At 48.8% G+C, this 57,671-nt stretch carries 52 protein-coding genes; 19 read left to right on the forward strand and 33 right to left on the reverse strand.

The annotated features are described in order from the left end of the window. Positions 1–77: 77 nt before the first annotated feature. Entirely contained in the window at positions 78–389 is a 312-nt protein-coding gene (locus BZG81_RS11250; protein WP_021024254.1) for a helix-turn-helix domain-containing protein, read from the forward strand. Beyond that, positions 382–1,134, forward strand: a complete 753-nt coding sequence (locus BZG81_RS11255; protein WP_077677408.1) for a HipA N-terminal domain-containing protein — start codon at positions 382–384, stop codon at positions 1,132–1,134. The genes BZG81_RS11250 and BZG81_RS11255 overlap by 8 nt, the downstream gene beginning before the upstream one ends. Before the next feature lie 124 nt (positions 1,135–1,258). On the opposite strand, the gene BZG81_RS11260 is transcribed toward BZG81_RS11255, so the two are convergent. The 9 genes from BZG81_RS11260 to folM all read right to left on the reverse strand — a co-directional run bounded on the left by BZG81_RS11260 (position 1,259) and on the right by folM (position 8,023). Then, positions 1,259–2,140 (reverse strand): metal ABC transporter permease, encoded by an 882-nt coding sequence (locus BZG81_RS11260; RefSeq protein ID WP_077461388.1) that lies wholly within the window; start codon positions 2,138–2,140, stop codon positions 1,259–1,261. After that, the gene (locus BZG81_RS11265) at positions 2,137–2,982 is read right to left on the reverse strand and encodes a metal ABC transporter permease (protein WP_021024256.1); all 846 of its coding nucleotides are present in this window, start codon (positions 2,980–2,982) and stop codon (positions 2,137–2,139) included. Before BZG81_RS11265 ends, BZG81_RS11260 begins: the two co-directional genes overlap by 4 nt. Next, complete coding sequence (locus tag BZG81_RS11270; protein WP_077669854.1) at positions 2,979–3,860, reverse strand: ATP-binding cassette domain-containing protein; 882 nt, start codon at positions 3,858–3,860, stop codon at positions 2,979–2,981. Before BZG81_RS11270 ends, BZG81_RS11265 begins: the two co-directional genes overlap by 4 nt. Then, positions 3,847–4,749, reverse strand: coding sequence for a metal ABC transporter substrate-binding protein (locus BZG81_RS11275; protein WP_077669855.1), 903 nt, complete (start codon positions 4,747–4,749; stop codon positions 3,847–3,849). The genes BZG81_RS11270 and BZG81_RS11275 overlap by 14 nt, the downstream gene beginning before the upstream one ends. Before the next feature lie 154 nt (positions 4,750–4,903). Further along, entirely contained in the window at positions 4,904–5,587 is a 684-nt protein-coding gene (locus BZG81_RS11280) for an HAD family hydrolase (protein ID WP_077461384.1), read from the reverse strand. Between the two features lie 131 nt (positions 5,588–5,718). After that, positions 5,719–6,288, reverse strand: coding sequence for a YceI family protein (locus BZG81_RS11285; protein WP_077576931.1), 570 nt, complete (start codon positions 6,286–6,288; stop codon positions 5,719–5,721). After that, positions 6,285–6,824 carry a cytochrome b gene (locus tag BZG81_RS11290; RefSeq protein WP_077461382.1) on the reverse strand — a complete coding sequence of 180 codons (540 nt, stop codon included), beginning with the start codon at positions 6,822–6,824 and terminating at the stop codon, positions 6,285–6,287. The genes BZG81_RS11285 and BZG81_RS11290 overlap by 4 nt, the downstream gene beginning before the upstream one ends. A gap of 112 nt (positions 6,825–6,936) precedes the next feature. Further along, the gene (gene folX / locus BZG81_RS11295; RefSeq protein ID WP_077486620.1) at positions 6,937–7,302 is read right to left on the reverse strand and encodes a dihydroneopterin triphosphate 2'-epimerase; all 366 of its coding nucleotides are present in this window, start codon (positions 7,300–7,302) and stop codon (positions 6,937–6,939) included. Positions 7,303–7,324: 22 nt separating this feature from the next. Continuing rightward, on the reverse strand, positions 7,325–8,023 hold the full coding sequence (gene folM / locus BZG81_RS11300; RefSeq protein ID WP_108743487.1) for a dihydromonapterin reductase: 699 nt from the start codon (positions 8,021–8,023) through the stop codon (positions 7,325–7,327). A 196-nt stretch (positions 8,024–8,219) separates the two neighbouring features. On the opposite strand from folM, the gene BZG81_RS11305 reads away from it, so the two are divergent. Beyond that, complete coding sequence (locus tag BZG81_RS11305) at positions 8,220–8,816, forward strand: DNA-3-methyladenine glycosylase I (RefSeq protein ID WP_077677410.1); 597 nt, start codon at positions 8,220–8,222, stop codon at positions 8,814–8,816. Here the strand turns inward: BZG81_RS11305 and BZG81_RS11310 are convergent. The 3 genes from BZG81_RS11310 to BZG81_RS11320 all read right to left on the reverse strand — a co-directional run bounded on the left by BZG81_RS11310 (position 8,807) and on the right by BZG81_RS11320 (position 12,679). Continuing rightward, positions 8,807–9,289 (reverse strand): C40 family peptidase, encoded by a 483-nt coding sequence (locus BZG81_RS11310; protein ID WP_077677411.1) that lies wholly within the window; start codon positions 9,287–9,289, stop codon positions 8,807–8,809. The two genes, BZG81_RS11305 and BZG81_RS11310, sit on opposite strands and share 10 nt — an antisense overlap. Beyond that, positions 9,286–10,515 carry a GGDEF domain-containing protein gene (locus BZG81_RS11315; RefSeq protein WP_077677412.1) on the reverse strand — a complete coding sequence of 410 codons (1,230 nt, stop codon included), beginning with the start codon at positions 10,513–10,515 and terminating at the stop codon, positions 9,286–9,288. The genes BZG81_RS11310 and BZG81_RS11315 overlap by 4 nt, the downstream gene beginning before the upstream one ends. Before the next feature lie 184 nt (positions 10,516–10,699). Continuing rightward, complete coding sequence (locus BZG81_RS11320) at positions 10,700–12,679, reverse strand: exoribonuclease II (protein WP_077677413.1); 1,980 nt, start codon at positions 12,677–12,679, stop codon at positions 10,700–10,702. Between the two features lie 360 nt (positions 12,680–13,039). On the opposite strand from BZG81_RS11320, the gene BZG81_RS11325 reads away from it, so the two are divergent. Next, complete coding sequence (locus tag BZG81_RS11325) at positions 13,040–14,851, forward strand: DEAD/DEAH box helicase (RefSeq protein ID WP_077461373.1); 1,812 nt, start codon at positions 13,040–13,042, stop codon at positions 14,849–14,851. A gap of 231 nt (positions 14,852–15,082) precedes the next feature. Beyond that, positions 15,083–16,543 (forward strand): TrkH family potassium uptake protein, encoded by a 1,461-nt coding sequence (locus tag BZG81_RS11330; protein WP_077677414.1) that lies wholly within the window; start codon positions 15,083–15,085, stop codon positions 16,541–16,543. A 9-nt stretch (positions 16,544–16,552) separates the two neighbouring features. On the opposite strand, the gene BZG81_RS11335 is transcribed toward BZG81_RS11330, so the two are convergent. From BZG81_RS11335 to BZG81_RS11345, 3 genes are all read right to left on the reverse strand, one after another. Beyond that, on the reverse strand, positions 16,553–18,220 hold the full coding sequence (locus tag BZG81_RS11335) for a pyridoxal phosphate-dependent decarboxylase family protein (protein WP_077677415.1): 1,668 nt from the start codon (positions 18,218–18,220) through the stop codon (positions 16,553–16,555). Positions 18,221–18,316: 96 nt separating this feature from the next. Then, positions 18,317–20,227 (reverse strand): methyl-accepting chemotaxis protein, encoded by a 1,911-nt coding sequence (locus BZG81_RS11340; protein ID WP_077677416.1) that lies wholly within the window; start codon positions 20,225–20,227, stop codon positions 18,317–18,319. 467 nt (positions 20,228–20,694) lie between these two features. Next, on the reverse strand, positions 20,695–20,937 hold the full coding sequence (locus BZG81_RS11345; RefSeq protein WP_021022993.1) for a DUF3283 family protein: 243 nt from the start codon (positions 20,935–20,937) through the stop codon (positions 20,695–20,697). Positions 20,938–21,088: 151 nt separating this feature from the next. Here BZG81_RS11345 and BZG81_RS11350 point away from each other — a divergent pair, with 151 nt between their 5' ends. Then, positions 21,089–21,466: a hypothetical protein gene (locus BZG81_RS11350; RefSeq protein ID WP_021022994.1), complete on the forward strand. Its 378-nt coding sequence runs from the start codon at positions 21,089–21,091 to the stop codon at positions 21,464–21,466. Here the strand turns inward: BZG81_RS11350 and BZG81_RS11355 are convergent. The 5 genes from BZG81_RS11355 to BZG81_RS15615 form a co-directional block, all read right to left on the reverse strand. After that, positions 21,434–21,640 (reverse strand): DUF1289 domain-containing protein, encoded by a 207-nt coding sequence (locus BZG81_RS11355; protein WP_021023966.1) that lies wholly within the window; start codon positions 21,638–21,640, stop codon positions 21,434–21,436. The two genes, BZG81_RS11350 and BZG81_RS11355, sit on opposite strands and share 33 nt — an antisense overlap. Positions 21,641–21,735: 95 nt before the next feature. Beyond that, positions 21,736–22,404 carry a glutathione S-transferase family protein gene (locus BZG81_RS11360; protein ID WP_021022995.1) on the reverse strand — a complete coding sequence of 223 codons (669 nt, stop codon included), beginning with the start codon at positions 22,402–22,404 and terminating at the stop codon, positions 21,736–21,738. A gap of 113 nt (positions 22,405–22,517) precedes the next feature. Continuing rightward, the gene (gene pdsS, locus BZG81_RS11365) at positions 22,518–24,740 is read right to left on the reverse strand and encodes a proteobacterial dedicated sortase system histidine kinase (RefSeq protein ID WP_077677417.1); all 2,223 of its coding nucleotides are present in this window, start codon (positions 24,738–24,740) and stop codon (positions 22,518–22,520) included. Next, complete coding sequence (pdsR, locus tag BZG81_RS11370; protein ID WP_077461367.1) at positions 24,740–25,438, reverse strand: proteobacterial dedicated sortase system response regulator; 699 nt, start codon at positions 25,436–25,438, stop codon at positions 24,740–24,742. The genes pdsS and pdsR overlap by 1 nt, the downstream gene beginning before the upstream one ends. Further along, entirely contained in the window at positions 25,435–25,605 is a 171-nt protein-coding gene (locus tag BZG81_RS15615; protein WP_158011444.1) for a hypothetical protein, read from the reverse strand. The genes pdsR and BZG81_RS15615 overlap by 4 nt, the downstream gene beginning before the upstream one ends. 44 nt (positions 25,606–25,649) lie before the next feature. On the opposite strand from BZG81_RS15615, the gene pdsO reads away from it, so the two are divergent. Then, positions 25,650–26,369, forward strand: a complete 720-nt coding sequence (pdsO, locus tag BZG81_RS11375) for a sortase-associated OmpA-like protein PdsO (protein ID WP_158011843.1) — start codon at positions 25,650–25,652, stop codon at positions 26,367–26,369. A 94-nt stretch (positions 26,370–26,463) separates the two neighbouring features. Further along, entirely contained in the window at positions 26,464–26,892 is a 429-nt protein-coding gene (locus tag BZG81_RS11380; protein WP_021022999.1) for a GNAT family N-acetyltransferase, read from the forward strand. Here the strand turns inward: BZG81_RS11380 and BZG81_RS11385 are convergent. From BZG81_RS11385 to BZG81_RS11395, 3 genes are all read right to left on the reverse strand, one after another. Then, positions 26,881–27,420: a methylated-DNA--[protein]-cysteine S-methyltransferase gene (locus tag BZG81_RS11385; protein ID WP_077677419.1), complete on the reverse strand. Its 540-nt coding sequence runs from the start codon at positions 27,418–27,420 to the stop codon at positions 26,881–26,883. The genes BZG81_RS11380 and BZG81_RS11385 overlap by 12 nt on opposite strands. 22 nt (positions 27,421–27,442) lie before the next feature. Continuing rightward, the gene (locus BZG81_RS11390) at positions 27,443–27,874 is read right to left on the reverse strand and encodes a DUF3010 family protein (RefSeq protein ID WP_025740445.1); all 432 of its coding nucleotides are present in this window, start codon (positions 27,872–27,874) and stop codon (positions 27,443–27,445) included. A 133-nt stretch (positions 27,875–28,007) separates the two neighbouring features. Further along, positions 28,008–29,219: an HD-GYP domain-containing protein gene (locus tag BZG81_RS11395; protein ID WP_241827387.1), complete on the reverse strand. Its 1,212-nt coding sequence runs from the start codon at positions 29,217–29,219 to the stop codon at positions 28,008–28,010. Positions 29,220–29,343: 124 nt separating this feature from the next. Between BZG81_RS11395 and BZG81_RS11400 the strand changes: the two genes are divergently transcribed. Continuing rightward, entirely contained in the window at positions 29,344–29,883 is a 540-nt protein-coding gene (locus BZG81_RS11400) for an NUDIX hydrolase (RefSeq protein ID WP_077461362.1), read from the forward strand. Positions 29,884–29,900: 17 nt separating this feature from the next. Continuing rightward, a complete protein-coding gene (locus BZG81_RS11405; RefSeq protein WP_077576917.1) occupies positions 29,901–30,131 on the forward strand; it encodes a DUF3820 family protein in 231 nt (76 codons plus the stop codon). Between the two features lie 78 nt (positions 30,132–30,209). On the opposite strand, the gene BZG81_RS11410 is transcribed toward BZG81_RS11405, so the two are convergent. Next, positions 30,210–30,725 (reverse strand): hypothetical protein, encoded by a 516-nt coding sequence (locus BZG81_RS11410; RefSeq protein WP_077677420.1) that lies wholly within the window; start codon positions 30,723–30,725, stop codon positions 30,210–30,212. A 209-nt stretch (positions 30,726–30,934) separates the two neighbouring features. Here BZG81_RS11410 and BZG81_RS11415 point away from each other — a divergent pair, with 209 nt between their 5' ends. After that, positions 30,935–32,632 (forward strand): SgrR family transcriptional regulator, encoded by a 1,698-nt coding sequence (locus tag BZG81_RS11415; protein ID WP_077677421.1) that lies wholly within the window; start codon positions 30,935–30,937, stop codon positions 32,630–32,632. Here the strand turns inward: BZG81_RS11415 and BZG81_RS11420 are convergent. Next, positions 32,629–33,279 carry a hypothetical protein gene (locus tag BZG81_RS11420; protein ID WP_077677422.1) on the reverse strand — a complete coding sequence of 217 codons (651 nt, stop codon included), beginning with the start codon at positions 33,277–33,279 and terminating at the stop codon, positions 32,629–32,631. The genes BZG81_RS11415 and BZG81_RS11420 overlap by 4 nt on opposite strands. A 362-nt stretch (positions 33,280–33,641) precedes the next feature. Between BZG81_RS11420 and BZG81_RS11425 the strand changes: the two genes are divergently transcribed. After that, positions 33,642–34,712, forward strand: a complete 1,071-nt coding sequence (locus tag BZG81_RS11425; protein WP_077677435.1) for a L,D-transpeptidase family protein — start codon at positions 33,642–33,644, stop codon at positions 34,710–34,712. An 87-nt stretch (positions 34,713–34,799) separates the two neighbouring features. Here BZG81_RS11425 and BZG81_RS11430 read toward each other — a convergent pair whose 3' ends face one another. From BZG81_RS11430 to BZG81_RS11450, 5 genes are all read right to left on the reverse strand, one after another. Continuing rightward, complete coding sequence (locus BZG81_RS11430; RefSeq protein ID WP_077677423.1) at positions 34,800–35,045, reverse strand: Lpp/OprI family alanine-zipper lipoprotein; 246 nt, start codon at positions 35,043–35,045, stop codon at positions 34,800–34,802. A gap of 207 nt (positions 35,046–35,252) precedes the next feature. Further along, positions 35,253–35,714: a copper chaperone PCu(A)C gene (locus BZG81_RS11435; protein ID WP_077461358.1), complete on the reverse strand. Its 462-nt coding sequence runs from the start codon at positions 35,712–35,714 to the stop codon at positions 35,253–35,255. A 2-nt stretch (positions 35,715–35,716) separates the two neighbouring features. Continuing rightward, positions 35,717–36,304, reverse strand: coding sequence for an SCO family protein (locus BZG81_RS11440; RefSeq protein WP_021023888.1), 588 nt, complete (start codon positions 36,302–36,304; stop codon positions 35,717–35,719). Beyond that, entirely contained in the window at positions 36,304–36,798 is a 495-nt protein-coding gene (locus tag BZG81_RS11445) for a hypothetical protein (protein ID WP_077461356.1), read from the reverse strand. The genes BZG81_RS11440 and BZG81_RS11445 overlap by 1 nt, the downstream gene beginning before the upstream one ends. A 3-nt stretch (positions 36,799–36,801) precedes the next feature. Beyond that, entirely contained in the window at positions 36,802–37,731 is a 930-nt protein-coding gene (locus tag BZG81_RS11450) for a DUF368 domain-containing protein (RefSeq protein WP_077677424.1), read from the reverse strand. 607 nt (positions 37,732–38,338) lie between these two features. Here BZG81_RS11450 and BZG81_RS11455 point away from each other — a divergent pair. After that, positions 38,339–39,505 carry a methyl-accepting chemotaxis protein gene (locus BZG81_RS11455; RefSeq protein WP_077677425.1) on the forward strand — a complete coding sequence of 389 codons (1,167 nt, stop codon included), beginning with the start codon at positions 38,339–38,341 and terminating at the stop codon, positions 39,503–39,505. Positions 39,506–39,826: 321 nt separating this feature from the next. Here the strand turns inward: BZG81_RS11455 and malT are convergent, their stop codons facing one another. After that, a complete protein-coding gene (gene malT / locus BZG81_RS11460; protein ID WP_077677426.1) occupies positions 39,827–42,535 on the reverse strand; it encodes an HTH-type transcriptional regulator MalT in 2,709 nt (902 codons plus the stop codon). Between the two features lie 508 nt (positions 42,536–43,043). On the opposite strand from malT, the gene BZG81_RS11465 reads away from it, so the two are divergent. From BZG81_RS11465 to glgB, 3 genes are all read left to right on the forward strand, one after another. Then, the gene (locus tag BZG81_RS11465) at positions 43,044–45,494 is read left to right on the forward strand and encodes a glycogen/starch/alpha-glucan phosphorylase (RefSeq protein ID WP_077461353.1); all 2,451 of its coding nucleotides are present in this window, start codon (positions 43,044–43,046) and stop codon (positions 45,492–45,494) included. A gap of 123 nt (positions 45,495–45,617) precedes the next feature. Then, positions 45,618–47,804, forward strand: a complete 2,187-nt coding sequence (gene malQ, locus BZG81_RS11470) for a 4-alpha-glucanotransferase (protein WP_077461352.1) — start codon at positions 45,618–45,620, stop codon at positions 47,802–47,804. Beyond that, on the forward strand, positions 47,746–49,815 hold the full coding sequence (gene glgB, locus BZG81_RS11475; RefSeq protein WP_443216220.1) for a 1,4-alpha-glucan branching protein GlgB: 2,070 nt from the start codon (positions 47,746–47,748) through the stop codon (positions 49,813–49,815). The genes malQ and glgB overlap by 59 nt, the downstream gene beginning before the upstream one ends. A gap of 186 nt (positions 49,816–50,001) precedes the next feature. On the opposite strand, the gene malK is transcribed toward glgB, so the two are convergent. Next, positions 50,002–51,141: a maltose/maltodextrin ABC transporter ATP-binding protein MalK gene (malK, locus tag BZG81_RS11480; RefSeq protein WP_077677428.1), complete on the reverse strand. Its 1,140-nt coding sequence runs from the start codon at positions 51,139–51,141 to the stop codon at positions 50,002–50,004. 499 nt (positions 51,142–51,640) lie between these two features. On the opposite strand from malK, the gene malE reads away from it, so the two are divergent. The 3 genes from malE to malG all read left to right on the forward strand — a co-directional run bounded on the left by malE (position 51,641) and on the right by malG (position 55,363). Continuing rightward, positions 51,641–52,822: a maltose/maltodextrin ABC transporter substrate-binding protein MalE gene (gene malE, locus BZG81_RS11485; RefSeq protein ID WP_077677429.1), complete on the forward strand. Its 1,182-nt coding sequence runs from the start codon at positions 51,641–51,643 to the stop codon at positions 52,820–52,822. A 64-nt stretch (positions 52,823–52,886) separates the two neighbouring features. Next, the gene (gene malF / locus BZG81_RS11490) at positions 52,887–54,461 is read left to right on the forward strand and encodes a maltose ABC transporter permease MalF (protein WP_077677430.1); all 1,575 of its coding nucleotides are present in this window, start codon (positions 52,887–52,889) and stop codon (positions 54,459–54,461) included. Between the two features lie 11 nt (positions 54,462–54,472). Then, positions 54,473–55,363 (forward strand): maltose ABC transporter permease MalG, encoded by an 891-nt coding sequence (malG, locus tag BZG81_RS11495; RefSeq protein WP_077461349.1) that lies wholly within the window; start codon positions 54,473–54,475, stop codon positions 55,361–55,363. An 82-nt stretch (positions 55,364–55,445) separates the two neighbouring features. Here the strand turns inward: malG and glgX are convergent, their stop codons facing one another. Beyond that, complete coding sequence (glgX, locus tag BZG81_RS11500; protein WP_077677431.1) at positions 55,446–57,458, reverse strand: glycogen debranching protein GlgX; 2,013 nt, start codon at positions 57,456–57,458, stop codon at positions 55,446–55,448. Positions 57,459–57,671: the final 213 nt, after the last annotated feature.

Genomic DNA, 57,671 nt, shown 5'->3' on the forward strand with positions numbered 1-57,671 from the left:
GTATTTATGTTCTTTTAGTTGATGTGATATAGTTTAATATATAATTTTTCTTCAGCGATGCATTAAGGTGTCTCGAAATGAGCTATGTAACAGAGCAGATACTAAAAAGCCTTCGAGACGCTCGGGTACGTAAAGGTTTTAGCCAGAGAGAGTTAAGTGCTCGTTCGGGTGTGCCTCAAAGCCATATTTCGAAAATCGAGTCTGGCGGTGTTGATTTAAGAGTATCCAGTTTGATTGCACTTGCCCGTGCACTCGACCTAGAGTTATTTGTTGCACCAAAAAAATCTGTACCTGCCATTAAGTCGATCATTCGAAGTAGCCAAGGGATCAGCGATGAAGGTGAGGCAATGTCGCCCGCTTATCAGTTAGAGGAAGACGACGATGACTAATCATGTCTCTACGCTCAACGTGTTGCTCTACGGTGAGCCCATCGCAACGATCACCAACGTGGGCAATGATAGAACACTTTTTGCCTTTATGGATTCGTACATTCATGACGAATCGCGGCCTGTATTAGGGCTTGGTTTTAAAGATTCACTGGGTGGCTTGCTGACTAACTTTAAACCGACCCAAACCAAGTTAACTCCGTTTTTCTCTAATCTTTTGCCAGAAGAAACCATGCGAAATTACCTGGCAGAGCGTGCCGGTGTGAACCCTACGCGGGAGTTTTTTCTATTGTGGGTACTGGGACAGGATTTAGCAGGCGCGATCACGGTTGAGCCAGCGGATGGTGAAGCCTTACCGCCTAATGTGCATCAAGACATTGAAGATGAAACGAAAACAGATGGGCCAATGCGTTTTTCATTGGCGGGAGTGCAATTGAAGTTTTCAGCTGTGCAGCAGGCAAATGGCGGTTTGACGATCTATGACTTTGTCTCGACCATTCCTTATATCCCCGATGATAGTGCGTCGCTTAAGGTTAGCCGTAGCGAGAAATTCAGTGATTTTACGCTGGATGAGCTATCACACTTAGCTGCTAAAGCCATGTTGCCAGAAAAATTGGTGTTAGATACCGCAAAGCAAACTGTAGCAGGCTTCCATGAAGTATGGGCGAAAGAAAAAGCGCATTTACCACTTACTAAGTCGATGATTAAGGCCATCGAAGAGCACTTACGAAGCATACCACTAGGCTGAAATTTGACGTGCGTGAAGGCAAGATGACGGCTATGGGCGATAAAACCTATTCGACGAGCAATGTGCGCGAGCTCTATCTCGCGCACTGCTCTGGTTGGGATGCGGCTGTGCCCGTCGATGCCGATCAGTGCGATTGCGCTGAATGGGTGGTGGCAGAGCGCGTTGCTTTTGTGGTTTGGCGCGTCGGTTGCGGGCGCTTTTGGTTGCGGTGGATTTGATATTGTTGCCATGCAAAGGTCACCACAAAACAGCCTGTGAGTAGCAATACAATGGTCGGGCCTGGTGCACTGTCGAGGTAAAACGACAGAGTGACGCCGCCCACGGCGGTGACTAAAGCAATTGCACAGGCAATCCATAACATGCGGCTAAACTGCTTGCTGAGCATAAAGGCGGTGACGCCCGGTGCAATCAACATCGCCACCACTAAGATAATCCCCACTGCATGTAAGCCCGCCACAATGGTGGCAATCATTACCGAGAGTAAGAGCCAGTGAAGCTTTTGCACTGGTAGCCCGAGCACGCTGGCTTGTGCGGGGTCGAACGAGAGCAGCATTAAATCTCGCCCTTTAAGCAGCACCAGCGCAAGCACGACTAAGCCAGTGATGGCGGCGGTGAGCAGCTGTTGGTGGTTAATCCCCAACAGGTTGCCAAATAGAATATGATCAAGGTGCAAATCAGACGGGAATTGGCCTTGCAAAATCAGCCCCAGCGCGAAAAAGCCAGAAAACACAATCCCCAGTAAGGTGTCTTCTTTCACACGGCTATTTTGTTTGAGCCAATGCACACTGGTGGCGCATGCGGAGCCCGCGGCAAAAGCGCCAACAATCAGCGGCAGGCCAAACAAGTTTGCCAACACCAATCCCGGCAGCACCGCGTGAGCCACGGCATCGCCAATTAACGACCAGCCTTTTAATACTAAATAGCAAGAAAGCAGCGCACAAGGCAGCGCCACCAAGACGGCCATTAGCAGCGCATCTTGCATAAAAGTCAGTTGATACGGATTCATTGCAGTGCCTCCTGACGTTTGGCGCGCCGCGCGAGGATCCCGTGTTTTGGGCCGAACACAAAGGCAGCTAAGAAGAGTCCCACTTGGGCCAGCACAATCAGTGCGCCGGCGTTAAGGTTAGCGAAATAGCTGATATACACCCCAAATAGCGAGGTGAGTATGCCGATGACACCGCTCAGTACCAACACGGGCCCGAAGCGATCGCTCAGTAAATAGGCGGTGGCGCCGGGGGCAATTACTAAGCAAATCACCAAAAAGGCACCGACACTTTTAAGTGCCGCCATGGTGCAAGCACTGAGCAGCGCAAAAAACAGCACCTTGAGCCCCACCACAGGTAAACCAATGCAGCGGGCGTGGCTTTCATCGAAAAAGGTCAGCATAAAATCACGCCATTTCACTGCCAGCACGGTGAGGCTCACCAAGGCAATGATCAGCATTTGCATCGCATCGAGCGGGGCAATGGCGAGCAAGTTGCCCAGCATAATTTGTTGAATATCGACCGCGACGGGCGAAATCGAGACCAAAAAGAGGCCGAAGGCGAAAAAGCTCGAGAAGATTAAACCGATGATCGCATCTTGTTTTATCTGGCTACGTTGGTGCAAAAACAGCATCACACTCGCGGCCATACCGCCGGCAACAAAGGCGCCGAGTGAAAAGGGCAAGCCCAGCATATAAGCGCCGGCAACGCCCGGTACAATCGCATGGGAGAGGGCATCACCCATCAGCGACCAACCTTTGAGCATCAAAAAAGCCGAGAGCAAGCCGCACACGCCGCCAATCAAGGTGGTGACCAGCAATGCTTTTTGCATGTATTGATAGGCGAGAGGATCGAGTAAGCTCATTCGCGCCGCTCCTGCGCGCTTTGTTCGCGCTTGCCATACACCACCAAGGGTCGTTCATCGTCGGAAATGACTGACAGCTCGCGCGGATCGGCGTCTTGGTGGAGTTTCTCACTGGGCATCACATACTGGCGCAGTTTGCCACCAAAAATGGCACTCAGGTTCTCGGTGGTAAACACATGTTCGGTATGCCCGCCTGCCACCACCGCGCGATTGACCAGCACGGTGCGATCGCAAAAGTCGGGCACGGTGCCAAGGTTATGGGTGGCAATTAAAATGGTTTTGCCTTCGTCTTTGAGCTCGAGCAACAAACGCATAATCGACTCTTCACTGGTGACATCTACGCCAGTAAAGGGCTCATCCAGTAAAATCAGCGGGCTGTGCTGAGCCAGCGCGCGGGCAAGAAAGACGCGCTTTTTCTGTCCGCCGGACAGTTCACCAATTTGACGCTGGCGAAAGGCTGTCATACCAACGCGGGCTAAGGCCTCATCCACCGCTTGATGATCCGCCGCTTTGGGGCGACGCATAAATGACATCTTGCCGTAGCGGCCCATCATCACCACGTCTTCCACTAACACCGGGAACGACCAATCGATTTCTTCGGATTGAGGCACATAAGCGACCAAGCCTGCTTTTTGCGCTTGCTTAATGGGAGTGCCGTTCACCGCAATGCTGCCACTGCCGGGATTCACAAACCCCATGATCGCTTTAAACAAGGTGGATTTGCCGCTGCCATTGGCACCCACCAAGGCAGTGATGGTTTGCGCTGGCAGCGAGAAGCTGGCGTGCTCAAGGGCACACAGGCCGTTTCGATAGACGACACGCACCTCGTTGACATCTAACACACTGGGCGTGCCATCGGTTAAATCATAGTGCGTCATGGCGCAACCCCGCTAACACGGTTTCTGTGGTCACTGTCAGTAAGGATAGATAATCAGGCACCGGTCCGTCAGCTTGACTGAGCGAATCGACATATAAAATGCCGCCATAGCGCGCGTCGGTTTCGGCGGCGACTTGTTTGGCGGGCGCATCAGACACGGTACTTTCGGAGAACACGGCACGCACTTGGTGTTCTCGTACGGTATCAATCAGCGCGCGAACTTGTTGTGGTGTGCCCTGACGCTCAGCGTTAATAGGCCATAAATAGGCTTCGTTGAGGTTCAAATCTCGCGCCAGATAGGAAAAAGCGCCTTCACTGCTTACTAGCCAACGCTGGGATTCGGGGACAGCGGATAGCGCGTCTTGCGCACGCGCGAACACAGCTTGAATTTTTGCCTTGTAGGCCTTGGCATTGGCTTGATAATGAGCTTGATTGGCAGGGTCGTATTTAATCAGGGCTTGCGCAATGTTATCAACGTATTGCATTGCATCAGAAGGAGACATCCACGCGTGCGGGTTGGGTTTGCCACGATACGGGCCCGAGGCAATCACAATTGGCGCCACTCCCTCAGATAAGATCACATTCGGTACCTTATCAATGTGCTGGAAAAAACGCTCGAACCAGCGCTCTAAGCCTAATCCGTTCCACATCACCACATCCGCATCTTGCGCGCGCAGAATATCTCCTGGAGTGGGTTGGTAATTGTGGATCTCCGCGCCGGGTTTAGTGAGAGAGACCACCTCGGCATGCTCGCCCGCTACGTTGGCAGCCATATCCGCGAGAATGGTAAAGCTGGTCACCACTTTTAACTTGTCCGCGTGTTTTAATTGGTCGGCGTGCGCCATCGGAGAGAGCAAGAGCGCCGCAATAATTAGCAGGTGTTTTCTCATAAGCGTTAATCTCGTTCATTATGCATGTGACTACGGCGCGATATCGCCAGCCGATCATACTTTAAAGATAACGGTTATGATAATCATTCTCAAGTGGGTGTTGGTAAAAAGGGCACACGAGGCGCCCTGTCGTCACGTTTCCTGTGATCTTTTACTAATCACGAATGGTGTCGTAGCGCGCCCATTCCATAATGGTCCAATCTTTCTTCTGCGCGTGCAGGCTTAAGTGCGGGTCGGGATTGACGGCAAAGGCGCTGTCGACTTGCTCAAGCAAGGGGACATCCCAGTGCGAGTCACTGTAACCATATGTGTGGCCGACAGTGTCATGACGGTCAGATAGCCATGCCTGCATGTAGTCGTGCTTGCCACGATAATCACGCACGCAATGCGATATGCTGCCCGTATATACGCCATTTAATGTTTCAAGCTCAATCGCAATCACGGTATCGAGTTTGAGCAGTTTGCCAATCGGACGCGCTAGGTGGGCGGCGGTGTTGGAAACTAACACACAGTGATCGCCGCGGTTGCGATGCCACTCGATACGCGCTAATGCTTGTGGTACCACCACGGGAGCGACGTGCTGATCGATAAAGTCGGTGGCCCAAGCAGCCACGGTTTGAATCGATTTTCCTTTGACCGGGATCAGCTGCACTTGCATATATTGCTCAAGGTTGATGCGGCCTTTTTTAAAATCCAAATACGCCCGCTTCTCTTGCTCGACCACGTTTTGCGGGGCGAGATTGCACTGGCAAAGGTATTCCAGCCACGCTTGTTTGGTGTCGGTAGCGACCAGGGTTTCGTCTAAGTCGAAGAATGCAATGTTAATAGGTAATGTCATAGCTAAACTAATTTTTCTGTATTATTGCCGCCATCGTAACTAGAGACTATGACGAAAAGGTTTCAGTGTTGATGCGACAAAAAAGCCTTGGCATGTGGCCAAGGCTTTTTTAGTTTACTGAGTCTAGCAAGTTACTGGCGAATGCCTTCTACGTGCAGCTCCATATCAACGTATGTGGCAGGGCCCATAGTGGGAATACCAAAGTCTTCTAGCTCCAGGCGGGTGTTACCCATAAAGCCAGCGCGGTAGTTGCCCCAAGGATCTTCACCGTGACCGACGAGTTCAGCGTCGATTTCAATTGGCTTAGTTTGGCCATGCAAAGTGAGATCGCCTGTAATGGTCATCGAGCCGTCGCCGTTGTCGGTTACGTTGGTGCTTTCAAAGGACGCTTGGCCATATTCGCCTACATCCAAGAAGTCACCGCTACGAATGTGCTTATCACGCTCAGCATGGTTAGAATCAATACTGGTTGTATCAATCGTCACCGACACACTTGATGCGCCAATGTTATCTGGGTCGAATTCAAATTGGCCGTCAAACGTATTAAAACGACCTTTGGTAAAGCTGTAACCTAGGTGTGGCACTTTGAAGTTGACCGAGGCATGTGCGCCTTTGGTGTCAATCATATAAGTGTCTGCCAGTGCAGGCCCAGATAAGAGTGTTGCGGCGCTCATTCCCATGGCTAACATGAGTTTTTTCATTTCGGGTTTCCTCCGATCATCTTCCGTAACGTATTGTCTTTATCTTTAAAATGGTGCTTAAGTGCCATAATGGCATGGCCTGCTGCTAACACAATCAAGGTGATGGCGACGTAGTAGTGTATATCGCCAGCAATGTCTGATTGATTGGGAAACAGCTCCCCTGCGCTCGGCACGGTAAACCAGGTGAATACTTCAATCCCGCGTCCGTCTGAGGTTGAGATCAAGTATCCAGAGACAAACAGTGTGGCAAGGAGCAGGTAAATAGTATGATGGCCTGCTGTTGCCGCTTTACGTTCCCAAGCCTTACCTTCAACGGTGGGCATAGTGTGTGTTGCTTTCCACACAAGTCGACCAACAGTCGTTATCGCCAGTAATATGCCTATCGATTTGTGCCAGTGTGGCGCAGTTTGATACCAACTACTGTAGTAGCTCAAGTCGACCATCCACAATCCGACAGCGAAAAGGCCAACGATAACGAGACTCGATAGCCAGTGTAGCGTACGCATAACGCGATCGTAGCTATTTTTCGGTGTCATTTGTTCCCGCTCCCAATTACTAATCCAACACAGTATATAAGGTGAACGGCAATATAGAAGCTGTTCACCTTGAACATGATGTTCGAATAATTCTAACGAACTCTGTGCGGTGTTACGACTCGTTAGCGGTCCAGCTTAGGCTTAATGAGACAGAGTCGGCAAATCTGAGTGCATGCGGCTTATCAATGGTCACTTGTGCGTAGCGCACCCAGTGATGATCACGTGTAATCTCTAAAACACCCGCAACCAGCTTTTCGAGTAAGAGAAAACGTCCGTTCTCAACATAGTCAATAATCGCTTTGGTTATATCTTTGTAATTGAGTGCATCATCAACGTTGTCTTCTTCACACGCCTTGTGGCCTGGATAATGAATCTCGACATTGATGACTACGTCTTGTTTTTTCTCCTGCTCGTCAGGATTAAACCCAATGTAAGTACGTAGGCGCAGGTTGGTTATTTTAATCACAGCGTCGTTCATAGTCGTTTCCTGGTCACGAAAGTTAGATAAGATGGCGGCCGCCATCAAGTTTGATGGATTGGCCAGTCATATGTTGACTCGCAAGGATAAATTCGCATGCATTCACCACTTCTTGCTCACCGGGGACCGATCTTAATAGTGACTTACGGCGTGCTTTTTCTCGATAGGCTTCATCATCGCCATCATTAAACATGATTAATGCTGGTGAAATACTGTTCACTTTGATTGATGGTGCCATTTTCTGTGCAAACGAGAGGGTAAGATTTTCGAGCGCAGCTTTGCTGGTGGCATAAGCGGTGTGTTTGGCACTGCCTTTTTGCGCGACATAATCGGTGAGATGGATAATATCACCCTGTTGCATCCAGCGGGGCGCGGCCATATTGATGAGATAAGGTGTTTTTGCATGGATTTGCATCATGTTATCAAACAGCGATGCAATATCTTGGCTGTGTTTCTCACTGTCCCAAGATGACGCATTGTGGATTAATGTATCGAAAGTGGGATTTAAAGCATCAATGTGGTCAATGAAGGAATAAACGCCCTCATCCGTTGAGAAGTCTGCGTGCAAACAACGCGCGCCCCGCGCCCTTAAATCGGCCACTTGAGGGCGATCGGTACGATAAGATAACGTTACCTGGTGACCCTGATTGAGAAAGTGGCAGGCGAGTGCGTAGCCAATGCGCTGTCCGGCGCCGGTAATCAATATATGCTTTGTTGTCACGCGTGTTCCTTTGCATTTATGTATGGATGGCATCAATAACAAGGATTAACGGTTCTATTACGTTTCATGCACTTATCGCGATCAAAGATAGCGTCATATTGCACATAACGATAGCATTTACCCAGTTAACTCGCTGATTTCGTGTCATAAGCAACAAAATTGACACCCGATGTCGTGTTTGAAGAAGGGAAAAAAGATGAAAATTTGCCAATGGGCGCAGCACAGTGAATCTGAACGTGTGTATCACGATACCGAGTGGGGCGTACCGACATTTGATGATCAAGCGATCTTTGAGTTCATTTGTTTAGAGGGCGCGCAAGCAGGATTAAATTGGCGTCTAATACTGGAAAAACGGCAGGCTTATCGTGACGCTTTCTCTCACTTCGATTTTTATCAGCTTGCCGCGGTGGCTGAACCAAATATTGCTGAGATCATGGCCAACCATGAGATTGTCCGTAATCGACTGAAGGTGGCCTCTGTGTTTACCAATGCCAAGGCTGCAGTAACGCTGGTGGAACAGTACGGATCATTGGCTAAGGCACTTTGGCAGTTCACTGACGGTGTACCGATTGTGAACCAGCATCAATCAGATGCCGATGTGGCTACTGCGACGGACGAGTCCCGTGCCATGAGTCGCTTTTTGAAAAAGCGTGGATTTAAGTTTGTGGGAGAAACCATTTGTTATTCGTTGATGCAAGCGCTGGGCATGGTCAATGATCATGTCGTCACGTGTCCGCGGTATCAACCCTGTTGCGAACTGGCCGATTCGGTAAAAGCGCACACTCAGAAGTAACGGCGGAATTGCCAGAATCGCGCTTGCCAGTAAGGATTATCAATTCGTGACACTGTCACACCCTTGGAAGCTGACGCATGCATAAATCGCTGCTCACCAAGGTAAACACCAACATGACGCAAGCCTGGGCGGATATGAAAGAACACCAGGTCGCCTTGTCGTGCGGATTGATAGTCAATGGCATAGCCGGTTTTTGCTTGGCCATGGGTGGTGCGCGGTAGTGGCGTGGCGAGCGCTTCTTGATAGACGCGTTGCGTATACGCTGAGCAATCGATGCCTTGGCGTGAGGTGCCTCCCCACCGATAAGGGGTGCCTTGCCACTGACGATAAAGTTGGGTAAGTACTTGGTCTAGCGCTTGATCGCTGACGTTGTCGGTTGACGACGGCAAAGGCGACACCGCAGGCGAATCATGCTGGGTTGCGCAGCCGGTAAACAATACACTGACAACGCTGATCAATAAAAGTGGTTTCACGCACTGCCCTTAATACAATTCCGCCCTGCCTCTTTGGCTTTGTATAACGCCTTATCCGCTAATTGTAAGACGTCTTCGGGCGTATCTGCCTGCGAGGCATCGGCATATCCGATACTCACAGTAATGTTAACGGGCTTTTTATCGCTCGCTCGCCCGCGTTTTTGTCGGCCTTGTTTGTCATCATGAGGGCGAGATTGATCGCGTAGCACTAACGGGTAGTGAGCAATATCTTCGCGTAATGCGTCGAGAAAAGGTAAACAGTGCTCAGTGGTTTTGCCTTTGAACAATAAGGTGAATTCTTCGCCGCCATAACGAAAAGCACTGGCGCCTCCCTCACAGCACGCCATTTGCTTAGCCACAAGCTTAAGTACATCGTCACCGATTTCGTGGCCATAGGTGTCGTTAAATTGCTTGAAGTGGTCAACATCGAGCATGGCTAAAGTGTAGCGGCGGCCAAGGTGTTTTAGTTCATCTTCGAGTGCGCGTCGTCCCGCAATTTCGGTGAGCCCGTCGACGAACGCTAATTGATGGCTGAATGATACTTGGTTGGCAACCAACAGCAGGCCTGCGAGTGAAAATACGAGTGACGATATGAACGGCACATTAAAAAACACCAAGGTAATCGTGCTGCATAATACGCTAATGAAAGCCGCATGATCTTCAATACTATTTTTGCGCAAAAGGCGAAGAGTACTGATACAAATTAAAATAGAGAGCAGCACAATCAGCAGCACGGGCATGGGGCTAACCGATGCCGCCCTGACTAAAATAGGATGCTGCTGAAAATAGGAAGATAACTCGCCGAATTGCTGCACCAGTAGCGCACACCACCCGATTTCCATACCTATAGCGAGAAAAAAGAACACCCCAAACCGAGAGGTGAGCTTTTGGTCGCGTACGATGATCATATAGAGCAAATTAATGGGCAGCGCGACTGCTAAAAGCAAGTACTCAAGATAAGTCGYCCCTTGCTCAAGCGGGGATTGAAGTCGCGTTAGGATAATCGTGTATCCCACTAATAAGATAATGACCATCATACCCACGCGTGCGCTTTTGAACAGATGGCTTAAAAGCAGCGCAGTGAGCAAAAGAAAATAGGGGGCAGCATAGATGAGGTTGTAATAGGGGGCGAGTGAGGTGACCAAAGGGTGATAACCTGCCGCGAGGAGTAGCAATAAAGCAATCGGGGTCCCCATTCGGACCGCAGATGAACGTAAAAGCCCCATGAAACCTCTTCAACGGGTTGAGGTAACACCATTAGCTATCACTTTTTAACGACTCGCTAGGCACGTAGGCTGTGATAATTGCAATGGTTTAATGATAAACGTTATTTAATGATTAGATTATCATTCTCCAGGAAAAAAGAAAGCCAAGCAATGGCTCGGCTTTCTATCAAGTCACCAACAGTAATTAGCTTTCAGTCGTGTCCGAGAGCGTGAATACCTGTGTTGGTTTGGCAACAATCGAACGGGTGGTCTCTTTAATATCAGCAATAACCACTTCTAGGCTATCGCCAAGCTTGAACTCAACGTTACCGTCGATAGTCACTGTACCTGTCTCTTTATCACAGACAATCCGGGTTTTGTTGTCCAAGATCAGTGAGCCAGGGATAAACGCCGGTGCACCATTTTCGAGTAGGCGGACACGCATACCCGCGCGGTTAATATCAAAGATCTCTGCGGTATACCGAGTCTGTGCTTCAACTTCTGGTTTGAGCAAACGGGTATAAAGCCAATCAGCCACGTCACGCTCGGCCATACGGTGATGTTTACGGTGGCCGGCAAGCTCTTCACCCACGGTATCGGCCGGGGCATTGGCTTCGGTTTCGCCGCGAATAATTGCTTTAAGCAAGCGGTGGTTGATCATATCACCGTATTTACGGATAGGTGATGTCCACGTGGCATAGACATCTAAGCCCATTGCGTAGTGTGGCGCTGGCTCATGACCAATCTCGCTGTATGCTTGGAAGCGGCGCAAGCGGTTATCAAGATAGGTGGTGTCTAGGCTGTTTAACCAGCGACGGAGTGCACTGAAGCCTTCGACGGTTGCTAGGCTTTCGCTGTCCGCCTCGCCGTCGTGCGCTTTTACCAGCTCGACCACATCGTCGAGCTTTTCACTGTTAAAGCCAGCATGGGTATTAAAAATACCGAACCCAAACGATTCGCTTAGCTTACGACCCGCGCAAATGTTAGCGCTGATCATCGACTCTTCCACAATGCGATTAGCAATACGACGCTGATCCGTGTGAATAGCAATCACATCGTTATCTTCACTGAGTTCAAAACGATAATCAGGGCGATCTGGGAAGGTCACTGCATGGGTTTCACGCCATTGAATGCGTGCTAACGCAAATTGGTGAAGCTGATGAATCTGGTCAGCGATCGCCGGTGTTTGCGGTTGCCACTGAGCTTGCTCGCCTTGCTCGATGTAATCCGACACCTTGTCGTAGGCTAGCTGGCCATGTGATTGGATCCATGCGGAGAAAAACTCTGCGTCATCGGCAATGGTGCCATCCGCGGCAATATTGAAGGTACAACAAAGTGCAGGGCGCTGTTCGTTTTCACGGAGGGAGCACAAATCATCACTGAGATCACGCGGTAGCATTGGGATATTGCGCCCAGGTAGATAAATGGTGAATCCGCGATTACGTGCAACCTGGTCGAGTTCATCATCCGCATCTATATAGGCGGTGGGATCGGCAATTGCCACTGTCATGCTAAAGCCACCTTGTGGGTTGGCTTCCACATAGAGAGCATCGTCCATATCTTTGGTCGATTCACCATCAATGGTCACGAAGGGAAGATCGGTGAGGTCACGACGCGTAAGCCCCTGCTCTAACATTGGCCATGCGTCTTTAGGCGCAGGCTCTTGGTTAGGCAGGTTGTGCTTGGCTAAGGTGACCCACCAAGGGGCAATTTTGTCTTCTGCGTCGGTGATCTTTTCACTGATTTCGCACAAAAAGTGGTCATCTCCTTTAAGAGGATGACGCGTCAGCGATGCAACGACCCAATCACCTTCTTTTAAGCCGTCTTGTGACAGGCCGCGCTTTGTTTTCGCGCGTAAGGCGTCTTTCATTTGTGGATTATCAGGCACGACATTCAGACGGTTACGAACCCACTGCACGCGACCGATAAAGCGATCCAAACTTGGTTCAACCAGTGTTTCTGGCTCTGCCACTTCCCGATCTTTTTCAGTACGAACAATGGCTTCTACGCGGTCGCCATGTAGTACCTTTTTCATATACGGTGGTGGGATAAAAAAGCTGGTTTTGTCGTCAACTTCGAGAAAGCCGAAGCCTTTCTCGGTGGCTTTTACCTGTCCTTCTTTTTTGGGCAGGGTTTCTTGGATCTGTTGCTTTAACTGCGCGAGCAGGGGATTGTCTTGAAACATAACTTGGGTCTCGATTAACGGATCGCCACACTATACGTATTCACTGTTTCAAAACCAACCCGTGGTAATAAAATCCTGTGAACCACACCAGGCTCCTCGTGCTCTGTTTTTTTTGTGTTTTTTTTGTCCACTATTTGTTGGCTTCATCGACAAGCTGCGAGATATATGTCCATGAGGTCTGTTTTTTGTGAACTTGTTCAACTTTTTCTGGCTTTTTCGGTGTAAATAGTGCAGAATATTCACCCTTAATGACTGAGGCCCGWAGCGCTGGTGACTAACACTGTATAAAAGACAGTGTTTCATGGTTGAGCAGAACGCTGAAGGGGCCCCGTTTCGCTACACTCATAGATTGGGATCCCAATGCAAGAATCTGTAACCAAATTTCGCCAGTTAGATCTGGCCGACACCCTTTTGTCTGCGCTTGACTCAATGGGCTTTGAAACACCAACACCTATCCAAGCCGCCTCCATTCCTGCACTCCTCGAAGGTCGTGACGCACTCGGTAAAGCGCAAACCGGTACCGGTAAAACCGCTGCTTTTTCACTACCGCTGTTGAATAAAGTTGACCTAAACCAACACAAACCGCAAGCGATTGTGATGGCACCAACGCGTGAGTTGGCGATTCAGGTTGCTGCAGAGATGAAAACGCTGGCACAAAACATCAAAGGCCTCAAAATTCTTGAGATCTATGGTGGTGCGTCGATTGTTGATCAAATGAAAGCGCTAAAAAGCGGCGCGCACATCGTGGTGGGAACACCGGGTCGTGTAAAAGATTTGATTAACCGTGACCGTCTTAAGCTTGACGAAGTTCATACCTTTATTCTTGATGAAGCCGACGAAATGCTCAAAATGGGCTTTGTCGACGACGTCACTTGGATCATGGAGCAGGCACCAGAAAGCGCACAGCGTGTTCTTTTCTCTGCGACCATGCCGCCAATCGTAAAACAAATTGTTGATCGCTTTTTGCGTGATCCCGCTCGTGTTGACGTGGCCGGTAGCAACCGCACTGTTGAAAAAGTAGAGCAACAATTCTGGGTGGTTAAAGGTGTCGAAAAAGACGAAGCGATGAGCCGTCTACTCGAAACCCAAGACACGGATGCATCGATCGTCTTTGTGCGTACTCGCCAAGACACTGAGCGCCTGGCCGACTGGCTATCAGCTCGCGGCTTTAAAGCGGCAGCTTTGCATGGTGATATTCCGCAATCATTGCGCGAACGCACGGTCGATCATTTGAAACGTGGTGTGATTGATATTTTAGTGGCAACCGACGTGGTTGCGCGTGGTCTCGATGTAGCCCGCATCACCCACGTATTTAACTATGATATCCCGTTTGATGCTGAATCGTATATTCACCGTATTGGTCGTACTGGCCGTGCCGGTCGTGCGGGTAAAGCAATTTTGTTGGTCCGCACCAACCAAATGCGGATGCTGCGTACCGTCGAGCGTGTTACTCAGACTAAAATGGAAGAAATCCAACTGCCGAATCGCGATAAGGTCGCTGAGGCACGTGTCGCTCAACTGGCCAGTGAACTGGCTGAGAAGAAAGATGGCGATGCGATGGGTCCATTCGTTGAACTGATTGAGCAACTACAAAACGATATTGACGTTGATGCAACCACACTGGCTGCTATGTTACTCCAGCGCCAGCAAGGTAAACGTCCTTTGTTCTATAAAGGCCCAGACCCAATGATCGCGGCAATGGATCGTGAAAAGCAGCGTCGTGAACGTCGCCGTGATGAACGTCCAAGTGGTACTGATCGCCGTGATACCAACCCAGCTGACTGGGATACGTATCAGTTAGATGTTGGCCGAGAGCAAGGCGTACAAGTAAAAGACATCGTAGGTGCGATTGCTAACGAACTTGGCTTGAACAAGCAGAATATTGGTGCAATCAAACTCGCACCTGCTCATACGTTTGTGCAGCTGCCAAAAACCATGCCGAAAGAAGTCTTTGCGCAATTGCAAAAACTGCGTATTCGCCAAAAAGAGACCAACGCACAACGTGTTGAAGGTCAGATCATGCGTGAACGTCGTGGTGGTGACCGTAACGGCGGTGGCCGAGGCCGTAGTGACCGTGATAGCCGCGGTGGCCGTGGTGAACGTCGCTTTAACCGCGATCGTGGTAATGAGCGTCGCGCGCCTGCACGCGGTGAGCGTCGTCAAGCACAATAAATAGTTTAAAGCCGAGCAGTGATGCTCGGCTTTTTTGTTTGTGTCTGCGATGTAATGCCTTGTTCGCAGGGTATTAACGACGTGGATATAGGGCTTTTCATTGATATTGCTATGATGAAACAAGGCCGATAGAGTTAGACGGCGAGGTGGACTCGCCATGCCACTGTTGTTACGCGTGGTAGGTAATGGAGCCTACACACCACGGCGTGTTAATGATGAGTTGCCCCTGTCATGATTAACTTTCAAAATACACTGCGTCTTCTTGGCATGCCTGTTTTATGGATGGGCATCGTGCAATTTGTTTTCGGGCTTTTGTCGTTGTTTATTTTTCGCGACGGTGTCTCGACACTCTTTTTCTATCCCTCCTTACTCATGATGCTGGCATCATTAGTGATTTCTTGGTTATTTCGTAAAAGTAAGCTCAATCAGGTCACCTTTCGCGATGCCTTGTTGTTTTCAACGCTGACCTGGGTGTTGGTGGGGCTACTTGGCGGAATACCAATAAAGCTAGTGACAGGCGTTAACTTTGCCGATGCAACGTTTGAATCTATTAGCGCACTGAGCACCGCCGGAGCAACTATTCTCAGTGGTCTCGATGACATGCCAGCGGCATTTCTGCTGTATCGCCAATTTCTCCAGTGGATGGGAGGTTTAGGCGTTGTTATCTTTGTGGTTGCGGTGTTACCCATGCTCAACGTGGGGGGCATGCGGTTGCTTAAAGCAGAAACGCCAGGCCCGATCAAAGATGAAAAGCTATCGCCACGTATCGCTAAGACCGCGCACTATTTGTGGGGGGTTTATCTGGTGATTACCTTGGCCTGCGCACTGGCGTATTACCTTGCGGGAATGAGCGCATATGATGCGATTGCACATAGCTTTTCTACGGTATCAACGGGTGGATTTTCAACTCATGACGCGAGTATGTGGTATTTTCAAAGCCATACGCTGCTTATGATTGCGAATGTCTTTATGCTATTGGGCGCGATTAACTTTGCGCTACATTTTCGTATTTTTCGCATCGGTTGGCGTGGTTTGAAGCTCTACATCGACGACGAGGAATCACGTGTATTTCTCATTGTCGTGACGTGCATGTCGGCAATACTTGGCTTATATCTTTATAGTGAAGCACGCTACGACTCGCTGTGGGCCTCTCTTAGCTTTGCTGCATTTCACGTGGTGTCGTTTATTACCAGTACCGGCTTCGGTGCTGCTGACTTAAGTACTTGGCCGGCGGCCACGGCGTTGTTTTTGGTGTTTTGTGCCTATCTCGGTGGCTGTTCTGGCTCAACCGCGGGCGGGAATAAAATTATTCGTGACATCATTACGTTTAAAATTATCCGTCGCCAACTTCATCAATTGGTTCATCCGTCGGCAGTATTACCGATTCGGTATCAAGATAAAGTGGTGTCGAACGATGTGACCCAAGCGGTCATGGCGTTTATGTCGCTTGCCTCGCTGACGACCGGTGTCTTCACGCTATTAATGATGACAACCGGTCTCGATTTTTGGTCCTCTTTTACCGCTGTTGTGGCATGTATTAATGTCCTTGGCCCTGGGTTTGGCGAAGTGGGCAGCAACTTCCAGCCGGTCACAGACACCGGGATTTGGATACTCAATGTTGCCATGATCCTTGGGCGCTTGGAGTATTTCACCGTCCTTGCACTGTTTATGCCTCACTTTTGGCGTTGGTGAACCTGGCGTTTAAACAAGCTGTGTCGAGGATTCGGGTTGCAATGAAGCAACAAATTGCTCGATATGGTGATAGCGTGTATAGGGGTTTAAAAATACAGCTTTTTCTCCAGGAATAAACAAACATTGCCCGTGATGATCAAACTCTGTATGGGCAATGGATTCTACCCAATTTGTTTGTAGCTGTTTGCCTTTGCGGTTGAGGAAGTGTTGACGGTGAAACAAGCTATGTTGAGTGATGCTACCCATTTTATCACCAACGTGGTGAAGTGACTGCTCTTGTTGAAAAACGGCATCGACGTTTAGGGTTGCTGAAGGCTGATATAGACGAAAGGCGACTGTTGGCCCGAGATTATCTTTCGCAACAACTTTGCAGTGAGGAAGTGACGATAAGTGTGCTTTCAGGTATTCGGCATTTTGTAAGCCGTGTCCTACCATTGTTTGATAGCCGCGCTTGCCAAGCATATTCAATGCGCAATAACTCCCATAGACACCCGCGGCACCACGAGAACATTCTATGGTCGACTGCAAATGCGTTTGCGCTGTTTTGTTTGACTCGAAATAAGAGAAGTAGTGCGGATCTTGTTTTAGGTACTCCATATCGGCTTGGTGCTTAAACATCACCAAGCTTGCGGTATAGGGGACATATCCCCACTTTTGAAAGTCGATGGTCACAGAATCCGCAAAACGGAGTCCACGAATTTTTGGCGCTAATGCATGAAGCTTCTCTAATAGATTGTTGTTCAAACCAATAGGGTTGGTGTCGAACGCGTAGTCATTAAACATGATCAGTGGCCAGCCGACGGCGGCATCAACATGAATATGTGGTTTCACCGTGACATTAAAGCGTTGGCAAGCTTGCTCATTAATGCGACAGACACGCTCTACATCGTCAATCGCAAATGTATCTGTCGTACCAAAGGTGAGTAAGACAGTAGGGACGGGAATGCCCTCGGCAAAACACTGATTGAGGGTGCGAGAAAAGTCATCCAGATCGAGTCGATTATTGCTATCGACTTCGATTCGGAGCGCTTGTCTGGGGATATCGGTGCCCAATAGACCTAAGTTCGTCATATTGGAGTAGTGACCCGCAAGTGAGTTAATCATGCGGAAGTCTTGCCCTTGCAACCCGCGTTGCCCGGAATGGGGGAACTGTTTTCTTAACCCCATTAAATATCCATACAAATTACCAAAGGTACCACCTTGCGTGAATATACCGGTAGATTGATCAGGTTCGTAGCCAATGAGATTGGCCATTTGCCGGACTAACGTCTTTTCTAACTCGACCGATAAACCCGCATATTCACTGTAGACCAGGTTAGGATTGGCCATTGTGGCCAGTAATGCACCGTGTATAGCAGGATCGCACGGTGCGGTAATCACATTTTCGACCGATCGAGGTGACGTCCAGTCTTTCGAATGGGTTGCCGCTTGTAATGCAAGTTTGGGAAAGGTGGTGGCGCCTAAGTCACTTTGTGTGGGGATCTCGGTTTGTTGCTTCAGTAACACATCACTGCTTTCAAACGCAGGCTGCATGCCATTCGCAAGCCAGTGCGCTAATTCTGGTGTGTGATAAATAGGCCAACGCTTAGGATCACGATTAAAAAAATGTTGGTGGATTGTTTGATACTGATTTAAAAAAACGGGCGTTAACGCGTGGGATATCAGTGAATGGGACATAACAACAACCTTTAACGATGGTGATCAAGCAGCAGTAGTGCCGCCTGATCACGATGCTTAAAGCAATAGAGAGTGATGGCCTTTGGCCAGTGACACTTAGCGCAATTTAAAGTTATTAACCATCCGATCCAACTCTTCGTTAGAGTGGGTGAGTGACTTGGTGGCGGCAGAGGTTTGATTCCCGCTATCCACGAGTTTGCTCACCATATCGCGGATCGACAACATATTCTTACTGAGCTCTTCAGCAACTGAACTTTGCTGCTCGGTAGCCGTTGCAATCTGTGTACTCACATCGTCAATTTCAGTGACCGATGCGCTCATAATCGTCAAGCTATTTGAGACTTCCGAGGTTTTATCAGCCGTGGTTTGACATTGCTCTTTGGTTTTTTCCATCGCTTCAACCACGCTGGACGTGCCATCGAGTAATGCAGTGAGCATGTCAGAGATTTCGGTTGTGCTGCTTTGTGTACGCGCCGCTAACGCGCGGACTTCATCGGCGACAACCGCAAAACCACGGCCCTGTTCACCAGCACGTGCTGCCTCAATCGCCGCGTTTAACGCAAGGAGGTTGGTCTGTTCTGAAATATCGCCAATCACGGTTAAGACGTCACTGATTCGGTTTGCATCTGTATTCATGCTGGTAATACGGCCCGACATTTCTTCCACCTCATCAACCAGCGCACTGACCGTGACGACAGCGTTATCAACCACTTTTAGTGACTGATTGGCTTCTTTGCTGGCCGCTACAGTAATGTTGTTAGATTGAGACACGTTCTCAGCGATACTCCGTGCGCTCTCGCTCATTTGAGTGATTGCGGTGACCACTTGCTCGGTTTCTGCTGAGTGAGCATCTAATACAGCTTCATTTTCACTGGTCGTTTGTGATAACTGGCTGATATTGGCCGAAATCGCCTGGCTGGACTCTGCCACGCTTAACATCATATTTTGTAAGTTTTCGACGAACCGGTTGAAGCCATCACTGATCTGGGCTAGGTCATCATTACCGTTAACGTCGAGGCGTGTTGTTAGATCGCCCTCGCCGCGAGAGAGATCAAGGACCGCTTCTTTAAGCTTAAGGAGGGGTCGATAAGAGACCTGAATAATGCCATAAATGGCGCCCAGGCTGACGATCAAGAGTAATATCCCTGTGCCTACCGACTCGATTTGAGCATCGGTGACTTCAGCCAGTGCTGTCTTTTGATCGACAAAGACCATCAAGGTCCAGTATCTCCCCTCGGTCAAATTTACCCGTTGAAAGTAGCCATCAAATTGGATGCCGCCATAGGGAAACGTGAGGTGACCTTTTTCATTGCTGCGGAACATACTCTCCATTTCAGAGAAGTTTGCACTGACTTGCGACGGTGTTTTACCAATATCATTCGAATCATCACTGGCAAAAAAGACCGCGTTTTGATCGGTGAGTGTGGCTGCGCCGCCCGCAAAGCGCATTTGGCTTACCTGAGTGATCACATTTTGCAGCGGAATGTCCCCCAGTAAGGCACCAATAAACCGTCCATTCTCAAACACGGGTGCGACGGCACTGATCACTTTCTCACCTGTTACTTTGTCCGTGTAAATTTCAGACAAATGAATGTCTTGGCTGGATTTAACTGCACGGTACCAATCACGATCGCGAAAATCGTATTCATTGGTGGTAATCCCGTCGCTYGAGTGATTTGACATATACGAACGGCCACTCTCGTAAGTCATAATCACATTAGCAATACCTGCCGTATCGGCAAGCATCCGTACCTGGGCAACATTCTCTGATTCGGTCAAATTTCTGGCAAAGTGCCCGGCGCCTTTTTCAACCGCGTTGAGTTGGGATTGAACTAATTGCTCTAATTCAAGCACATGGTGATCGACCTTATTTTGCGTTTGTTTCACCAGGGCACTGACCATGTTGTCACGTAATGACATCGCATTCAGCGAACCGAGGACGATCAGAGAGAGGGTCACGAGCAAACCCACTCCCAAAATAATGCGAGATTTGAACCCTAAGGTCATAGCGATTACCCCTTACTGAGCGTGCAGTAAACTGTCTAAAAAGTAAGGGTGAATTCCTTGCAAGGTGGGAACTTATTGCCCGCTTTTTTATGCGGTTATGATAAGACCACCAAGGAGTCACCCAGCTAACACTTTCTTTTACAAGATTGTCATTTTCTTTTAAAAGACTGTCAGTACAAGTTGCTTCATAAACAAAGAAGATTTCTTGATAAGAATAACACTAGAGTGGGTTCTACGATTTTGCCAACTTAAAAAACAAAAAATGTATGACAATCTAGCGTCATTTTTATCTTGAGTGAGTCATGAAAATCAGACAGAAGAAGATGGTTTAAAACGGTACGTGTGGTAGAGAGGGAGGACAAACGTTATCGTATTTGCAGGCTGAGTGCGGTTCGGCACCAACTCACCGTGTTTGGTGCCTGAGTATGTAAAACGTTGATCACGGTAAGTGTGAGTGAAGGACGGTTTCAGCGCTCGGTCGTATCGGTCGCCGTTTCAGGGATAATAAAGGCCTCAGGTTGAGCGCGATACTTGTTAACAGATGATAAATAGACATCACGTTGCCAATCCACCAAAACATTGGCTTCTTGTTCGTAAAGGCTTTGTGGCGCTTGGTTATTCACCACTTTCCAGACGGCATACGCAGCTTGTTTATCAAGCTCTATTTTTTGTTTTTCGTCAGCTGGAAGGTTGGCTAAGTTGATATCCATTAGTGCGTTCTCATGGTAATCGGAATGAATCGATCCTAACCGAGCAGGGTGTGCTCGGCAAGATTTACCCGCGATTAACGAGGTACTGACATTATAATCTATGTGTCTGTTACGCTGGTCGCCATGTATTGTATACCGACTGGAAAACAGAATGACGTTTGACGAGCAAGACAGACAAGCTCTGCACCAAACTTGGATGTCTTACAAAGCCAAAGCACGGATCACACAAAGCGAAATGGCAAAAAAGTTGGAAGTGAGCCACCTAACGTTTTCTCGCAGTATCCATGGTGATGGTGTACTAGAGAGCCGGTTTGTATTCGCCTTTTGTCATGTCATGGGCGTTGAGCCAAACAAAATTTTGCCCAGCTTACGTAATCGTGAGCAAGTTAGCCAAGACGTATTAGTCACCAACAAAGTCGTTGTTGATGGTGATATTGAAGCGGTTTACTACGAGGGCCATACGGTGATTATCGAATACCGTAAGCCGCTGGCGCCATCAGATGATACGACGCTTGAACGGGTTTCTTGAGCGACGAGCAGGTTCTGGCCGTTGTGGATCAGGCCTTTGTGAGAGCTGAGCCATAATTGCCGCACGTTCGTCGTCAGTCATTTTGCCCCAGTTGATGATTTCATCGAGTGTGCGCTTACAGCCGACACAGACATCGTCTTCACGACGACAATGACCAATACACGGGGTTAACACAGACGCTCCTTAACCTATCACGGGAAGGTAACGGACAGTCCGGCTGGCTACCCGTTACCTTGTTATGGCTCTTTGTTTTGAGTATATCGCGTTGTTTAACGTGTCACCATGCCTCTGGCTTGCTGGGCACGCTCTTCATCACTGGCTTCGGCGGACGCTGGGGTGACTAACGCGGTTTGGCACGCCGGGCGTTCAGCCAGTTTATCGATCCAGGCTTTTAACGCGTCGAGTCCAGTGACATCAATACCACTCCATGCATGAATTCTTGCCCAAGGCCACGTGGCCATATCAGCGATCGTATAGCTATCACCGGCAAGGTAAGAGTGACGTTGCAACTGATGGTCAACAACCTCAAGCAGGCGGCGCCCCTCTTTTTGATAGCGTTCAATGGCTGCGGGGATGTTCTCTGGGAAATAACGATAGAAGACATTCGCTTGCCCCATCATGGGTCCAACGCCCCCCATTTGAAACATCAACCACTGTATCGCTTGTGAGCGCGCCTTAGGATCTTCAGGTAAAAACTGCCCTGTTTTTTCCGCGAGATAAAGCAAAATTGCCCCAGACTCAAAGACTGGAAAATCGCCATGACTTTTATCGACAATCGCAGGAATACGCCCATTGGGATTAATGGCGAGAAAGTCAGGTTGTTTTTGTTCGTTAGCCATTAAATCAATGGGATGGAGCTGATAGGCCAATCCCATTTCTTCCAGTGCAATTGCGACCTTTTGACCGTTCGGGGTCGCAGCAGAATAAAATTCAATCATCGTTGCTCCTTGCTTTATCGGTAGGAGATTTATTCGCCACCAGGCTAATGAATTGGCTCTGATCGCGACAAGGCTGTTCGGTTCAGTATTGGGGCCAATGCGTTTTAGATCAATCAATGGGTTGTTATCTGTGTGATTGACCATGTAAGTGACAGTGTCACGCCATCTTGTTGCGGACGGTGAGCCGCGGTGAGTTGAGCTTGATGAAAATCGGCAATAAGACGCGCGATATAGAGGCCTAAACCGAGATGAGGTTTATCGGTGCCGTGATGAGCGGGTCGAACACTCACCATAGAGTGAAAGAGCTGTGTGCGCATATCACTCGGAAGCAGTGGCCCGGTATTAGTGACGGTCATGGTCACCTTGTCAGCATGCACGCTAAGCGCAAGCGTAATGGGCGCCGCACCGTCGTCAAATTCCACCGCGTTGGCGATCAATTTGTCGAGCAACTGCGCCAAATAATCGGGGACACCTTCAAGCGTGATGATCTGTTCAGGGAGCGTCAGCGCGAACGTCTTTTCTGGATACGCCAGTCGATACCCTTGAGTGCATCCATCTAGCAGTGCATTGAGGTTAACACGCTCTTTATCGGCGTTGTCAAAGCTTTGTTCTAGACGCGTCGCTTCGGTTAGCGTTGATAAAATGCCGGCAAGGCGTTGAACCCCATCTTGAGCGCGATTGATATAAGTAAGCTGGCTGGGATCGGTTTGGGTGTACGCCATATTTTCAAGCGAGGATCGTACGACGGCAATGGGCGTACGTAACTCATGGGACAGGCGCGAGGCCATTTTCTCTAGATACTGATTATAGCCAGCAATGCGTCCGACCATATCGGCAATGGTGCGTGACAGGCGACCAATTTCATCTTGGCTGTCTGCGGTTGTGATGGCGCCTGTGACGCGTCCTTGGCTGTCAATGGCGTGATCCGCTTCATGTTGTAAGCGACGTAAACGCTTAGCAATGTGCGAGCCAAATAACAACAGCAATAAAACGCCCGTGCAGATCACCGCGAGCATCACCGAGAAAAGCGTTTCGAGAGCGTCATTACGTAAACTGCGAATGCCATTGGTGGTTTCTTCAACGATCACCGCGCCCGCGACGTCATTGTTGAGCCAAATGGGATAGGCGGCGGAGAGAATCATAGCTTGGCCATCATCCGAACTGCGCCACCCTGCATAAGGGCGCCCTTGTAGTGCCTGCTGTGCCTGTACACCTTTGTAAATAGAAGCTTGTTGCATCGCATCGATAAAATGATCAGGTGGTGTCACTAACAAGCGATCGTACCAAGGGCGGAGCAGTGTATCGGTAAGCCAAGTAATCAATCCGTGGCGCGTTTGTGGCGCCGATGATGACTGCCAGACACCGTTTGAGGTTTGGATATCGCCATCTTTAGCAAGCACTCGGCTATGTGTATCTACGACCCAAACGCGCGACGCGTCATTATTCATGCGTTCAATAAGAGTTTGAATCGCGGCAGAGGGGGTCATAAAACTGCCAAGTGACGTCGGTGTGCGTGTGGAGGCTGTGCCAATAATGGCACGTAATGGGCGCTCGAAACTATCGTCCAGATCGTAGTAGGCCAGCCCGAGTTGTTGACCCACCCAATCTGATGGAAGTTTTATCTCAACCTGATAGCCAGTGTCTGTCGTACGCCATTTGGCGGCAATGGGTAAAGGTTGCGTCGGCCCCTCAGTTTCATGTTGATTGGACTTTACAGGCAATCCACTTGCTAAATGTGTCACATGGGCATCGCGTGAGCGTGGATCTTGGCTGAGGGCCACGCGGTAAAACGCGCCTTGGGGAGAGGTTAGTGCAACAATAAGATGATCCTGACTGGTGAGATCGCTCTGATCTTGCGAAGGGGTGGGGGTCGCATCGACAATATCGAGCGCTAAGTAGACGGCGTGGTCATTGCTTGCTGTCAGTACCGACAGGGATAGTTGCTCGCTGTGATAGGGGCGTTGATTGAAAATTAACCCGTCACGCTGATAGTTGCGCTGATGCTGCTGATAGCGTTGCCACTCGCGTAGATCACCATCCAGAGTAATGGGGTGGGTAAGCCGAAAAGCATGCAAATCTTTACCTGGATCGAGGCGCGTTGGTGAGTGACGATGAGTGAAAAGTGCCGGTCGGTCGTTCATCCCCATTGCAAATGCGCGAGCTGTGCCCATCAGAGTTTGTTCTTGGCCCTGACGTAAGACGCTTTCCATCTCCCAGACATATTGATAACCCAGGTAAGGCAAGAGCAATAAAAAGCTAGAGAGCACGACAATTTTAGTCCGGATCCCGACCAAATAAGGCCATAAACCTTGAGTTAGCCGACGCCATCTTGCCATTATATTGGTGCCTCATCCCAGCGATACCCCATGCCATAGACCGTTCGAATACAGTCAAACTGGTTATCAATGGCCATAAACTTCTTCCGAATCCGCTTAATGTGCGAGGTAATGGTACTGTCATCCACAACAGCATGTGCCTCATCCATTAAAGCTTGTCGGCTCTTCACGTGTCCCGGGCGTTTAACCAGGGCATGGACCATCCAAAATTCAGTCACGGTAAGATCAATCAGCTGGTCATGCCAGTACACACGCATACGATCAAGATCGAGATAGAGCGGCCCAGATTGCAAGCGTTTGTCTTCTGTCGACGGTGCTTGTGCTAAGAGATCGCTACGGCGAAACAAAGCGGCAATACGCGCCATCAAATGCGGGAGCGACACATCTTTGGTTAAATAATCGTCTGCTCCCATCCGCAATCCCACCACGGTATCGATATCACTATCACGCGCGGTCAGAAAAATAATGGGCACGGTCGCTGATAGTGCGCGTAATGCTTGGCATAGCGCAAAGCCGCCATCAATTTCATTGCCTAAACCAATATCAATAATGGCTAAATCAGGTAGCCGCTGCTCAAAAGCGGTTTGGGCGGATGGACGATCGGCGTAGGTATTAACCTGATAGCCTTGGCGACGAATCACATCGGCATAGTTATCGCGAATGGCGGCTTCATCTTCAACAATTGCTATCTGCTTCATGGTACGGGATAGGTCACGAGTGTTGCAGTGACTATACCCAAACTCAGCGCAGAGAAAACCCCTTTTGCCGGATTCCGCGCAATTGCCATATTTTTGCCATTATTGATCGTCACATTGCCATTTTTATAGCCGTAAATTGCCTGATCCGCTTGTTTTAATGTCCTCATTGCCAGCACGGCACAACACCCACTCTTTCGAGGACGAGAACACTATGGATATTAAAAAAGCACTCACACATTCTGTATTTGTGGTTTCTATGTTTGTTGTTGCAACACCACAAGGCATGGCCGCCACGCAAGTCGAGCGAGACAAAAAGCCAGAACTGATCGGTATGGGCAGCGGTGCTATTGCTGGTGCAGTGGTCGCAGGACCGGTCGGTGCGGTGGCTGGCGCCATCATAGGCACAGTGATGGGGCAAAATGCGAGTTTTGAAACTCTTGCGACTGAGCAGCAAGATACGATTGAAACCATGAATGCGAAAAATACGCAACTGAGCCTTGTCACGCAAAAATATAATGAGGCGCAGTTAGAGCTTGCCCGCCTGCGTGCAGAGCAACATTCTATTGAGGACATAGACTTGGCGATGAATATTCAGTTTCGAACCAGCTCGGCCGAGATTGAACCTCACTTTATGATTCAGCTGGATGAATTAGCGAATTTTATCCAACAAATGCCCGAGGCACAGTGGCAGTTAGCCGGTTACGCGGATCCGCGTGGACGTCAATCTTACAATCAAGATCTGTCTGAACGCCGTGTACAGGCGGTGAGAGATTACTTGGTGTCAGTCGGGGTTAGCGCGAATCAGTTAGATACGATTGCCTATGGCGACAGTCAGCCACTGGCCGATCAAGCCAGCAATGAGGGCTTTTTCTTTGACCGTCGTGTCACCCTTTCACGTGTCAAAGGCGGGCAAATGGCACAGGCACAGTAATCGTCGCTTTATCGTTTTGGGGCTGGGCTACCATGCAATGGCCTAGCCCATCGCAAATGTTACAGAGTTATCCTCGGCAACCAAGGAAGATACCATGATTAGACCGGCAACCCTTCACGATATTGATGCTATTTGCGCCTTGTGTGTGCGCTGTCAGCCTGATCCCCTTTCGTTGAGTCAAATGAAGAAAACGCTCACCGACTTGATTCACGCAGAGGATGCTAATGTCTTAGTCGCAGAACTATGTGGATTGGTGGCAGGCGTGGTGGCATTCAACGTGATCTTACAACTGGATAAATCCAACCATTTAGGGCGTATCAGCACCATTATGGTAGATGAGCACTTTCGGGATATGACCCTCGGCCGACAGTTGCTCAGTGCCGCGGAGACCTATTTATTGGCAAGAGGGTGTGATCAGATTGAAGTGGTCCCAAGTTATCACAAAGCCGATGCGCAAAGCTTTTACCTGCACTGCGGTTTTCAACTCACGCCAGAGCGACTGATTAAAGCGTTAGCGGCGTAGCCACGCGCCAAAGGCTTTATCTTTGCCACTTTGCGGACTGGGGAGCTTGGTTGGCCATTCGCCAGTCGCTTCCCAGATTAACAAGGCTTGTTTGGCCGCGAGGCCGCCCCCGTAGCCAATTAATTGCCCTTGGCGGCCAATGATACGGTGGCAAGGAATGATGATAGAAATCGGGTTTTTGCCATTCGCGCCGCCCACCGCTTGGTTGGCTTTTGGATTGCCGATGGCATTGGAAATGGTCTGATAGCTGGCAGTGTGCCCATACGGAATGGTTTGCAAAGCGGCCCACACGCGGCGTTGAAACGATGTACCATGCGGGGTAAGTGGCAGAGAAAATGCCTGCCGCTTTCCTGCAAAATATTGATCTAGTTGACGGCATGCTTCATCCAGTATGGGGTCACCGTCGGGCGCGATGCTTGCCGCTGAGGATGACGGTGCTCGGCGAGGCAAGTATAGCCCCGTGAGCCCATTGGTATCCGCTTCTAATGTCAGCATGCCTAATGGCGATGGATATCGGATAACTGGCATGACACATCCCTGTGGTCGATGATTACTTCTTATCTTGATTGCAATAGGCGCAGGCTGTTAAGAACGCATGCTCTTGAAACTGCTTTAAGCCCAATTCTTTTAGATTGACATCGATCGGGTGGCGTTTGAGTGTTTGCTTCATGATGTTATTAGGCAGCACTTCTGCTTCAACCCCATCGATAAGCTGCAAGACCGCTTCCATTTTAAAGCCCGCACTGCTTCCGGCGAATTTACCCTTAGTTTGACGCTCGCGGATCACAATCTTTTCTACTTGATAGTCTTCGACCAGCTTGCTCATGGTGCGGTGGAAATGTTGAATGCTTTCTTGTGATTCGGGTGATGGCACATTGATTTTCTTTGCTCGACAATCAGGTACCGAAAAAAGGTCATTCTCGCTATCTAGCAATACCAGGTTGGCTTCGTTGCCTTTTAGATCAACCGCGCATACTCTCATTGTTTTCTCTCTATCGTTTATTTAGCAAAGCCACAGTCTTTGGTGAAACACAGCCTTTGGCCAAAACAACCTTTGGCCAAAATGGTCACTGAGGCGGGGCAGTATACGCAAAAGCGCCTGCGACGTCACAGGATTAACGAAATGCGTCGACACAGATATCTAGTGCCCCTTCACTGGTAGCGCGTGCGATGCGCAGATCGTGGCGCCTACCCAAGTCGATATACTCCACCTCGCGAAAATGGTTACTGCGCACGGAGTAGAAGGTTTTCACAACTGGACGCGTGATGTCATCAAGGTTCTCTTGCCACACTAAACCAATACGCCCATCGACAAGTTCCACTAACGAACCAATCGGATAAAAGCCAATACACTGAATAAACGCACGCAACAAAGTGGGATCCAAATGAAACGGAGTCAGTCCCATCATGATTTTAAACGCTTCTGACGGTGACATGGCTCGCTTATAGCAACGATCGGCGGTGAGCGCATCATAGATATCGACAATGCCACTCATGCGGCCAATCGTATGTATTTCTTCACCTTGTAATCCGTTAGGGTAGCCATTGCCATCAAGCTTTTCATGATGCATCAAACTGACATCACGTGCGGTTTGCGATAAATCGGGAATACTGTCTAACACCGGTTGAGAAAAGACCTGATGGAGCTTCATGTGATCGAATTCTTCAGCGGTCAGTTTGCCAGGCTTATTCAAAACCTCATCGGCAACTAATACTTTACCAATATCGTGCACAATTCCACCCACAGCCAACTCTTGTAAAGTATGGTGTTCGAATCCTAAATGCTTACCAAAATTAACCAGCAAAAACGCGACGTTAAGCGAGTGCTCCATCAAGTAGGCACTTTTATCTCGAATACCACTGATCCAGGCAACAGCGTGCTGTCGTTCAAAAATATTATCAACAATACTGAGCCCTAAATCCTCGATAGGCGTCATATCGATAGGCTTATTGGCGTAGATATCTTTTAATAACCGACAAAGCTGTTGTTTTGAGGCATCGATTAATTCTCGGGCTTTATCCATATCCGCGCCTGTCGCGGCATACTTCCCTCTGACCAAAGGGCCTTTGTAGTGGATCTCATCCAAGTTTAACAGTTGGTCCGCATCAACCCAAATATGCTGCACCCCACTTTGACGCAGCTTTTCAATCGTTTCAGGTCGACGCACATAGCCAGGCTTTGCCATGCGTGTGCGGGAGTGTTCAGTTTCGATGTGTTCAACATACATGCCAAGGGTTAGCTGCTGTATACTAATTTTTTGCAACATCCTAGATTGCCCTTCCTGCATCATCATCCCGATATGAATATCGGAAACAGTATTGCTCAAAGGGCGTACCCACGCTATTTAAATGCGGAGAAAATTAAGTTTCTGTGCGGACAAGACCAGTAGCTCTGTGATGCGCTATGTGTGATATACTCTCGCGCTTAATATCTATCTTTCTGAGCGTTTTATGCAGATTATTGCCAAACATACAGATGAGCGGGTGCTACCGCTAGAGAGTAAAACCGTTATCAAGCGTGATGCAGCACGCGCGATTGTTTTGCAGGGTGATGAGATCTTACTGATGTATACCGCACGCTATGATGATTATTCGTTACCCGGTGGCGGAATTGACCAAGGGGAAACCCAAGAGCAAGGCATGATCCGCGAACTGCAAGAAGAGACGGGTGCTCGAGGTATCCGGGATATTGAACCGTTTGGCTGTTTTGAGGAATATCGTCCTTGGCATCGCGACGGCGCCGATGTGATGCACATGCTCTCTTACTGTTTTTATTGCCAGGTGGATCGTGAGCTTGGAACGCCGACATTTGAACATTATGAGCGACATAATGGGATGCGCCCGGTATGGGTACGTTTGGATCACGCGATTGCGCATAACAAAGCGGTGATGGCAAACAGCGACAAAGCGGGCCAATCGTTGGTACGAGAAACCATGCTCCTTGAGATGATTGCTCAGCAACGTGATAGCACCCAGCAAGCCACAGCGTAATCGGGTAGGACCCCTTCATGGACAAAGCGCAACTGATTAAATTGGCCAACATGCCCATGCCGTTTGGCAAATACGCCGGCCGTGTATTGATTGATCTGCCTGAAGAATACTTACTGTGGTTTCAAAACAAAGCGGAATTCCCCGACGGCGAGCTCGGTGACTTGATGCAATTGTGCTTGGCACTCAAGGTCGAAGGCTTAGACAACGTCGTTAAGCCTTTGATTCGCCATGATAAAGCGCCAAGATGAGCATCAATCAAAACGTCGAGTCATTGACGCAAGTAGGTACAATCGCGACGAAAGTAACGCTCAATGTGTCATGATTGCTTAACGCGCAATCACCCATTGGTGGTTGTCGTCAGTCGCCTCCATCATTGCGCGTAGAAGTTGTGCGCGGGCGTCGTCAGTGGGTGCAATCACATCATAAATACCGCTTATCGGCTGGCCGTTTTCTTGAGTGTCGACCCGCATGGCGGCGGCGCAGGTTTCACCATTTTGGGTGCCAATGCATAAAGAAACGCCGGCCTCAGCGACTTCTACGCCATCTTGAAGCGCTAATTGTGCGAAGTATGCCAGCATGTTTGCATGATCTGATTCTGGCCACTGTTTGGCTTGAAGCTTGGCGTATTGGATCATTAGTGGATGGCTATCAACCCAGTAAAGCGTTAATGGATGAGTGGCTGGGGCCGCAGGCATAACGAAGGGTTCAGGTGACTGAGTGGCGGCGTGATAGATATCATAGCCGGTGAGGCTTTCTTGGGTTGGAAACTGAGCTTGTTTGACATGACAAGCCATCCAACGTTGTTTGATATCAAAATGGGAAATAATTGCCGGCGCGTTCATAAACACCCTTTTCATTGCCTACAAAGGAAACGTATCATAACCGAGTCGGCGTCTAGAACAAACCGCCCCTCGCCAATGCCCGCCAATATAGCCTGCTAGAGATCACAGCTTAAGTGTGAGTGATTTAAATATGAGCAGACGTCATGTACTGAGTTGCGTAAAATAGGAAATAGAAACCCCATTTATTGCGATGATTGAGTTCCTCTTTTATGTCTGGTCAGCGACTGCGTGCACAATTTACCCGCCTTTATCACCACTTTAACGGCGAAGATACAGATACAGCGTTACAAGCGATCGCCGACATCCTCGTGTGCACGCGGCGCAATGCGCGGATGGTCTTGAGTAAGTTAGAGGAGCATGGTTGGTTAACATGGCAACCCTCTGTTGGGCGAGGCAAGTTGTCACGTTTAACCTTCTTACGCAGTGAATCGGCATTGCGCGAAGAGCAGGCGGCGCAATGGCTTACACAAGGTAAAATCGATCAGGCTTTAGCCTGCTTGGATCACGATTCCACCAAGCTGGTCACCTTGATTCAAAAGCAAATGGGGCCGAGTACGCAAAATGGCCGTCAAATTGTGCGTTTGCCTTATTACCGTCAATTAGAAGAACTTGATCCACGTGGACCACTGCGCCGCTCAGAACAGCACTTGGTGGGACAAATATTTAACGGCCTAGTGCGCTATCGGGGCAATGATCGCATTGTCGTTGCCGATTTAGCGCATCATTGGGATGCCATATCCGCAAGCCAATGGCGCTTTTACTTGCGACCGGGTGTTCGGTTCCATGATGGGCGCTTGATGACGGAGCATGATGTCATTGCTAGTCTTTCCAACCTCGCGACTCGGCGCTTTTTCGCCCATGTGGCAAGTGTGACATCACCTGGGCCAAGAATGATTGATATTCACCTCTCTTGCCCGGATCCTCTTTTCGATCATGCGCTCACCCTCCCTGAAGCTTTAATTCTCCCTGCTGATTGTGATCATGATAAGCAATTTGCCTATCAGCCTGTGGGGACAGGCCCGTATCGCGTGGCTGAACGGCAAGCGCATCGTTTGGTGCTGGAAGCATTTGACGATTACTTTGGCTATCGCGCACTGACCGATGAGATCCAAATTATGGTATTCGACGAAGCAGCCATGTGTTATCTCACACCAAGTACCACGCTCACACCCGAGCGACTGGCAAGTCATCAGACGACGTTGAGTCAAAAACTCGAAATGGATCAGGGGGCCGGATATCTGTTGCTTAATTGTCGCGATGGGCTCGCCAAACAGCCAGTGTGGCGAGATTACTTACACGCCAAGTTGTCATCGCTGCAACTGCTACCACGCTTAGCCGCGCACGGCATGGGGGAGTATCGATTATTCAACGCGTATGGATTAATGCCAGGCTGGATGCATTATGTGCAAGCGGAGCGTGAGCTGACCGCGCCGGGCCCGACCTCTTTGACAGTCGCGTATTTATCAGACCACCCCTTATACCCGTTGATTGCGCAAGCCATAACCAAACATTTGTCTGAAGAGGGCATCACGGTGAATGTTTTAGCGCTATCTCCGGCGGAATATTTTAGTGGTCGTTACAGTCGCAAAATTGATATTTGGTTGGGCGCGATGAGCTTCGGTGAGCGCGGACAGGTTGGGTTATTCAACTGGCTTGGTACGCATGATTTGGTGTTACATGCCTGTACGGATGCGCTTGTTACCAAGATAGAGACAGAAACACGACGTTGGCGTGAAACACAAGATGATCATTGTGCTGAAACCTTGGCGCGTTGCCTGGTTGAACACCAGATGATCCCGTTATTCCATATTTGGATGGGAGTCATGGCGACGCCAGATTTACAAGATGTCGCGTCTAATGCCGTCGGATGGTTTGACTTTAAATCGATATGGCACAAGCCCGGTTAAACCGTCGTGTGCTCTTCGAGGCCAAGTGAAAAAGTCGCTGTCATGAGCAAGTATTTGTGCAGTGGTAGGCTGTCTTTTATCCGAAATAGAGGATGAAAGATACGATAGCGTCCTTCGGTTAACCCGAGGGGAGAAATGGAATCTGAGAGGCTAGTGGTTGCAGATACGAGGCGAATACCTTGCGCTCGATAGGCATCGGCATGAATGGGCTGGTGGCCTAACCACCATGAGGGAACGGCTTTACTCGCGTTCGTCCGGTCAATCCAGTGATCGCTCACAATGATCACGCGTCCAGGCTCAGAAGGGTCAGTGATACCGTTGTTGAGTAGCCAAGCTACATCACGAACTAACGCGTCTCGACAGGCATTATTGCCACTAAGTAAGCGGTGCGCAAGGATATAAATCGCGCTGTCATCTAACTGGAGTTTGTACACGGTCTGGCTATGAGGGCGAGTGTCGTCGAGAAGATGAAACTGTGCCGGTCTATCATGCGCTTCAAGCACACGCATCAAGCGACGCGCTAACGCTTTACCCATATGCGTATCGCGCATGCCTCGATTGTGAACTGTCGGATAGTGATGTTCGCACAGCTTGACACAATCTTGCTGAAACTGGCGCAGTGCCAGCGAGACCAGATCATCTAACAAAAACGTTTTACTCCTACCAAAACATCGACACAGCGTTTGTGGCCAAATCGCCCAGTTCAAAGTATGTAGTATATCACTTAAATCACCTAAAAAATCAGCGAGAAACGCTACTTTGTGCGCACTTTCTCATCGTATACCATTTTACGCCAGCGGCTAACGACCGGCTTGCAGCACCTAGGTCCGGCAAGAATTTGCTTTTTGTTGCGAGCCTATTTGGTGTTAGGTTGGTGAGAAACAGGGGTTTGAAGTTATTGATAGATAGACGGGTGTCATCGGTATTGAGAGGAAAACCAAGCGTGAATATCAAGGAGCAGCTGGGGCGCGTGTTTATTTTTAGTCACTGCCTATCGATGCGTGGGCCAATGATTCGGCTCTCGACACGGGTAGGGTTGCTGCTATGGATACTTTATATACCCACCGGACAGGCTGCAAGTTACCTGTTACCCACGGACGGAAGTCGGTTAGTCGGATCCCTTGAAACACATCAGGTTGAAGAGGGCGAACACCTTGAAGCCATTGCCAAACAGTATAATGTCGGTTTTTTAGCGCTATTGGCGCTGAACCCAGGTGTGGATCCCTACTTACCTGAAGCGGGCACCTTGATACGTTTACCTCAGCAGTACTTATTGCCGAAACCGCCCCATGAAGGGATTGTGATTAACTTGGCTGAGCTTCGCCTTTATTACTTTCCCGCGCAGGATGCCGCGGTTACCGAAACCGGAGAGCCTCTTTCATCGACAGAAAAAAACACCCGTCGGCGTGTTCATATCTTTCCCATTGGTATTGGACGGATTGGGCGAGATACGCCAAAAATGGATACCTTCATTAGTCAAAAGCGAAAAAATCCGACATGGACCCCGCCTCAGAGCATTAAAGATGAATACCGACAAACGCGCGGAATCAGCTTGCCCGATGTGGTACCCGCCGGCCCTGATAACCCCCTGGGTAAACATGCGTTACGCTTGGGTTATGGGCATGGTGAGTATTTAATCCACGGGACCAATAAATCGTTTGGGATTGGCTTACGGGTCAGTGCAGGCTGTATTCGCTTGCGGCCGAATGACATTGCTTGGTTATTTGATGCCGTGGATGTTCGTACGCCTGTGCGTATTATTGATACTCCGACCAAAGTGAGTCTTGAGCCTGATGGACGTGTAATGGTTGAGGCGCATCGCCCGCTCTCTGATACGCCTGATGAGGCGGATAAACGCATCACCCGAGCACCGGATCCAAGGATTTTATCTTTATTTAAGCACTTTGGCCTGTCAACACAGCGTTACCGAGCGGCTTTAGTGGTACAAGAGGGGCTCCCGATTGAGGTGGCTTCTCTCACGTCAGCACAACAGGAAATCTGGCGACAGATAGAACAACAATCAACGTCTCAAGCAGATACGTTTGTCCCGTCAGTTAATCGCCCGGGAGTCAAAAAATAACAAACGGCGCATCGTGCGCCGTTTATTAAGATAGCTTACCGATTTAGCGTCTATTTATTTCAACGATGAGTAAGCGTTGTTAAAAGCTTATTTTGTGTATGACTGCGCCATATTATCAATGCGCTTATTCGCACGTTTGGCTTCATCATAGGCCATGCCTGATGTGTTTTTCGTCTCACTAACGTCATTTTTCATCATTGAAACGTCATTGGAGAGCGCGTCGACCTTTGCTGATAAATCATTGACGCTTTGTTGTAATGCAGTGGTATTGGTACAGCCTATCAATAAAACACTTGATACGACCGCAGCTAGAGCCATTGGACGGATTTTCATAGATAACCTCGACTGTTGTTTAAAATCGTCATAACGTTAGAAGTATCACGCTTAGACGTGACCACACCTAACCTTAGACGCTAACAAGAGATTTTGCTTGCCAACCCTTCACTTAGCTATCATACCTTGACGCAGTTAACACGAGATGACCGCTTTCGCCTTTTTTGGCTATTTTTTGTACAATCTTGCGGCCGCCGTTACTGCCTCTTATTCGCTACCGCTGTGATGTTTCATGCCAGCCATGACGGTTTTTACCGGAATTTGCTTGGTTAGCGTGTGGCCATCAGCGGTGGTTAATGTCAGTGAAATATGTTCCCCAACCTCTAAAGGTTTTACCAAGTCAAAGAGCATCACATGCAAGCCCCCCGGCTTTAGAATAACTTGCTCGCCCTTCGGCACTAAAATTTGCGCGATTTGACGCATTTCCATCATGCCATCCACCATGGCGTGTTCATGCAGTTCAACCCGTTTGGCGGCTGGTGTGCTGGCGCTCACCACTCGTTTTAGCACCTTACTTTGGTTATCCAACACCATAAAGGCCGCACTGTTGGGCGCACCAGGAGCACTCGCGCGCGCATAAGCATCATGAAGAAAAAATTCGCCATGCGCATGCGCTAGGGGAGCCAGTATAAAAGCAATAGCGGCAATAAAAGGCTTGAGAAATTTCATTGTTATTCCTTATTGTTATCAGTTACCCGTTGAACGGCGGCGACCAGCATGTCGGGGTTTAAGGTGTGTGGGATTTTTTCCAAAAGCTCGCCATCAGGCGAGAGAAAGTAGAAAAAAGAGCTATGGTCAACGGCGTAGTCCATGGCAGAGTCTTCCAGCTCGGTAATGCGATACAACACACCATAGCGTTTCGCAAGTTGATCAATTTGCGCCTTGGAGCCGCTGACGCCTGTGATTAGAGGATGGAAAAAATGCGCATACTCGGCGGCTTTTTCGCTGGTATCACGTTTTGGATCCAGCGTGATAAATACAGGCGATACCGCCTTTTGCGTCGACTCTGGCAGCGACTTTAATGCCGCCGACAAAACCGCAAGTGATGTTGGACATACATCAGGGCAATGGGTGTAGCCGAAATAAACAATCCTTGGTCGGGGATCGTCAACATTATATAGGTCGAAAGGCTGGCCATCGGACTGCAACGCGCCAGCTTGCGCTTGTTGTTGTGTTTGTTGGTAATTGTCATAAAGGGCGCGTGCGCCTAAGCCAACACAAACGGCAATAATGGCGACTAGCCAAGCTTTTTTACTCATTATCGCTCCATGCGTACTTTAATGGGGAAATGGTTTTTTGCTTCGTTATCCAGCGTAATCGTGCCTACCCATGTCATGCTATCTTCTGTGCAGACGGGCAACATTAATTCTCCTTGGTAGGTTTGCTCATCAGTTTTTTTGAGCGCAAGCCGGTACTCACCCATGTTCATCTCCACGCCTTTGAGCTTGACCAGTAAGGTATCTCGCGCGAGTGGTTCGGGGCTGATGACCGTCAGTCTATTTGCATTCATAGGGCGCACCGTCGGCTCAGCGAGTGATGCTTGGTAGCCTTTATACTGGCAAGTCTGCTGATTGAGCACGCACGCATCTGTTAGCACGGATGAGTGTGTTGATGCGGATGCCGGGCTATTTTCACTTTCAACAAAAGTGGTTAGCCAAGTTGGCGTAAAAAACGCAAGCGCCACCAGCATAATGATACTGGCGGGGATCAATAAACGGCGACTCACGGGCATGCGTGAGGATGAAACATTCATGGTTTAGTCCTGTTTAGGCGAGAAGCGCTCCAACAGTAATACCAGCACAAAGCCCGTAATCATGGCAATCACCGCGAGGCCAACTTGTGCCGGATGTCCCACGATTGCCTCGTACGCGCCCGGTAGAAGGTTATCTTGCATCAAAGGGACTTGTTCACCCGATGAGTTAGTCCGCCAGGTAAGAGTATGTTTCCAAGGCCAAATTTTACCCAATGTGCCTAACATTAAACCGGTAAGGAAGGCGAGTGTTACTGCATAAAAACGCTCTAATAACCAGGACAGTAAATGAGAAAAACTCAATAAGCCGACGATGGCCCCCAAGGCGAGTAAGCCGAGCATATCCCATTGGCCTTGATGTACCGCGTCTAGAATCGGGCTATACATGCCGAGCAGTAACAGTATAAAGCTGCCCGAGATCCCCGGTAGAATCATGGCGCATATGGCAATGGCGCCGGATAAAAAGACGGTGAGAGGGCTGGCTGTCAATTGCAACGGATTAGCGACGGTGATCCAATACGCAAAGCCGATACCGATAAGCGCGGCGAGTACCGTTCTTAGCGTGATTTTAGGGGCGGGGAGCTGTTTGGCGATATGCAGTGCTGACGCAATGATAAGACCAAAGAAAAACGACCACAGAGGGATGGGATGGTTGGCCAGCATCCAACTAATGCCCTTCGCTAAACCTGCGATACTGCTTAAAATTCCGGCTAATAACACACACAAAAAGGTGCCGTTGATGTGTTGCCATACGGCCTTAAAACCTTTGCGCCGCCAGAGCGAGAACAGGCTCGGGGTAATACGCCGAATACTTTCCAGCAATAGTGTATAGATGCCAGTAATAAACGCGATGGTGCCGCCAGATACGCCAGGAACGACGTCAGCGGCGCCCATTGCTATCCCTTTCAGATAGGTTGAGACCAGATTTTTGACCATAATGCCATTCATCGATAAAAAGCTAAGGGCTGCATTATACCGAGATGAATCGCGCGGGATAGAGCTGATTAAAAAGGGGGAGCAATACTCCCCCAATGAGGGTTAAGGTTGATGAGGTTTCTCGAACACGGCGACGGACCAAGCGGGTACGGTGAGTTTGCCGTTGGTCACTTGAGCGGCCTGTTGGTTATACGCTATCGAGCCGTTGCCAGCGTTGGCTTGCAAGCTGTGAGCCGGTGGCGTCGCTGAGATTAGTTGTTCATTWCGCAGCGCTGGTTTAGCCTAGTTATTGTAACATTTATTAGAGTAATATTCAGAAGTTGCATATTGCAATGCGTTTTCAGGATGCTAACTAGTTATTATATATGCAGCTATTTCCCTGAGAGACTGCTTTGTGTATGCAGAATGCAAAAAATCATACTGTACTTTCTTCCTAGATAAGCTAGATGCGATAACAACCTTTGTGATTCTTCCTGCTGTCTTGTTTGTGATGGTTTAATGCCTTGTTTTTTATGCTTTAATAAGTATTGATGCAAACTTGGAATTTTTTTGATGGTACAAATACTGTGCTATTCTGACTACAACGCAATAAAGAAGGGACAAGGTAATGGGACGAGTATCAATTCGCGGAGTAACGATAGGCAGCTATATCATCATGGTGGCTCTAACGGGGGCGTTGATGTTTCAATGGTCGTGGTTCAGTGAGCCTATCGTGTTCGGTCTTAACATTATTATTGCAGTCTCAGCAGCACTTTTTATTGACCGTCGTTTCAAAGCTGGACTTGCAAAAGTGAATCGCTTTGCAAAATCGTTAGCACAGGGTGATCTGGCAGCCTCAATTGATACTGAAAACAGTGATGAATTCGCTGAAGTCTCGCATTCACTCAATGATGCAGCAGAAAAGCTTCGCCGCACTGTACGGAACATTGAAAAAGCCGCCAATACTTTAGATAATTTCACGGACACGTCAGAGAAACGCGCCAGAAAGGGGGCTGCTTTAAACGAAGCTCAAACCGAGAAGATAGAGAGTATTGCTACAGCCGTTGAAGAAATGACGACGACAGTTGGATCACTTTCAGAAGATGTCCAAGCTATTTCTGAAGAAGCTGGACAAATTGATTCGAGCTCACGACAATCGCAGCAAGAGCTCAGCGACATGATGGCAGAACTTGATGAACTTGTCTCTGCGATAAAGGTATCGGCTGAAATGTTTGACAAAGTGGAACATAGCGCCGGTCAAATAGAGCACTTTCTTTCTGTGATTACGGATGTGGCCGAACAGACAAATTTATTAGCGCTTAACGCCGCGATAGAGGCAGCACGTGCCGGTGAGCAAGGCCGTGGCTTTGCGGTTGTCGCCGATGAAGTAAGACAACTGGCGAGTCGCACCCAATCATCAGCAAGTGAAATTAATGATATGACGAAAGAGCTATTTCGTAGTCTTAAACAATCGTCTGAGCTGTCAGATCGTACCGAAAAGCTTGCAAATAGTGCTTCGTCACAGGCTCGTGGGACTTCTCAGTCGATCGAGGGCGTATTGGAGAATTTCTCAACAATCAGCGATCGCATCAACTCTCTCGCAAGTGCAATTGAACAGCAAAGAACGGTGTCGACGGATATTGCTGCAAACGTGAATCGATTGACTGAATCAAGTCAGGAGGCTGCTGAAATCTCTGATGAAAATAAAAAAGACATGAGTAAGGTCAGTGATTTGGCTGAGGCTCTAACGCAAGATCTCGACCAGTTTCAACTCCGTAATGAAAGTCCTGCTTGAGGTATACTCAGAATCAAAAAGGTGAGTTTATAACTAGCTCGCCTTTTTGTATACAAAATTAAAGCTTAAGAGTAACGAACAAGCTGTGTAACACTTATCATCAATGGCATGATACAAGTATGTATGCTAATCCAACAGTAACCCGCTTGCGACAAGACGTAGTATGAATTTATCCCTAAGGGACGGGCTAGATGTGAGGATAAAACTCTTGGTCAACATTGTGATGTGAACACTGAAGTGAAAATGGATTTAATACTCATTTTTGAGATCGGGAGGTATAACTACGCCCCCAGAAACCTCTGAGGGCGTAGTGGTGCGAGGTTAATTGCCCATCAATTGCAAGAGGTTTTCGGCGGTGACGACCGCTTCTTTGCGATTGGCAATGTTGAGTTTTTGATAAAGGTTACGGATGTGGGTTTTAATGGTTGTCCCGGCGACATCCAGTTCATGAGCAATTTGCTCGTTACTGAATCCTGAATAAATCAAGCCAAGTACCTGCCACTCCCGCTGGGTCAATGAGCTGGTTCGTACTAATTCAGGAACGTTTGGATGCTTCACCAGTTTTTCGACAAAGGCTTCATCAAAGTGGGTTGAGCGAGAGCGTTGATGGCTGGCGATTTCTTTCAGTAACTGTTGTGCACGATGACGTTCTAACGCGCCAAGCGCTTGTTGTTCGATCAATGCATGCAACAGCGATGAGATAGCGTCACCCTCAATTAAAAAGTTACCCATCATACCCGTCTGATTAGTGAGTATAAGCGCTTCTTGAAGCTGCGTTTTCGCATACTCCGTTTCATGCTCTTTACTGGCGAGCACCGCTTCCACGATAAGATTTCGGTTCTTATCTGTCACGAGATTGGCTTGGTTCGCCTCGCGACGGAGAAAATCAATGGCTTGGCGAGCCTGATCATACTGACCTAGATGGAGGTGCGCCCGGGCGATATTACGCCATTGAAGCTGGCTAAAGTGATTACAGGCCGATGCGGGGCGAACGGCTTGATGCAGCCACTCCTCCATATGAGGAAGTTCGTGCTTGGCTTGCCAATAGAGTAACAACGATAAAGACGCGTTAGCGGTCCAATCGACATGATAAACCGACTCACGTAATAGATGCTCAATATGCTCAATGTGCTTGGCAGCTTTGTCGAGTTCACCGCGGCTAACAGCGACGCGGGCAAGCATGGAATAACTGTGTAGATGTTTGCTCGGGGGCTGATTCTCTAGCACTTGGAGCCCCTTGTAGGCACAGGCTTCGGCTTCGTCTAAACGGTTCCAACACCAAAGAATTTGTGCGCGAAGGCGTAAAGCAAATTCATGTAAAGGAACTTGGTGTAATTGCTGATCTTCAATGAGTTGATCGGCACTGTCGAGCAGTTCAAATGCCGCTTGCACATAGCCTTGTGCCAGGAGAATTTCACTTTGTTGTAAAATTGCCCAAAGTGCCTGGTGATACACTTGGTGCTGGCGAGCGAGTTTTTCGGTTTGTTGCATCATCGATAAGGCACGATCGAGCTCGCCGAGCACATGGTTCACCTCGCCAACGACAGATGTCGCGACAATACGGCCACGGTAATTGGCGCTATCTAGTTGCTCAAGTGCTTTTTCAGCCAGGCGCATGGCCCGCTCTGGGTCGTTGGCATTAATTGCCACCTGTGCAAGTAGCGCATTGGCATTGCCTTGATAATCAATGTCGAGCGGTATTTCGCGAGCTTGATAGGCTTTTTCTGCACTTGCTAATAGCTCACCCACTTCATGATAGCGATGCTGGCTTTGTGCAAGCCAAGCTCGAAGTAGGCTTAAACTCGGATACTGGTACAAGTACTCGTTATTTAGCTTGCTGATAGCCGCTTCGAGGGTCGATAGCTCCCCACGGTTAAACATCCGCCAACCATATTGATTCAGAATATCTGCCAACAGGGCATCATCCTCGCCATAACGTGCGTGGCGTAATGCTTGATGTGGCGATTCAAGCTTGAGCCAAGCTAAGGCCGCTTGCCGATGCAGTGTTTGTTGCTGCTGTGGGATCCGAGCCTGGCGCTCATGGGCAAGAAATTCAGCAAATAGATGGTGAAAACGGAACCAATTGTTGTCGCCTTCGAGTGGATAAATAAATAAACCGTAGCGGTTCAGAGACTCCAGCATCCCCAACGCGTCGCCGCGCTCCGTTAAGGCATAGACTAATTCATCGTTGAACATTTCTAATACCGACACTTTCATCAAAAACTGACGGGTTTCAGTATCAAGTAAATCAAACACTTCTTCCGCTAAATAGTCCCAAAGGTGGGCATGGTTAAAGCTGGCACACGAGGCCGCGCTTTGCATGAGTGTACGCTTTTGGTGCTGTGCTTGAATCGCAATCAGTTGCAATGCTGACGGCCAACCTTCAACGTAGGTACACAAGGCATTGGCGGTTGACTCATCGACCCCATCGGCCACGCGTTGATTAAAAAAGCGGGTGGTCTCTTCGTTATCAAAGGCGAGTAATTCGTTCCCGATTTCGATCATTAAGTCACGAACACGCAAGTTCGCGGTGCCCAATGGCGGGTTGGCTCGTGAAGTGACGACCAAAGTGAGGTTATCCGGCATGTGCTTGATGAAAAAACGCATGGCTTCATGGATTTCTTCGTTATCAATAAGCTGATAATCATCCAATACCAGATAGCTGGTGGCATGAAAATTCGCTAACTCGGCAAACACATCGGATAAAAGTGCACGAAGCGATGAGAATTGGCGCTTCTCAGCAAGCTTAATGGTGTTTGCGCAGCCTTCTTGCGTGGCTTGATGCAGGGCTTGTAACAAGTAGTTAATAAAGCGGAAGCTATCATTGTCACTATCATCAATACTAAACCAGCCAACATGGGACTGATCAGCCAGCCATTGTGCGGCCATGGTTGTTTTGCCATAGCCGGCGGGGGAGCGGAACATCACTAATTTATAGTGAGGCGCTTGTTGTAGCATATCGAGCACCCGAGGGCGCAATATGGCGTTATAAAGCCGACCTGGTCGAGTAAGTTTTGATGGGATCCACATAACACACTGTCCTTAACCTCAAATACGGTGCCGGCCCCTCAGCGCGACACTGCTTTATCCTCCTTGGAGTGTATGCGACTCCTAGATAGCAAACTATGATCTCTCTCCACTCTTGTGTTGATTGCTCTAGAATGGTGCATCTACGCCCTATATTTGTGATTTATATCACAATAGTTTTTTGTTTTCGCTATCCTTTAAAATAGCTTTGTACATTTATGTGTCCTGGAAAATATAGAATTTGCGCTGGCGCACAAAAATAACAAAAGTGATTTCTTACTTTTCATGCTGCTTTTCGAATGCTTTTTGTCCCATAACGTGATGTTGATCACTGGCTTGTATGTGGATGCTAGGATTGATGAGAGGCGGCTCACTGTTGGTGTGTGACACAGCTCTCTACGCCCTGCTATCTCCTCCTTTCCGTCACTGTGAGTGGGAGGATGTTTGTTACTCTCGAGTTGGGCAGGATGAATAGCCATCAAGGTTTCATTCCATTATTGAGAGTTATGACATGACCCCAAAACAGCAACATGCCTTTGATAAAAGTGCGTTTAAAATCAGCATGGTCCAACACTTGACCCAGCTAGGTCACGCACCTGAAACCGCTCAACAACGCGATTGGTACCTTGCCTTAGGGCGTGCATTGGCTGAGCACACAACAGGCGACTTGGTGGCGACTGAAAACGATCAAGCGATCAAACAGGCAAAAAGCGTTAACTATTTATCTCTTGAATTTCTCATTGGCCGTTTGACGGGCAACAACCTGATTAGCATGGGTTTATACGATGTGATTGCTGAGGCCGTTGGTGAACTCGGTCTGGGTCTTACCGACTTATTAGAGCAAGAGCGTGACCCGTCACTCGGCAACGGTGGGCTTGGGCGTCTCGCCGCTTGCTTTATGGATTCACTCGCGGCACAGCAATATCCAGCAGTTGGCTATGGCTTACACTACGAGTATGGCCTTTTCCGCCAATCTTTCGATCAAGGGGCGCAGCAAGAAGCGCCTGATGCATGGCGTGAGCCAGAAGGCTACCCTTGGGAAGTCGTCCGTCCGGACCTGACTCAAACCATTGGTTTTTATGGCCATGTTGAGGTCGTTGAAGAAGCGGGGCATACCTATCGTCAATGGGTGCCTAGCTTGAAAATCCAGGCAATGCCTTGGGACTTACCCATTGTCGGTTACCAAAGTAACACCGTTTATCCATTGCGTTTGTGGGAAGGTCGAGCACTGACACCGTTCGCGCTTGATGCTTTTAATGCGGGCGAGTACACCCATGCGCAGCAAGCTGATATTGATGCGGGTAACCTGACTAAAGTCCTTTACCCCAACGATAATCATGATGCGGGCAAGACGCTGCGTTTAATGCAGCAGTACTTCCATAGCGCCGCCTCAGTGGGTGACATTCTTCGCCGTCACTTGGAAGCCGGACATGCGTTGGCGGCGTTGCCGGAGTATGAAACCATTCAGCTTAACGATACTCACCCAACGATCGCCATTCCTGAACTGATGCGTGTGTTGCTAGATGATTATCGCTTAGGTTGGGATGAAGCGTGGGCCATTGCTAGCCGTACCTTCGCTTACACGAACCACACGTTATTACCTGAAGCGCTTGAAACGTGGAGTGAATCGCTCATGGCAGAGCTTCTTCCTCGCCATATGGAGATCATTTTCGAGATCAATCATCGTTTCTTACAAGACGTGGAGCAAAAGTGGCCTGGTGATGTGCGCAAACAGCAAGTGTTATCCGTGATCGATGATCAAGGTGAGCGCATGGTGCGCATGGCGAATCTGTGTGTGATTGGCTCTTATGCTGTCAACGGTGTCGCGGCCTTGCACTCACAGTTGGTTAAACGTGATTTATTCCCTGAGTTTGATGCGCTTTATCCAGGTCGCATTCAAAATGTGACAAACGGCATTACACCGCGTCGTTGGTTGAAATTCTGTAATCCTGATTTATCAAACTTGATCAGTGAAAAAATTGGCGAGCAGTGGCCAGCACAGCTTGAGCAACTCGAGCAGGTTGCACAATATGCTGACGACGCTGATTTTCAGAAAACCTTCATGGCGGTCAAGAAGCGCAATAAACAGCGCCTTGCTGACTGGGTAAAATCCAACCTCGATATCACGCTTAACACCGATGCGATTTTCGATGTTCAGATCAAGCGTCTACACGAATATAAGCGTCAGCACTTAAATCTATTGCATGTAATTTCGCTCTATCAGCGCTTGCTGAACGAGCCAAACTTTGACATGGCGCCACGAGTGGTCTTTTTTGCCGCTAAAGCAGCCCCAGGTTATGAACTGGCAAAATCGATCATTTTCGCTATCAACAAGGTGGCCGAAACGATCAATAACGATCCACGCGTTGGCGATAAGCTTAAAGTGGTGTTTATTCCAGACTACCGCGTAAGCATGGCAGAAATTATCATTCCAGCCGCCGATGTGTCAGAGCAAATCTCAATGGCCGGTAAAGAAGCGTCGGGCACGGGTAATATGAAAATGGCCCTTAACGGTGCCTTGACCATTGGGACCATGGATGGCGCTAACGTCGAGATCCGTGAAGAAGTGGGTGACGATAATATCTATATCTTTGGCTTAGATGTTGATGGTGTCACCGAATTACGCCAAAAAGGCTATCAACCCGAAACAGCGTACCAAAATCAACCGCTTCTAAAAGCCGCTYTAGATAGCCTATTGGATGAAACCTTCACGCCAGGGCAGCCTGGTTTGCTGCGCCCTGTCTTTGACAGCGTGATGACAAGTGGTGACCCGTACTTATGTTTGGCTGACTTTGCTGATTATGTCCGCGCACACAATGACATTGATCGTGATTATCGAGACATGTCGCAGTGGGCACGCAAAGCCATTCTTAACACCGCGCTGGTTGGTAAGTTTAGCTCTGACCGTTCCATCCGTGATTATGTTAATAATATTTGGCAGCTAAAAGCGATCAAACGCTAATTGCTAATTGCAATATAACGGGTTAACAACCTGATAGGTGGCAAGGGATTCGCCTTGCCACCTGATAATAATGACAACAATATTGCCCAATAAAAGAAGGGGGCAGACCCCTCGGAGAAAGCGATGAAAGAATCTGCATTAAAGACAGTCGCACACATGGCGAACCTTGCCGACCGTTATATCAGTGCTTGGGGCACAGAAGCGGCGGTGCCAGACAGTACCTTACATGATTTATTAACGTCACTTGGCTATGACACACGTCATGATGATGCGTTGTTGGCATCAGCGGAGAGAAAACATAAAACGGATGTGCTTGCCCCCGTACAGGTGGTGCAAGACAACGAACCGGTTGAAATTGCGCTTTACCTTGGCACCAGTGCCAGAGACAGTGATTTTAGTTGGCGTTTGGAAACCGAACAGGGCGAGTGCTTTGAAGGTTATCTTCAGTCACAAATTATTCGCGATGAGCGCAGTGAGGGTGGCCCGCTCGTTTTTAGCTTACCGTGCGCTCTACCTTGGGGCTACCACCGTCTTTTTGTAAACCGAAAGCGCCGCAAATCTCCCTATCAGATGACGTTAATTATGGCGCCTTCTCAGTGCTATAAACAACCTGAACTGAACGCGCACAAAAAAATGTGGGGGCCGAGTATTCAGCTCTACACCTTACGCACTCCACATAATTGGGGCATCGGTGATTTTGGCGATCTCAAACAGTTGGTCAGTGAATTGGCGTCACGCGGGGCAGATTTTGTTGGTCTGAACCCCATTCATGCGCTTTTCCCTGCCAATCCTGAAGCCGCGAGTCCTTATAGCCCGTCATCGCGTCGCTGGCTTAATCTTTTGTATATCGATGTCAGCGCGGTGCGAGAGTTTTCATTGAGCGCCAAAGCGCAGCAACTGGTGGGCAGTGCCGCGTTTCAACGTCGATTACAGGCCGTGCGTGATACCCATTGGGTCGATTATAGTGAAGTTGCCGCATTGAAGATGGCGGTATTGCCGTTACTGTTTGAGGAGTTTAAACAGCGGGAGTTGCTGCAACAGACGCATCGTGGCCGCGCTTTCTTAGACTTTATTGAGCAAGGTGGTGACAGCTTAAAACAGCAAGCGACCTTTGATGCATTGCATCAACACTTGCGCGCAGACGACGAGAATATGTGGGGCTGGCCGGTGTTCCCAGAAAAGTACCGTCGTTATGAGAATGCGGCGACGCAAGCCTTTATTGAACAGCACCATGATGACATCCAGCTGTATATGTATTTACAGTGGATTGCTCAAATCCAAATCGAAGAGGCACAAGCGATCGCCGAAGAACAAGGCATGGCGCTCGGTTTATATCGCGACTTGGCGGTGGGTGTTTCAGATGCGGGAAGTGAAACATGGTCAGATAACTCGCCACTCGTGCTTGACGCCAGTGTTGGCGCGCCACCCGATATGTTGGGGCCGCGAGGACAAAATTGGGGCTTACCACCGTTTGATCCACAAGCGCTGCAAGCTTCGGGTTATCATGCTTATATTGAACTGTTGCGTGCCAATATGCGTCACTGTGGTGCATTAAGGATTGACCATGTGCTAGGTTTGTTGCGTTTATGGTGGATCCCGAAAGGCAAGAACGCCAGCGAAGGCGCGTATTTATATTACCCAGTAAAAGACATGCTTGCTATTTTGGCACTTGAATCACACCGCCATCAATGCAGTGTGATTGGTGAAGATTTAGGCACGGTGCCTGACGAAATTGGTGCGTTGCTGAGCGATGCGGGTGTGCATTCTTATAAAGTGTTCTTCTTTGAAACGTCAGAAGAAGATGGTGGATTTATTTCACCGGCCCATTATACCGAGCAAGCGATGGCAACACTTTCCACTCATGATATGCCAACCATTCGGGGATTTTGGCATTGTGATGACTTAAAAATGGGTCAAGAGCTGGGCTTGTATCCGGACGAAGCACAGCTTCAGCAATTGTTTGATGATCGCTTAAAAGCGAAACAAGGGATCTTAGACAGTGTTCGTTGGCATGGCATGTTGCCGGAAGGTGTAGGGGCAGATGCGCGTTATGTGCCGATGGATGGCTATTTGTGTCGCGCACTACAATTGCATGTCGCAGCCGGCCAATCTGCGCTGTTGAGTGTGCAGCTTGAAGATTGGTTAGAAATGGACAAGCCAGTTAATATCCCTGGTACGGTTGATGAGTATCCTAACTGGCGACGTAAACTCTCTGTGAACCTAGATACGTTGTTTAGCCGCGAAGAGTTAAATCAACTGGCGAAGGATCTTTCGCGGGTACGCTTACACGCGAGTCATCTATCCGTTTGATCGCCTGATCACCACGCGACCACGCTCTATCCTTAGTGCTAGCCAACACACATGGGATGGAGCGTTTTTCTATAAGGAGCCTTCTGTGTCACATTCCTCTTCCTCGATGACACCATACTATACGCACCCCGATCACTACGACATCGATCTCGCGGCCTTGCACAATCCTCGCTATGCGCATCAGCTCATGGGTGCGCATCCTATGACCTTGCCGGTTAAGGGTGAGCCTATTGAAGGCGTGCGTTTTATTGTCTTTGCCCCTCATGCGCAATCGGTCAGCGTGATTGGCGATTGGAACCAATGGCACGCTGATACCGCCTTGATGACGCCCATTGAAGATGGCTTTTGGGTCGGGTTTATTGCCAACCTTGGCACACACCAACGCTATAAATACGCCTTAACCGGTCCTGACGGACAGGGTTTACCCCATAAAGCCGATCCTTACGGGGCGTACGCTGAGCCTTATCCCTCGTTTGCGTCACTGACTTATGATCAGTCTGTTTATCAATGGAACGATCATCAGTGGCAGCAACGACCCATAACCGCAAAGCATCAACAAGCCTTGTCGTTTTATGAGTTACATCTTGGCTCGTGGCAACATGATGAAAATGGCCAAATGCTGGGCTATCGCGACCTTGCTGCGCGCTTAGTGCCGTATCTGGTTGATATGGGCTATACCCATGTGGAGCTAATGCCGGTCAGTGAACACCCTTTTTATGGGTCTTGGGGATATCAACCCATAGGACTTTTTGCACCGACCAGCCGCTACGGTTCGCCGGATGATTTTAAGTATTTTGTCGACCAATGCCATCAGGCAGGGATCGGCGTGATCCTTGATTGGGTGCCGGGGCATTTTCCCACCGATGATCATGGACTTGCGTACTTTGATGGCACCCCTTTGTATCACGATCCTGATCCGCGTCGCGGTTGGCATAATGATTGGCACTGCCATCTCTACGATATGGGTAAAGATCATGTGCGCCGTTTTCTAGTGAATAATGCGCTGTATTGGCTCGATCAATTTCACATTGATGGTCTACGCGTGGATGCCGTCGCGTCGATGCTCTATCTCGATTATTCGCGTGAGCATGACCAATGGCTCCCCAACGCTGACGGTGGAAACGAAAATTACGACGCGATTGCGACACTAAAATGGATGAACGAGTCGGTTTATCACTATTTTCCCAATGCGATGACGATTGCTGAAGAGTCCACCGCATTTCCTGGCGTGTCTGCGCCCACGTATATGGGAGGACTTGGGTTCGGATTCAAATGGAATATGGGCTGGATGCATGACAGCTTAAGTTATATCCGTGAAGCACCGGTGCATCGACGCTATCATCACGATACGCTGACCTTTCCATTCGTTTATGCGTTTAGTGAGAACTATGTGTTACCGCTATCGCATGACGAAGTGGTCTATGGTAAAGGCTCTCTGATGGGCAAAATGCCTGGCGATGAGTGGCAACAAACGGCTAATTTACGCGCCTATTTGAGCTATATGTATGGTCAACCCGGAAAAAAACTGAATTTTATGGGGGCGGAGATTGGTCAAACAGCAGAGTGGGATCACGATAGTCAACTTGAGTGGCACTGGTTGCAGTATGAACGTCACCAAGGTGTTCAAGCTCTGGTGAAAGCCCTCAATGCTCTTTATGTGTCGACGCCAGCATTGTACCGACTCGATTGTGATCCGACAGGGTTTGAATGGCGAGTCAAAGATGCGGCAGATATCAGTATCATGGCCCATGAGCGGTTGGGCGATGATGGCTCGCGAGTGCTGGTGGTGAGTAATTTCACGCCTGTACCACGTGATGGTTTTCACCTAGGTGTACCGATGAGTGGCGACTACCAACTGATATTAAACTCCGATGATGAGGCATTTTGGGGCAGTGGTTATCCGGTTTATCAAATAGTAAGTACGGATAAAGTATCAGCGCATGAGCAACCCCAATCACTGACGCTCAATTTGCCACCGCTAGCCACGGTTTTTTATCGCTGGCAAGGGTGAATAACTTCAAACCACGCTAGACGACCTAACGAGGAACGCACCAAGTTAATCCTTGGTGCGTTTTTATTTGTCGCCTCGCGCAGACTGCACCGCGATGTTCACTGTACCGTTTACCGCCTTGTTCTAGGTTGAATCCATCAAAAAAGGCCGCGTATGCGGCCTAATCATTATCTTTAAGGCGCCATTTTATGCCGCATCTTCTTCGTCAACGAAGGTCACGCCGTTTTCACGGTGTAGACGCTTGCACGCGCGGCCGTCGCTGTGGAACAAGTGACAGCGGTGAGCGGGAATACCAATCGCGTACTTCTCGCCGGGCTCAATCTCAACCGTATCGAGTTGACGATAGATCACATCTGCATCGGCACTTTCTAGGTTGAGATAAATTTGCGTCTCGTTACCCAACTTCTCAACGATGGTCGCTTCCCCTTCGATTTTGGCATCACCGTCTTTGGCGGCGATTAAATGCTCTGGGCGAATCCCTAGCGACATACGATCACCGCGGGTGACGGTTTTGCCATCGACCGGTATCCAGAAACTGGCCCCCTCACTTAGCTGCACTTTGACCCGAGCTGGCTCAACATCTGCGATGAATACGCTCATGAAATTCATTTTTGGTGAGCCAATAAAAGAGGCAACAAAGCGGTTTTGTGGGTAGTGGTATAGCTCAAGCGGTTTGCCCACTTGCGCGACACGGCCCTCATCTAGCACCACAATTTTATCGGCCATGGTCATGGCTTCAATCTGATCGTGGGTGACATAAATCATGGTACAGCCAAGCTGACGTTGTAACTTGGTGATTTGTGCACGCATCTGCACCCGTAACCCGGCATCGAGATTCGATAAGGGTTCATCAAGTAGAAAAACCTGTGGTTGAGACACTAGGGTACGGCCAATGGCGACGCGCTGACGTTGGCCGCCCGACAGGGATTTTGGTTGTCTATCTAATAAGTGACCAAGTTGCAAAATCTCCGCCGCTTGATGCACGCGTTTATCTACCTCAGCCTTATTGGCTTTTGCCAGCTTTAAACCAAATGACATATTGTCGTAGAGGTTTAAGTGGGGATAAAGGGCATAGGATTGGAACACCATGCCGACGCCACGCTTAGATGGCTCAATATCATTTACTCGCTGATCATCAATGTAAAGGTCGCCCGACGTAATATCTTCCAACCCGGCAACGCAGCGCAATAAGGTGGATTTACCGCAACCAGAAGGACCGACAAAGACGACAAATTCGCCATCTTTAATCTCTAGGTCAACGTTTTTAGAAATCATTACATCGTTGTCATACGCTTTACAAACGTTTTTAAACGTGACACTTGCCATGTCGCTCGCCCTCAATCGCTTTTCATTAATTCGGCTCAATTTGCATGATACGTGGTTATGTTATCAATGTGGGTCGTTATAAGCGTTACCGCTTTTGTTTAACGTTCGTTGATGATTAATTAGCCACACTAGGGAAAATACCACTCATGCTTTTTTTGATGAGACTCAGTGTGTCTTATCTGCGCTAGCCCTGCATCCTCCTATCATCAATTATTACAGGGGGAGTAGGCGGGGAGGAGGATTTTCTCCTACCTAAAATAATTTGAGGGCGTACTTCACAAAAATCTGAGTTAATTAGTTGAACTTGATCACGTTCAGTTTATTTTTGTGAGCCGCATCATTAGTGACGAGCGATATGGATCACGAATTCGCTCGCATAGGTGTAGGGCGTAGAGACCAGGATGATGAGGAATGAAGAGGAATTACCCATGATAGAGCCTGAAACACAGCTCATCCTCCATGGAATCGTGCTACACCTCAGTAGAAGAAGGATAGAAAGATGAATAAATCACTTAGCGCTGTTGCCCTCGGTACCCTGATTGCACTTGGCTCATTTGGTGCAAATGCGAATATCGAAGAAGGCCAGCTGACCATTTGGATTAATGGTGACAAAGGTTATAACGGCCTTGCCGAAGTGGGTGACCGTTTTGAACAAGACACGGGCATTCCTGTAACCGTGGTTCACCCTGATGGCCTGCAAGACAAGTTCCCGCAAACCGCATCAACGGGTGATGGCCCAGATATCGTTTTTTGGGCGCATGACCGTTTCGGTGGCTATGCCGAGTCAGGCTTATTGACAGAAATCCGTCCGTCGGATCGTTTAAAAGACGGCATGGTCGATTTTGCTTGGGATGCGGTCAAATACAAAGGCAAATACGTCGGTTATCCGGTGGCCGTGGAGTCACTGTCTCTTATCTACAACAAAGATCTCGTCCCTAATCCGCCAGAAACGTGGCAAGACGTGGTTTCGATGGATGCCAAGCTCAAAGAGCAAGGCAAATCGGCCATCATGTGGAACTTAAAAGAACCCTACTTTACTTGGCCACTAATGGCGGCTGATGGCGGTTATGCGTTTAAACAAACGGCAACGGGTTATGATGTCAAAGATGCGGGCATCAATAATAAAGGGGTTCACGATGCACTTAACTTCATGAAGCAGATGGTCAAAGATGGCGTGATTTCTTCTGATATGGATTATTCCGTTTCTGAAGCTGCGTTTAACAAAGGTGACACAGCGATGACCATCAATGGCCCATGGTCGTGGGGGAACGTTGAGAAGTCAGGCATTAATTATGGTGTGGCTACCTTGCCAACTTTCCAAGGTGAAGCCTCTAAGCCCTTTGTTGGCGTGTTAAGTGCCGGTATTAGCACCGCGTCGCCAAACAAGGCACTCGCCGTCGAGTTTCTTGAAAACTATTTGCTGACCAATGAAGGCCTATCAACCGTGAATGCGGATAAGCCTCTGGGTGCGGTGGCGTTAAATGCTTATCAAGCTGAACTTGCTAAAGATCCGCGCATTGCGGCAACGATGGAAAACGCTAAGCATGGCGAGGTAATGCCAAACATTCCGCAAATGAACGCGTTCTGGGCGGCAGCCAAAAACGCAATTATCAACGTGGTTGATGACCGTCAAAGCGTTGAAGCTGCTCTTAACGACGCAGAAAAACAGATGGTTAAATAAGCTCTATCTGCAGGGGGGATGCGTCCTCCCTGCACACTTCAGAATTAAGTGAGTAGCGTTCCTTATGCAGTCAGTCCAAGGTTCTCAAGCTATGACAACGTCAGGCTCTTCTTTGCCCAGCGGCACAAAAGCGTTCATCAAATGGGCGCTGCTGGCCTCTGTGGCTATTATTAACGGTTATGCCACCGTTTTAATGTATTCGCGTGGTGAAACTGCTTTTGCCCTGTTAACCGTGGTGTTAACCGCGTTAGCGCTGTACATTTTTGGTAGTAAAAAGACATATGCCCACCGATACATTTATCCAGGTATCGCGGGAATGATTCTTTTCATCATTTTCCCATTGGTATACACCGTGGGGCTTTCACTTACCAATTATAGTGCCTCCAACCAGTTATCTTTCGAACGCGCTCAGTCGGTATTGCTAGAGCGTACCTTCCAAAGTGGTGATAGCTATCCGTTTTCTCTTTACCAAACGGATAAAGGCACGCGTCTTGTGGTGGAGATGCCGGAGGCTCGCTACGCCACCAAACCGTTTGACTTTGCAGCCCTTCCAGCCCAAACACTGGCGTTAACGCCAGTCGACAGTATCTCGGGCGAAAAAGCGACATTACGAGCGGTGATCCAAAATCGAGACGCACTCAGCGCTCTCGAACTTAAACGCAGCGATGATCAAATCATTCGGATGAGCGGTTTAAGGAAGTTTGCTGCCATTCAACCGCTTTACAGCCTGCAAGATGATGGTCGTACACTGATCAATAACCAAACCGGTGAAACACTCAAGCCAAATGATGAGATCGGTTATTACCAAGCGGTTAACGATGCCGGCGAATTTGTTGGCGATACTGTTTCACCTGGATATGTTGTTCAAATTGGTACCGATAATTTCGAACGCGTATGGACGGATGATGGAATTAAAGAGCCCTTTATTGGCATCTTTATTTGGACGATTGTCTTTTCGGTATTATCTGTCGCTTTTTCCCTATTTATTGGTTTGATTCTTGCCAGCCTTGTTCAGTGGGAAGAGTTGAAGGGTAAGTCTATTTATCGTCTACTCCTTATTCTGCCTTATGCGGTGCCAGCGTTTATTTCGATTTTGATTTTCCGTGGTTTATATAATCAAAGCTTCGGTGAAATCAATATGGTATTAGAGGCTCTGTTTGGGATCAGTCCTAATTGGTTCTCAGACCCTGTAATGGCCAGAAGTATGGTGGTAACGGTCAATACTTGGCTGGGCTTTCCTTATATGATGATTCTTTGTATGGGCTTGCTGAAGGCCATTCCGGATGATCTCTATGAGGCATCAGCCATTGACGGTGCGAATTTCATCCAAAACTTTACCCGCATCACATTACCGATGATGATCAAGCCTCTCACGCCTCTGCTGATTGCAGCCTTTGCGTTTAACTTCAATAACTTTGTGATGATTATGTTGCTGACAGAGGGTGGACCGAGTCGAATTGGTACATCTGAACCGGCCGGTTATACCGACTTGCTGGTCAGTTACACCTACCGAATTGCGTTTGAAGGCAGTGGCGGTCAGGATTTTGGTTTGGCGAGTGCGATTGCGACGCTGATTTTCATTTTAGTTGGCGCTTTAGCTCTGGTGAATCTGCGCTTGGCACATAAAAACACGCAGTAAGGATATTTAATATGGCAATGGTACAAGGTAAATCCTTAAAATATCGCGTCTGGGCAACCCATATTGGCCTGTGCTTATTTTTGGCGCTGATTTTATTCCCGCTGTTAATGATTATTGCGATTTCCTTCCGTGAGGGTAATTTTGCTACCGGGAGCTTGATCCCGAAAAATCCGTCACTGGAGCACTGGAAGTTAGCACTGGGTTTCTCGGTGACTAATCCGGATGGCACAGTCACTCCTCCACCATTCCCCGTCTTATTGTGGTTATGGAACTCGGTGAAGGTTGCAGGCATTACTTCGTTATTTATTGTAGTGCTGTCTACCACCTCGGCATACGCCTTTGCCCGTATGCGGTTTAAAGGTAAGCAGACTATCCTCGATGCAATGATGATCTTCCAAATGTTCCCGGCAGTGCTGGCATTGGTGGCTATCTACGCCTTGTTTGATAAGTTAGGTCAGTACATTCCATTTTTAGGGCTCAACACTCATGGCGGCTTGATCTTTGCCTATTTAGGCGGGATTGCGTTGCACGTCTGGACCATTAAAGGGTACTTTGAAAGCATTGACGGCTCCCTCGAAGAGGCTGCGGCTTTGGATGGGGCCACGCCATGGCAAGCCTTTAGGCTGGTACTACTTCCGCTCTCAGTACCAATCTTGGCGGTGGTCTTTATTCTGGCATTTATTATGGCCGTGGGTGAGGTACCGGTGGCTTCGATTCTGTTATCGGATGTCGACTCTTATACCTTGGCGGTAGGGATGCAGCAGTATTTGTATCCGCAAAACTACCTGTGGGGTGATTTCGCGGCGGCAGCCGTGCTGTCAGCAGTACCGATTACCGGTGTCTTCTTGCTAGCACAACGTTGGTTAGTGGGTGGTTTGACCGCAGGTGGCGTGAAAGGGTAACCCTCAACCCACCATTGATTGTTAAGAACCACGTAAAAGGCAGCTGATAACAGCTGCCTTTTTTGATGCGGGGGATATTAGGCTACAGCCAATCACCGTCAATACAGACTAAAAAGCTCTTTGCTGCCAAGCGTTGGAATGCTTCTGGTGCAGTGACAGTCGTCTCATCGGTCGCCGTATCACAGACAATGCGCCATTGGTGATCACTCGGTAGCCGTAACGCTTGGGCGGTGTCGCTGCTATTAATGGCTATAAGCATTGATTGACCCGCGTCAGGGTGATGCGCGCCGATCGTGATCTGACAGCTGAGCGCTTGCAGGTTTGGCCATTGGTGATCTTGAATCGGATCGCCATTCGAATGGCGCCACGCAATCTGATTTAAATGGCGCTGTGTGCCACTCAATGCATCAATAAAGCGCGGCACGATAGTACTGCGACGCGCAATCATGGTGGCAAACCAATTTGACCAAGCGTGATTCTGCGTTTGCCAGTTTAGCCAACTCGTGGGGTTATCTTGGCAGTAAGCATTGTTATTACCTTGTTGCGAGTGACTGATGAGATCCGCGGTCAGAATATGCGGGGTGCCCAATGAGAACAAAATACTCGCGATCATATTACGCTTTTGCTGCTCCCTAACAGCCATGATTGTGGGATCGTCTGTCGGTCCTTCGATGCCATAGTTCGCAGAGCGGTTGTCACCGTGACCATCTCGGTTATTCTCACCGTTCGCGTGGTTATGTCGTTTGGCGTAACTGACCATATCTTGCAGGGTAAAACCGTCATGATAGGTTACATAGTTAATCGGCAAATGATCGGGCCAGTGGCTGGCACTAAAAAAGTCACGCGATCCCATAAGACGAGTAGCAAAATCTTGTAACTTGCCTGGATCGCCACGCCATACACTGCGGGTGGTATCGCGGATTTTATCGTTACACTCGGCCCAATTTGCTGGGAACTGGCCTAACTGGTAACCATTGGGGCCAATATCCCAGGGTTCAGCAATCAGTTTGACGGTAGAAAGGATAGGGTCTTGGGCAATAGCGTGGAAAAAGGCACTATGTGGATGAAAAGCCTCACCGTCTCGCCCCACAGTGGCGGCGAGATCGAATCGAAACCCATCCACGTGATAGTGGGTGACCCACATACGCAAGGTGTCGAGCACCAGTTTTAGCGCGGCAGGATGGCGTAAATCAAGGGTATTGCCACAACCGGTATAATTGCGCAGCTGTTGGTTATCCTGGAGATACATTGCCTGGTCGATCGCTTTAAAATGCAGTATCGGTCCACCGTCGCCACCTTCCGCGGTATGATTAAATACCACGTCTAAAATCACCTCAATGTCGTGACGATGTAGCTCGCGTATTGCTGTTTTCAACTCATTAATCGCGTCCTTTTCGGCATAACGCGGATCCGGGGCCATCCAAACATAAGGGTTATAGCCCCAATAATTGGTTTTTTGCTGGCTGAGTAAATGCGGCTCGGGTAAGCAGGCGGTGATAGGAAGCAGTTGCAGGCAATTAATATGATGTTTTTGGTAAAACGCCAACATCGCTGGTGAGATTAAACCCAAGTAACGCCCTTTTTCCGTCGGGTCCACATCCGGGTGCTGCTGAGTCAGCCCTTTAACATGAGTTTCAAAAATCACAGTGTCGCACATTGGACGCTGAGGGGATGACACGCCTTGCCAATCAAATGGCGCATGATCCACAACTTGGCAGCGCGCCAGTAATGTACTTTGCGATGGTGTATAAGGAGGCTGATAGCTTAAAGGGCCAATCACCGCTTGCGCATACGGATCGGCCACGCACCATGTTTGGCCATTATGTGAGATTTCAAAACTGTAATCTTGCCCTGCAACCACATCAGCGACCTCTTTTGTCCAATAACCACGTTTGTATTCGCGCATGGCGAGCCGCTGAGGTTGGTGCCCTTGATGCCACAGCAATAAATGCACGCAGTCCTGGTCTGGTGCGTACAAAGTAAATCGACAACCTGAGCCGTATAACTGAGCCCCTAATGAATAAGGAGCAGGAAAACAAATCGACATAAATAACACCATTAAATTAGACTCGCTGCCATTAGAGCTTTTAATCATAAACAATTCAATCTGATGTCACATTTATGATGATTGCCCAGTATGTAATTAAGTTTCATGCCTTTAAGAATAAATCTATTAATAGTGATCATGTCGACGTTTTGTAGGCCTGTTTAGCGAAAAATAATTACCAATTACGCCCTCGTTCAGTGACCCCGCTCGACAAGTTTAGATAATTGGCTCTCACTCATCCTTTCTCCTCCTCCCCCTGAA

The organism is Salinivibrio sp. MA607 (assembly GCF_001996245.1).
Taxonomy (GTDB): Bacteria; Pseudomonadota; Gammaproteobacteria; order Enterobacterales; family Vibrionaceae; genus Salinivibrio; species Salinivibrio costicola.

Excerpts from the sequence above, each read along its gene's own strand:
- BZG81_RS11250 (WP_021024254.1), top strand. The coding sequence starts at position 78 with ATGAGCTATGTAACAGAGCAGATACTAAAAAGCCTTCGAGACGCTCGG.
- BZG81_RS11255 (WP_077677408.1), top strand. The coding sequence starts at position 382 with ATGACTAATCATGTCTCTACGCTCAACGTGTTGCTCTACGGTGAGCCC.
- BZG81_RS11260 (WP_077461388.1), bottom strand. The coding sequence starts at position 2,140 with ATGAATCCGTATCAACTGACTTTTATGCAAGATGCGCTGCTAATGGCC.
- BZG81_RS11265 (WP_021024256.1), bottom strand. The coding sequence starts at position 2,982 with ATGAGCTTACTCGATCCTCTCGCCTATCAATACATGCAAAAAGCATTG.
- BZG81_RS11270 (WP_077669854.1), bottom strand. The coding sequence starts at position 3,860 with ATGACGCACTATGATTTAACCGATGGCACGCCCAGTGTGTTAGATGTC.
- BZG81_RS11275 (WP_077669855.1), bottom strand. The coding sequence starts at position 4,749 with ATGAGAAAACACCTGCTAATTATTGCGGCGCTCTTGCTCTCTCCGATG.
- BZG81_RS11280 (WP_077461384.1), bottom strand. The coding sequence starts at position 5,587 with ATGACATTACCTATTAACATTGCATTCTTCGACTTAGACGAAACCCTG.
- BZG81_RS11285 (WP_077576931.1), bottom strand. The coding sequence starts at position 6,288 with ATGAAAAAACTCATGTTAGCCATGGGAATGAGCGCCGCAACACTCTTA.
- BZG81_RS11290 (WP_077461382.1), bottom strand. The coding sequence starts at position 6,824 with ATGACACCGAAAAATAGCTACGATCGCGTTATGCGTACGCTACACTGG.
- folX (WP_077486620.1), bottom strand. The coding sequence starts at position 7,302 with ATGAACGACGCTGTGATTAAAATAACCAACCTGCGCCTACGTACTTAC.
- BZG81_RS11305 (WP_077677410.1), top strand. The coding sequence starts at position 8,220 with ATGAAAATTTGCCAATGGGCGCAGCACAGTGAATCTGAACGTGTGTAT.
- BZG81_RS11320 (WP_077677413.1), bottom strand. The coding sequence starts at position 12,679 with ATGTTTCAAGACAATCCCCTGCTCGCGCAGTTAAAGCAACAGATCCAA.
- BZG81_RS11325 (WP_077461373.1), top strand. The coding sequence starts at position 13,040 with ATGCAAGAATCTGTAACCAAATTTCGCCAGTTAGATCTGGCCGACACC.
- BZG81_RS11330 (WP_077677414.1), top strand. The coding sequence starts at position 15,083 with ATGATTAACTTTCAAAATACACTGCGTCTTCTTGGCATGCCTGTTTTA.
- BZG81_RS11335 (WP_077677415.1), bottom strand. The coding sequence starts at position 18,220 with ATGTCCCATTCACTGATATCCCACGCGTTAACGCCCGTTTTTTTAAAT.
- BZG81_RS11345 (WP_021022993.1), bottom strand. The coding sequence starts at position 20,937 with ATGGATATCAACTTAGCCAACCTTCCAGCTGACGAAAAACAAAAAATA.
- BZG81_RS11350 (WP_021022994.1), top strand. The coding sequence starts at position 21,089 with ATGACGTTTGACGAGCAAGACAGACAAGCTCTGCACCAAACTTGGATG.
- BZG81_RS11360 (WP_021022995.1), bottom strand. The coding sequence starts at position 22,404 with ATGATTGAATTTTATTCTGCTGCGACCCCGAACGGTCAAAAGGTCGCA.
- pdsS (WP_077677417.1), bottom strand. The coding sequence starts at position 24,740 with ATGGCAAGATGGCGTCGGCTAACTCAAGGTTTATGGCCTTATTTGGTC.
- pdsR (WP_077461367.1), bottom strand. The coding sequence starts at position 25,438 with ATGAAGCAGATAGCAATTGTTGAAGATGAAGCCGCCATTCGCGATAAC.
- BZG81_RS15615 (WP_158011444.1), bottom strand. The coding sequence starts at position 25,605 with ATGAGGACATTAAAACAAGCGGATCAGGCAATTTACGGCTATAAAAAT.
- pdsO (WP_158011843.1), top strand. The coding sequence starts at position 25,650 with ATGGATATTAAAAAAGCACTCACACATTCTGTATTTGTGGTTTCTATG.
- BZG81_RS11380 (WP_021022999.1), top strand. The coding sequence starts at position 26,464 with ATGATTAGACCGGCAACCCTTCACGATATTGATGCTATTTGCGCCTTG.
- BZG81_RS11385 (WP_077677419.1), bottom strand. The coding sequence starts at position 27,420 with ATGCCAGTTATCCGATATCCATCGCCATTAGGCATGCTGACATTAGAA.
- BZG81_RS11390 (WP_025740445.1), bottom strand. The coding sequence starts at position 27,874 with ATGAGAGTATGCGCGGTTGATCTAAAAGGCAACGAAGCCAACCTGGTA.
- BZG81_RS11400 (WP_077461362.1), top strand. The coding sequence starts at position 29,344 with ATGCAGATTATTGCCAAACATACAGATGAGCGGGTGCTACCGCTAGAG.
- BZG81_RS11405 (WP_077576917.1), top strand. The coding sequence starts at position 29,901 with ATGGACAAAGCGCAACTGATTAAATTGGCCAACATGCCCATGCCGTTT.
- BZG81_RS11410 (WP_077677420.1), bottom strand. The coding sequence starts at position 30,725 with ATGAACGCGCCGGCAATTATTTCCCATTTTGATATCAAACAACGTTGG.
- BZG81_RS11415 (WP_077677421.1), top strand. The coding sequence starts at position 30,935 with ATGTCTGGTCAGCGACTGCGTGCACAATTTACCCGCCTTTATCACCAC.
- BZG81_RS11425 (WP_077677435.1), top strand. The coding sequence starts at position 33,642 with ATGATTCGGCTCTCGACACGGGTAGGGTTGCTGCTATGGATACTTTAT.
- BZG81_RS11430 (WP_077677423.1), bottom strand. The coding sequence starts at position 35,045 with ATGAAAATCCGTCCAATGGCTCTAGCTGCGGTCGTATCAAGTGTTTTA.
- BZG81_RS11435 (WP_077461358.1), bottom strand. The coding sequence starts at position 35,714 with ATGAAATTTCTCAAGCCTTTTATTGCCGCTATTGCTTTTATACTGGCT.
- BZG81_RS11440 (WP_021023888.1), bottom strand. The coding sequence starts at position 36,304 with ATGAGTAAAAAAGCTTGGCTAGTCGCCATTATTGCCGTTTGTGTTGGC.
- BZG81_RS11445 (WP_077461356.1), bottom strand. The coding sequence starts at position 36,798 with ATGAATGTTTCATCCTCACGCATGCCCGTGAGTCGCCGTTTATTGATC.
- BZG81_RS11450 (WP_077677424.1), bottom strand. The coding sequence starts at position 37,731 with ATGGTCAAAAATCTGGTCTCAACCTATCTGAAAGGGATAGCAATGGGC.
- BZG81_RS11455 (WP_077677425.1), top strand. The coding sequence starts at position 38,339 with ATGGGACGAGTATCAATTCGCGGAGTAACGATAGGCAGCTATATCATC.
- malT (WP_077677426.1), bottom strand. The coding sequence starts at position 42,535 with ATGTGGATCCCATCAAAACTTACTCGACCAGGTCGGCTTTATAACGCC.
- malQ (WP_077461352.1), top strand. The coding sequence starts at position 45,618 with ATGAAAGAATCTGCATTAAAGACAGTCGCACACATGGCGAACCTTGCC.
- malK (WP_077677428.1), bottom strand. The coding sequence starts at position 51,141 with ATGGCAAGTGTCACGTTTAAAAACGTTTGTAAAGCGTATGACAACGAT.
- malE (WP_077677429.1), top strand. The coding sequence starts at position 51,641 with ATGAATAAATCACTTAGCGCTGTTGCCCTCGGTACCCTGATTGCACTT.
- malF (WP_077677430.1), top strand. The coding sequence starts at position 52,887 with ATGCAGTCAGTCCAAGGTTCTCAAGCTATGACAACGTCAGGCTCTTCT.
- malG (WP_077461349.1), top strand. The coding sequence starts at position 54,473 with ATGGCAATGGTACAAGGTAAATCCTTAAAATATCGCGTCTGGGCAACC.
- glgX (WP_077677431.1), bottom strand. The coding sequence starts at position 57,458 with ATGATTAAAAGCTCTAATGGCAGCGAGTCTAATTTAATGGTGTTATTT.